Source organism: Paenibacillus algorifonticola (assembly GCF_000971975.1).
GTDB lineage: Bacteria > Bacillota > Bacilli > Paenibacillales > Paenibacillaceae > Pristimantibacillus > Pristimantibacillus algorifonticola.
Window position 1 is genome coordinate 1 of record NZ_KQ040785.1, and the last position, 57671, is coordinate 57671.

The window sequence follows — 57671 nt, forward strand, 5'->3', positions numbered from 1 at the left end:
GGAACGGCGGGCATACGTCATCTACACATCCGGGTCGACGGGACAGCCGAAAGGCGTAGCGGTGGCGCACCGTTCTCTGACCAACCTGGCATGCTGGCACAACCGGGCATTTGAGGTGGCGGAAGCGGATCGCAGCACCAAGTTTGCGGGGTTCGGCTTCGACGCATCGGTGTGGGAGGTATTCCCTTATTTGATCGCGGGCGCATCGCTCTATGTCATTCATGACGAGATCCGGCTGGACGTCCGGGAGCTGAATGCGTACTACGAGCGCAATGGCATTACGATCAGCTTCCTTCCGACGCAATTTTGCGAGCAGTTCATGGAACTGGATAATCGCTCGCTCCGGGTGCTGCTGACGGGCGGAGACAAGCTGAAGACGTACCGGAAGCGGAATTACCGGCTGGTGAACAACTATGGCCCGACGGAAAATACGGTAGTCGCGACCAGCAGTCCAGTGGAGAAGCTGGAGTGGAACTTGCCGATTGGCAGGCCGATCGACAATGTGAGGGCGTATATCGTCGGCCGTACAGGAGGGCTTCAACCGATCGGAGTACCCGGAGAGCTGTGCCTGGCGGGAGACGGGCTGGCGCAAGGCTATTTGAACCGTGAGGAGCTGACGGGCGAGAAGTTTATCGACAATCCGTTCGAGGCGGGGGGAAGGATGTATCGGACGGGCGATCTGGCCAAGTGGCTGGAGGACGGAAATATAGCGTATATGGGAAGGATCGACAGCCAGATCAAAATACGGGGTTACCGGATTGAACCAGGCGAGATTGCGCAGCGGCTGCTGGAGCATGATATGGTAGACGAGGCGGCGGTGGTAGCGAAGGAGCAGGCTGGAGGAGAAAAGCAGCTGGTAGCCTATATTGCAGCGCGGCAGGAATGGAGCGCTGCCGAGCTGCGCAACTGGCTGGCCCAGACGCTGCCGGACTATATGATTCCGCGGCATATGGTCGCTATCGAGAGAATGCCGGTTACCGCCAACGGCAAAATCAACGAGCTCGCTCTTCCTGAGCCGAATGACATGCCGGCTGCTTCGTATAAGGCCCCTGCCACGCTCACAGAATGCAAGCTTGCAGCTATATGGGAGGACGTATTGGGCGTTCAGAATGTCGGCATATTCGACAATTTTTTCGAACGTGGAGGCCATTCGCTGAAAGCAACACAAGCGGTGTCGAGGATTAATGAAGAGATGGGAATCAGCCTTTCGCTGCGGGAATTTTTTGAAGCACCTACCGTCTACGGACAGTCTCGTTTCTTGGATGCTGCTGCCGTCAATAAGTTCGAGCAGATTCAGCCCCTTGAGAAGAGGGAGCTATATCCTGCTACCTCATATCAAGCCTACACTTATAAGGTAGCTATGAATAATACGGCATATAACATCCCTCAAATGCTGTTAATAAAAGGGGAGCTTGATGTTGAGCGCTTGAGTAACTGCTTCCGACAGATGATTGCTCGTCACGAAGTGCTCCGCACATCATTCGAGAAAGTTAAAGGCGAGCTGATGATGCGTATTCATGACGGGGTTCCGTTTGCGCTTAACGTTGAGCCTGCCCGGGAAGAAGAGCTGCCTAGATTGGCTAATGCGCATATTCGACCGTTTGATCTCGGGCAGGCACCGCTCCTTCACGTGAAGCTTCTTCAAGTGGAGGAACAAAAGCACTTGTTGATGTTTGATATGCACCACATTTTGTCTGACGGCACTTCATTTACTGTATTCTTTAATGAGTTAATGACGCTGTATGCCGGCAAGGTGGAACTTCCTGAGATCCGTATTCACTACAAGGACTATGTTGCTTGGAAATTCGATCAAATCCGAGACGGTCATTTGAAACGCGAAGAGGACTACTGGATCAATAAGCTATCAGGAGAGCTTCCGATCTTGCAAGTGCCAACGGATTATCCTCGACCGGGAACCCATCAGATGGTAGGAACGCAATATAAATTCGAAATCGGGGAGCAGCTGACGCAGCGTCTCAGGCAATACAGCCTGCAGCAAAATACGACGCTGTATATGACGCTGTTAGCGGCGTATAACGCGTTCTTGATGAAGTATTCCGGAGGTCAGGAGGACATTATCGTTGGAACATGGGCCGCAGCGCGTACGTCGCAGGAGCTGGAGAGAATGATCGGCTTGTTTATCAACTCTATACCGTTACGAAATTATCCGAAGCCGGATAAAACCTACTCCCAGCTGCTGAAGGAAGTAAAAGTGACGTTATTGGAAGCGTATGATCATCAGAATTATCCGTTCGAGCTGCTGGTTGATAAGCTGAATGCTCCCCAGGATCCGAGTAGAAGCGCAATCTATGACACGGCTTTCTCCTTCCTCAATATTGAACTGCCTGATATCCAGGCGGAAGGTTTAAGCATAACGGGATATCCGTTCGATTGGAACGTGGCCGAATATGATTTTTATTTGGCAGCGGCTGAAGGAGAGCATACGCTCTCTATGGAACTCGCCTATAGCACGCTACTGTTTACAGAGGATACGATTGTAACGATGGCTGACGATTTTGTTACCGTGCTGCAGCAGGTGATGGACGATCCAGAGCTGAAGCTGGGGCAGCTTCAACTCCCTGGGCTCCAGTCTTGCGCAAGTACGTTGACGGGGCTACAAGCATAGCAGTACGAAGTTACTGTAAGGATTGGTGACGGTAAAATTATTGGATTTTGGGGTGATTAGTTGCGTTACTCAGACGATTTAGTCAAAAAGCACGAGCACAAGGGTGGAGTAAGAAATGGCGGAGCAATCCTTTTTATCGTAATGACCGTTTTGTTGGCTGGAGGCCTGTTTTTCTTTCTTCGGCAAATGGATGTGGGCGCGTATACCATTAACGCATCGATTGTGACCGTTATCGTGCTTATTCCGCTGCTTTTTTATTTTCTTTGCATGAAGTCGGGCTCCCGGCCAAAGGAATTTGTTTATGTCGTATTTGTAGTGTCGGTAGGACTCGTATATTGGTTAACTCCTGTAGAGCAAAGAGGTTTCCTGCAGTCGATCTTACGATGGATGGTTCCCGTTCTGGAGATCATTCTCGTACCATACCTCATCTATCGGATCTATACGATCGTCAAACGCTACAAAGCGGTAGATCGCAAAGAACAGCTGCAGCCGATTGATATTATGCGGGAAGCTTTGCTTCCCGTATTGGGCAATGGTGTTGTTCTGGAGATCGTATTGTCCGAGATGAGCGTCTTCTATTATTCGTTAGTCGTCTGGTTTAAGAAACCGAAAATGCCCGAATCGGGTTACTATACGTATCATAAAGAATCACAAGTGAAGATGACCGTAATCGTCTTTGTAATTCTCATCGCCTTAGAGGCGATAGGCTTGCATTTTCTCTTGAGCCGATGGAACGAAGTGCTGGCCTGGATTTTGCTTGTTCTTAATGTATACGGTATTTTGTACATGATCGCCCTGCATAATTCGGTACGTTATCTTCCGATTACATTGAACGAAGATCATCTTGCCATACGTTTAGGTTTTCAAAGCAGCATTGTCATACCAATCAGCAGCATTGAGTCCATTGGCAAGGCGAAGGGGCTTAATTTCGGAGACAAAGTATCGAAGGATACTTATCTTGCTTACATGCGAGTAGACGATCCCCAATTCGAAATTCGGTTAAAGCAGCAAATTCCGATGAGAGGCTCCTACGGAATAATGAAGAACATCATGGTAGTGGTAGTACGTGTCGATATTCCGCATGAATTCTCGGCCGAGTTAGAACGTTTGATCAATCGGGAGCAGGCCTAATCATGCAGGAAAAGGGGAAGTAAAATGTCAATATTTGAACAATTCGAATCGAATGTGCGATTCTACTGCCGTTCCTTTCCGCTCGTATTTGAACGGGCGAAGGGAGCAATGATGTACTCGGAATGCGGAAAAGCTTTTATCGATTTTTTTGCAGGAGCAGGCGCGTTAAATTACGGACACAACAATGACTATATCAAGAACCGGATTGTGGATTATATCAAGAACGACGGTCTGACGCATGGTTTGGATATGTACACGGTAGCCAAGAGAGAATTCATGGAAACGTTCGTCGAGAACGTGTTGAAGCCTCGCAAGCTTGACTACAAAATTCAGTTCTCTGGCCCGACAGGAACGAATGCGGTAGAAAGTGCATTAAAGCTGGCTCGAAAAATAAAAAAGCGTCCTGAGGTATTCTCCTTCATGGGGGGGTTCCACGGCATGTCGCTCGGAAGCCTGTCGGCTACAAGCAATCGGCAGAAACGCGAAGGAGCGGGGGTTCCGCTGCACAATGTTACGTTTATGCCCTTCCCATTTGGATTTTTCGAATCCTTCGACACGCTAGCTTATTTAGAGCATGTACTATCAGATAGCCATTCTGGCATTGATAAGCCTGCGGCGATCATTGTTGAAACGATCCAAGCTGAAGGAGGGGTCGTCGTGGCGTCTGCTTCTTGGCTGCAAGGGCTTCGTGAAATATGTGACAAACACGATATTTTGCTCATTTGTGATGAGATACAGGTAGGGTGTGGACGAACGGGTACTTTTTTTTCATTCGAGCAGGCAGGCATTGTACCAGATATCGTAGTGATGTCTAAATCGATAAGCGGATTTGGAATTCCGATGTCGCTCGTGTTGATGAAATCCGAGCTGGATATATGGGAGCCAGGTGAACATAACGGAACGTTCAGAGGACATCAATTAGCTTTCGTTGGGGCTGCGGCTGCACTGGAATATCGTGAGATGATAGATTTGGAGGGTGCTGTGGCAAGCAAGGAGCAATATGTCAGGAGCTATCTAGAGGAGCAGGTAAAGCCGCTGCACCCCGGTATTAAAATTCGTGGCGCAGGATTGATCTGGGGAATCGATCTGACAGAGGCGGTTGCTCCCAGTGCAGTCGAAGAAATCCAACAGCAGTGCTTCCGCCAAGGATTAATCGTAGAGACAGCAGGCCGTGCAGACAGCGTGTTGAAAATCATGCCTCCGTTGAACATTGAAATGGAGTTGTTAGAGAAGGGATGCTTGATTTTGCGTGATGCGATAAGCTCGCATATGTATGCCGAGACTGTCATTTAGAGACAGGGATTCATATCGAAAAAGAAGGAGTCCATAACAGACATGACCAATAAAGCTCCGAAATTTACGGATCAGCTAGATACTATTTTTTTGACTCCCGCTGCTTCCAGCCGAACGCAATATTTGTATTCGATGGAACAGGCGAATGAGCAGATCCTGTCTCGCTTTGCTTGTCAAGATAAGCCGTATAGCGGGCAATCACCACGAGTGTTGAAACAGCTTGTTCATGACCGATTGAAGTTATTTGCCGACGATGGCGAGGATATCGCGAGTATTTTGAATCAGGTGGGCGAACTCGTTATGCAGCATTCGGTCAATGTGTCCCATCCCGCCTGCTTGGCACATTTGCAATGCCCGCCATTTATCTCGTCCATGGCCGCCGAGGCGATTATTAACGCGATGAACCAGTCCATGGATTCGTGGGATCAAAGTCCGGCTGCAACTTTCGTAGAAGAGCAAATGATCGCATGGCTTTGTCGTGAGTTTGGGTATCGCAAAGAAGCGGACGGCGTGTTTACAGGTGGGGGGACCATGTCCAATTTTATGGGACTGCTGCTTGCCCGAGATCACTTTGCAGCCAAACGATGGGGGTGGAATGTACAGAAGAAGGGTCTCCCGCCAGAAGCGTCTAAGATGCGCATCTTTTGCTCCAAGGCAGCGCATTTTACGATTGTGAAATCTTGTGCCTTGCTAGGTCTGGGGGAACAAGCCGTTATTGCTCTGGATGTTGATGATAACGGAAATATTAGCGTTGATCGACTTGAGGAAGCTATCAAGCACACGACTTCAGAAGGTATGTTTCCTTTTGCCGTCGTGGCTACGGCAGGAACGACTGACTTTGGCTGTATCGACCCGCTGGAAGACATCGCGGCTCTTGCGGAGCAAAATCAATTATGGTTTCATGTGGATGCCGCTTATGGAGGGGCATTAGTGCTTAGTCGCAAGCACCGTGCACGTCTTCTAGGAATCGAGAAGGCTGACTCCATAACGGTAGATTTTCATAAAATGTTCTATCAATCGATTAGCTGTGGGGCATTTCTTCTAAATGAACGATCCCATTTTAATTTGTTGAAAATTCATGCTGATTACCTGAACCCGGAGGAGGACGAGGAGGCGGGGGTACCTAATCTCGTGCTGAAATCTGTACAAACCACACGTCGATTTGACGCAATGAAGCTGTACGTATCATTAAAGGCGACAGGTCTTCGTACGATGGGCGAGATTGTGGACTATACACTTGAGCTGGCTGAGCAGACGGCGTCCATTATTGCAAAGCATCCCTCGCTTCAACTGATCAACCAGCCGATTCTAAATACAATAGTTTTCCGTTACCAGACACAATTAGGTATAAGTGAAATGGAAGACTCGATTAATCTGAAAATTCGTGACATCCTTCTTCGTAAGGGGGATGTTGTGTTAGCTCGTACCCGTTTCAAGGGGAGAAATTGTTTAAAGTTTACCTTGTTAAACCCTAGAACGACCATTGAGGATATTAAGTCCATATTGAAGCAAGTCCAAAGCATTGGACAACATCTGGAACAGATGCTAGATGAAAGGTCTGAAAAGGTGAGACATGAATAGAATCAATCTATTTACTATACCGTATGCAGGAGGATCTGCTGCAATCTATAATAGATGGAAAAAAGAATTACAGCCCTACATTAATGTGATATCGATAGAACTTGCGGGCAAAGGGACAAGGTTCGGAGAGCCTCCTTATTTGGACATAGAGTCAGCCGTTGATGATATATATCAAATGATAGTTTCTAAGACAGGCAGTAGTCCATACGCAATATTCGGCCATAGTATGGGAGGATTGCTGGCATTTGAACTGGCTCATAAAATTCAGAGACGGGGCTTCTACAAGCCAGAGCATGTATTTCTGTCAGGAATGTCAATGCCAACATCAAAAAGGAAAAAGATATATAGCGCTCTGGATGATGACCATTTCATTCATGAGCTAGTCCTGTTAGGTGCGACTCCAAAAGAGTTCGCCGAAAACAAAGAATTAATCGAATTATTCTTACCGATTATTCGAGCGGATTTTTCTCTTATAGAGAACAGGTCTATTCCACACGAGTATCCTGCATTAACGATCAATGTGTCTATACTGTCGGGAACCGCAGATTTAACGACCGATCAAGCTGATTCTGTGGAATGGTCGAAGCTTTGTGGAAGGGAATGCTCTTTTTATCCTATTAATGGAGGACACTTCTTTATTCATTCTGAAGAAGATTCTTTATTGAATATTATTAGTCGTACATTTCAATTTCAATCGGAAAGCTAAAGTGAATCGTAACTATGGAGCATCCATCATGATTCAAAGACGGTATGAACTTAGCGATGAACAATGGGAACAAATTAAGGATATGTTACCGCCTTATAAAACAGGACGTCCGTCAAAATGAAGTAATCGCATCATGTTTAATGCTTTTCTTTGGATCGCTCGTAGTGGTGCCGCTTGGCGTGATTTACCAGAAGAACGTCACGGTTCCTGGAAAACAGCCTACAGTCGTTTCTGCAAATGGAGAGATACGGAATTACTTGTCGCCATTTTCCAAGCCCTTCAGATAGAACCTGATTTTGAAAACTTGAGCATTGATTCAACATCGGTTAAAGCCCATCAACATAGTGCCGGTGCAAAAAAACGCAGAAGGACACGAAGTAAATCAGCACATCGGCATTAGTCGTGGTGGAAAGACGACCAAACTGCATACGCTAGTCGATGGATTAGGAAATCCCCTCGCTTTTCTTCTGACGGGTGGTCAAGTCCATGATTCTGTTCCAGCGAACGATTTACTACAGGAATTTGATCTTACAGGAAGCCACATTCTTGGCGATAAAGCATATGGCTCAGAAGCTATTCGAAGATGGGTGACTGCCAAACAGGCCACCTATACGATTCCACCCAAAGAAAATAGTCGAAATCCATGGATAGTGGATTGGTATTTATACAAAGAAAGCCACTTAGTTGAGTGCTTCTTCAATAAAATCAAACATTTTCGCCGCGTGGCTACCCGTTACGACAATCTAGCAAAGTCATTCCTGTCGTTTGTATACGTGGCTGCCATTTTCAAACTGACTCATTGATGAGTTTTCAGACATGTCCTAGTAAATTCATAAAGGCTATGGGCCTCAGTTTATTTAATTGATACTTCAAAATGCTTAAAGATCTTTACAATAAAGTTTTAAAGATCAGTAACCTAATCAATAAATCAAGTTTCCTGTTGAATTGAATTTGCAAAATACAAAATTTGAGTATAAGTTAATAGAGGTGTAAGGAATTTTACGGAAAACGAAGTAGTAATAAACAAGGCTGTCCTGAGGGAGGGCAATCTCCTGTTCACTGTACTCACTCATTACCGTTTTGCGGCTCTTTCTGTTGCCACTGTTAGGGGTGAGTTTCGCCTTCACCTTATGCTTTCCATAGCCCAAATGGGTATCCATTTCAGCTTTCAGCATCTTCTGGATCGTCTCTGCAAATAGGCCTTTTAAGGCATTCTGTGCATCTTGCGCAGTGACTAAGTAGTTCTCCTTAATAAATTCCCGAAGTTGCTCTTTTCACCAAAGTTCCATGTGTTCTCCCCCAACCTTTCTCTTACTTCCATATTAATGGGTTTGAGAGTTTGCACAATATAGTTTACAGATTCGAGAAAATCGACCGAGTTATCCTTATAGGTGATCAGTATATCTTACATTGAATACCTCTATATATGTGACACGGTAAAGCTGAACTCGAATTGTCTCAGAAATTCATATAAACTAAAGTAGTTAATCTCAACGGACGATAAAAACTGTCTTAAGCATATCATATAAAAACAGCATTAAACGGGCTGTTTTTGTTTCAAACGACGTTATAACCCACATGCGCGTGGCGAGGGGCATATGAAGGTGCTTATGAACATGTGGCTTGAAAAACTGCGCGATACGCATGATATGGTCGTATTATATGGCCAGCGACACCGGAATATCCTTCTGCCCGTTATTCGAGGTTGAAGGAGCAGAAGCCTTTGCGCATAGCATCAACACCTCGCGGCTTGCTTATGTAGAACGCAGCACACAGCAATTGCCGCTTATTTTCAACACCCTCCATCAAAATGCGCTGGGCGTACTGGATAAAGGCAAGTTGATCGGGTATGTGATCGTAAACGAAGCAGGCGATGAAATGTCTGAATTGGAGATGGAAAATACGGACGATATTTCGCGGACCATCAAGGCTTATATGGGATATAGCAAAGCAGAGCGGATTTCTATTTATACGCCAGAATATGATATTTCTCTAAATACAATGCTTGGCAGCATGGCTGAAGACTATGTCATCGAGACATCTGATATGTATCATATTCTGGATTTTGCCAATGTGTTGAAGGCTTATCTGACGCTTAAGCATAAGACCACAGGGATTGTACAGGGGGAATTCTCCGCAGTCATGGACGGTCAACCGATTACTGCGCGAGTGGATGCGAGTGGCGTGACTGTTGAGCGTTCTGCTAAGCAAGATGCAGTTGTCCTTACTAAGCAGCAGGCTCAGGCGCTTCTTCTTACACAGCACAGTCGTTATATGGCAGTTCCTGCGCCCGCAGGGTGGTTTCCACTACCGATATTCTGGTACAAGATTGATAAATACTAAGCCAAGGGGGAATTAAATAACGTCATCCTTATTATCACTTGCTACGGATAGACATATCTTGAATGGAAATCTGTTTGCTTTTGGCGAGGAGAATGTAAAAGGGAAGGGGAGGATTAAAAGCGTGTTAAATTATCGAAAACCAAGATTCTGGATGCTTGGTGTCTCAATTGTTATTATGCTAGCAGTTGGAATTGGATTGATGGAAAATTCTGTAACAAAGGGTGGGAGAGATGCATTAGAACAAATGACTGACTCAGAGAATATATCATCAGGTGAAGAAGTTTCGTTGGAACGACCAGAGAAATCAGCAGCAGAAATATTAAAAGAACTAGCCAATCAACCATTTTCAATTAGTGGGAATCAAATTGGTGATGACGATCAAGAAACCGTAGTCACATTTGGAAAAGCTTTTGTGAATTTGTATACCGGTGCTGTTGCAGAACAAGAAACAGTAACCTTTAGAAATTACATATCTAATGAAAATCTTCTTAAATACACAAATAAAATGTTAGAGCTAGAACAAAGAAAAGAACTAAAGGGAGCAATCAGTGTCCATTTCGGTTTGGAAAATGAATTCAAGGAAGCAGAGCTCAAGAAACTGGACGTAAATCTCTACTACGTAAGTTTACCATTTTCGAACCAAGGGTCTGGAATGAACCTTCAGATGTTAGTTCAAGCTGAAAACAAGGCATTAAAAATCGTTGATTATTATTTTGGAAACAAAGATGGTGTAGATACGATTGCAACAGGACATCCCGCTGATAGAAAGCTTCATGATCCAAAACGATGGGATGACCAAGTGTGGGTTGATGGAGTTTTTGAAAAGCTTGATAAAATAGAAATTTGAACGGAATTTTAATCTAAACGTAATTTTACAAGGAATGAAGCGTTAGCAAATAGCCATACCAAAAGCGCCTTGCCTGCATAACGCAGGGCAAGGCGCTTTTCCCGCTGGTGTCTCCCATTCAGCCTAACGGTTTTGCCCTGATTCCCGCAATAACCTCTTTGTTACCCGATTGGATGCTTGCGAGAGCAAAGCAGCGGCATATGCACGCAATGGCTCCCGGATAAGCTCCATAAATGCACTCCCCCTTCTGCTTCGGATTATACATTCTATTAAAATGGCACAGAGATGTGCTAGTCTCTTAATCTATCAGGCGAAAGTTGATGAATATATCGGTTATGGTTAATCGTCTAGAGCAATCTAGCCTTTCAGTTGCCTGCGGTAATCTGTAGGCGACACGCCAATAATCTTCTTAAACAGCCGTGAAAAATAATACGGGTCCTTAAAGCCAAGCGACAGGCTGACCGCCTTCACGCTTTGGTCGGTAAGGTCAAAAAGCTGGCCGGCCCGCTGCATCTTCAGCCGCAAATAATAGTCGATTGGAGCATAGCCGGTAGATTGCTTAAATAGATGATTAAGATGCTGCTTGGAAATGCGCGTTCGCGCAACCAAATCCTCTAAGGTTAAATGGTTCTCCAGCTGTTCTTTCATATATTGTATAGCCTGTTCAATATAAGCGAGCATTTTCTCATCCTGCTTGCGCCTTGGAATAAGCGAAATGAAGCTCAGCAAATAACGAATCGTTTGCGAAATATGCAGCTGATGAATGACCGAATAGGATTTGGCCGAAAGCAGCTCGTAGCATTGGTTAAATAGCTCGACGATTTTCTCCGCTTCCGGCAGCGATACATGAAGCAGCTCTGCCTCAAGGCCAAGGCTTTCCAGCAGCTGCACCAGCTCCTCGCCCCGAAAGTGAAACCAGTAGATGCTCCATGGATTCGCCGTGTTGGCTCCATAGCTATGAGGGGTGAAGGCGGGAATGATGGAGACGGTTTTTTCCGTTACCTGAATCGTCTCTTCGCCTCCAAGCTTGATCCAGCCCTCACCGTTCGTGCAATAGATGAAAATATAAGAATCGCAGCCTTTGGGGCGCTCTCGGTAATGATGCTTGGCGCGGTGAAAGTAGCCGATATCCGTTACATAGGCTTGGCGAATAATCGGGTGGCTGGTCATCTCCTCGAGCTGGTAGGGGGGCAAAACAATCAGCTTCTCCGTCTCGAAGCCTTGTGTTTTTTTGTTGAGCATGGTGAAGCAAGCCTCCTCGTTCCTTATGGCTATATTGTAAGCGGAGGGAGCTTCCAGCCGCAAGCGCTGCATTAGCGCAAAATCAGAATATGCTCCATTAGGAACAGACAATTGTCAATGGAAAGGCGGGCGCAGGCGCGGTACATTGAAGGAAGATAAAGGAGGTAATAGCGTAATGAGTCAACACCATATAGCTGTAAAACTGAATGAGCGCAATAAGGAAATCACTACAGGCATATTGTCCAGCAATAAAGGAAGCAATCCGAAAGGGGAAAGCTTCGGTTTTACGAATTTTTACATGACGCGTAATGGTGAGCCGTTTATTCCTGTTGTTGGCGAGTTTCATTTTTCCAGGTTTTCTTATTTGTACTGGGAGGAAGAGCTGCTCAAGATGAAGGCAGGCGGTGTGCACGTAATCGCTACCTATATATTTTGGAATTACCATGAGGAGAAGGAAGGGCGCTTTAACTGGAATGGCGACCGCAATCTCCGCCATTTTATTGATCTATGCGCGAAGCTGGAGCTGCCTCTCGTGCTCAGAATAGGCCCTTTCTGCCACGGAGAGGTGCGTAATGGCGGCATTCCGGATTGGGTGTTCGACAAGCCGCTCGTCATTCGCTCGAATGATGAGCTGTATTTGAAATACGCAGCGCGCCTGTACCGCGAAATTGCAAGGCAGATGAAAGGCTCGCTGTTTCAAGATGGCGGTCCGGTCATTGCGATTCAGCTTGAAAATGAATTTATGCACTGCGGCGCTCCGCTTGACTCATGGGGCTACCAAAACGGAATATTCATGTCTTCGGGCACGGGCGGCAATGCGCATTTGGATAAGCTCAAAGTAATTGCGGCTGAAGTGGGCATTCGCCCGCTATTTTTTACGGCAACGGCATGGGGAGGAGCGGCAGTGCCGGAGACGGATACGCTCCCAATGCTTGCAGGTTATGCGTATACGCCATGGATTCCAAATCAGCCGCCAAGCGCGAATATATTTTCCGCGATCTTCATGTGACACCGATGGAGAAGGTCAATTATCCTTCAGCACACTATCCAGTTGCATATTGCGAGATGGCAGGAGGCATGCAGGTCAGCTATACGGCAAGGCCGCATGTGAGCCCGGATAGTGTGGAAGCGATGACGCTTGTGAAGCTGGCTAGCGGCAGCAACCTTCTTGGCTATTATATGTACCATGGCGGCTCAAATCCGCGCGGGGAAAATGGTTTTCTCAATGAATACGGTTTGCCGAAAATTACATACGATTACCAGTCTCCGCTAGGCGAGTTTGGCCGAATTGGCGAATCGTATGACCGTATCCGCACACTCAGCTTGTTCATGGAAGCTTACGGCGCAATTTTGGCACCGATGGGAACGGTACTGCCGGAAGGGCAGGCGGAGCTGCATCCTGAAAATACGGAGGCGCTGCGTTATTGCCTGCGGCAGAAGGATGGCTCGGGCTTTCTGTTCCTGAACAATTTCCAGGATCATGTGGACATGCCTGACCGGGAAGATGTAAGTGTGACGCTGGATGCGTCCAAAGGGCAAGCGAGATTTCCGCATACGGGCAGCTTGCGATTGAAGCAAGGAATTAGCGCGGTGCTGCCGTTCCACTTGGAAGCGGCAGGCATTCGCATCGTGTCCGCTACGGTTCAGCCATTGACAAAGCTTACGGATATAGAGGAGCCGCTGCTTGTCTTTTATGCGCATGAGGGCCTGAGCCCAGAGCTTGTTATATCCGAGGATATGGTCGCGAACGTAACTAGCGATGGTGGCGGTATAGTGGAGCAGCAGAACGGGGTTTATATTGTACGTCCGGCAGTCGGCAAGCAGCATGCTGCTGAAGTGAAGCGCAAAGATGGAAACGTCGTCCGTATACTCGTCCTATCTAGAGAAGAGGCGTTGGGCACGTATCGCCTCCGCTTGTGGGGAGAGGAACGTCTGTTAATCAGTGACAGCCACCTCTATGTGTCGGGCGAGCAGCTCATTTGCACCTCGCCAGGCAGGGCGGAATGGCAAGTTGCCGTGTATCCGGCAGCCGCAGCGGATATTAAAGCAAGCCAAGGCAGCCTTTCTCCAGCAACTGGGGGCTTGCTCCAGACCTATACGGTGAAGGTAGCGGCCTATGAACCGCAGCTTCTTGTCAGCACGACGTCAAATCGTCATGCAGCTGTGCAAATCGATGCTGCTTGGCCAGAGCAGGTAGCTGATTTATTTCTTCATATTAAATATGATGGCGATGTAGCCGCTGCTTATTTGAAAAATGAGCTGCTGACGGACCATATCCATTACGGCCAAGCGTGGCCGATCGGGCTGAAGGGCTTCCAAAATGAACTGCGGGATAATGAGCTTCAACTCGCCATTACTCCCATTCGAAAAGGTACGACGCATACGTTTGTGAATCAGGCGTTCGTGGAGCGTTTTGAAGGCGTGGAAATCGCAGCGTTTCATGAGATTAAGGCCGTGCCGCATTATGTGACGGCTTTGTCTCAAGTATTCGAATAAGCCCGAATAAGCCGCTAATAGAGATGACAAGCAGGCACGCCAGTGCCCGGCACGCAGCAAGCGCCGGGAAACAGGCGTGTTTGCTGTCGTTTTTGTGCGATTTTTGACGGGAAAGGTACTAATTTATATATGACTTTGTCTGCAATATTGAGGGTACAACAAAGGAAGAGGTCTGGCTTATGATGAATATATAAGATTGGTGACGGGTTTGAGCCACGGCGCTGCAAGAGCGACGCATCATAAAAACTAAAGGAGTGACCATCGCAGTGATAACACAGCAACAGCAGCATATTCAGCCATGGAAGCTATGGTACAAGCAGCCAGCGAGCCGTTGGGAAGAAGCGCTGCCGATCGGCAATGGCCGATTGGGCGGCATGGTATTTGGAGATGCACGCAAGGAGAGGGTGCAGCTTAACGAGGATACGTTATGGTCTGGATTTCCACGCGATACGAACAATTATGAAGCATTGCGGTATTTGAAAAAATCGCGCGAGCTTATTTTCGCTGGACAATACGGCGAGGCGGAGACGCTTGTACAGGATAAAATGCTAGGCATGAACACGGAGGCTTACCAGCCGCTGGGCGATCTTTATATCGAGCATCGCCAGCTAGGGAGCGAGAGTGAGGCGGCCGATTATCGCCGCGAGCTTGACCTCGATACCGGAATTGCTTCGTCTGCCTATATAGTGGATGGCCGAGAATATCGCCGTGAATTATTTATAAGCGCTGTTCATCAGGTTATGTGCATTCGCTATGAGGCGCTGGATGGCGGGGAGATTTCCCTTGCGGCTGAGCTGCAATCGCCGCATCCGGTGCAGCTGGAGGAGGGAAGCGGCGGCGAGCTCGTGCTGCGCGGAACGTGCCCGTCTCATATTGCAGACAACTATCGTCAGGATCATCCGAAGTCGGTGCTTTACGAGCAAGGCCGAGGTGTTTCCTTCGAGGCAAGGCTGCAAGTGCTCGGTGCAGGCTCGGCCCACATCGTCAATGGAGCAGATGGCACCAGCAGCTCGCTTGCTGTCAGCGGGCGCGGAGCGGTTACACTGCTGCTTGCGGCTGCGTCCAATTTTGCCGGCTATCAGGTAATGCCGGTTAATGATTCCGCAGCATTGGCCCTTAAAAACGAGCAGCCGCTTGCGATTGCGGCGGGACTCGGCTATGAGGAGCTGCGCAGCCAGCATATTGCCGAGCATCAGCGGCTTTTCCGCCGGGTAGCTATCGATCTCGGCACTAGCCCGAATGCGCTGCTTGCAACAGATGAGCGGCTTGCCGGTTATAAGCGGGGAGAGGCTGATCCGCAGCTGGAGGCTTTATATTTTCAATATGGCCGGTATTTACTTATGCAAAGCTCAAGGCCCGGCACGCAGCCAGCCAACTTGCAGGGCATATGGAATGATCGGGTACAGCCGCCATGGAACAGCAACTATACGACGAACATCAATACGCAAATGAATTATTGGCATGCAGAAATTTGCGGGCTGGGCGAATGCCATGAGCCGCTTATTGATATGATTGGCGAGCTTAGCGAGACAGGCAGCCGAACAGCATCTATTCATTATAATGCGCGCGGTTGGGTCGCCCACCATAATGTGGATTTATGGCGGGCTTCAACCCCTTCGGGCGGGCATCCGAGCTGGGCCTTTTGGCCGTTCGGCGGCATTTGGCTTTGCCTGCATCTATGGGAGCATTATGCGTTTAATCCGGATCTGGCCTATTTGCGTGAACGCGCATATCCAGTTATGAAGCAAGCTGCACTGTTCTGTCTGGACTGGCTGCAGGAGACAGAGGATGGCGTACTCGTTACGGTTCCAGCAACTTCACCGGAAAATATGTACAAGCTGCCTGATGGCAGCGGCGGCACAAGCAGCGTATCTCTGGCAACGACTATGGATATTTCGCTTATTAAAGAGCTATTCACGCTTTGCCTGCAAGCAGCCGATTTGCTAGGCGAGGATGAAGCGCTGCGCAGCGAGTGGCAGGACGCGCTTGCGAAGCTGCCGCCATTCCAAATTGGCTCGGATGGCAGGCTGATGGAATGGTATGAGGAGTTTGAGGATCATGAGCCGGGGCATCGCCATGTATCGCATTTAATTAGCTTGTACCCTGGTTTTCTGATTAATGCGAAGAAGGAGCCTGAGCTGCTGGAGGCTGGACGAGAATCGCTGAGGCAGCGGATTGCGAGCGGCGGCGGCCATACGGGCTGGAGCTGCGCATGGCTGATTAACTTGTATGCAAGGCTGGGCGAGCCGGAGCAGGCGCATCATTTTATCGAGACGCTGCTTTCGCGCTCGACGCATCCAAATTTGTTCGACGATCATCCACCGTTCCAAATTGATGGGAATTTCGGCGGGACAGCGGGCATCGCTGAACTGCTGCTCCAAAGCCATACGCAGGAGCTTGCGCTGCTTCCTGCACTGCCAAAAGCATGGCCGAACGGTTCTGTACAGGGGCTGCGGGCGCGCGGAGGCTTCATCATTGATATCGAATGGAAAGATGGACGTCTTGCATCTGCCCGCATCGAATCGTTGGCAGGCTCGCCATGCATTTTACGCAGCGGCGATCTGGAGCTGGCGGTGCAAACGGAAGGCGCGCTTATGGCGAAGCAGGGCGAGCTATTTGAAACATCGGCTGGCGCTGTGTATACGGTTGTGCCGAAGGAATCGCTGTAAACTGACAAGCTGAAATAAAACGCTAGATCGATTAAATCATACACCTATATATAGAAGATATAGCATAAGGGAGAAGTGGAAAAACCATGACAGAACAGCAGTATCCATTTTTAGACGGCGAGCATTGATCCGCGCAATATGAAGGAATATTACCAGCGTGCTTTTCAGCCCGCGTTCGTCAAGGGCGGCGCGCAATCGATGATGACGTCGTACAATTCGGTAAACGGCATCCCGACGATTTTGCACGAGGATGTGAACAAGGTTGTTAAGGGCGAATGGGGCATGGATGGGTTTATCGTCAGCGATGCTGGCGATTTGCTCGGCCTGGTCAAGGATCATCATTATTACGACACGTACAAGGAAGCGGTCGCCCATTCGATTAAAGCGGGAATCGACAGCATTACCGACGATAAGGAAATTAGCTGCGGAGCGATCCGTGAAGCATTGTCCGAAGGCTTGCTTGCGGAAGCGGATCTCGACAAGGCGCTGACCAATACGTTCCGCGTGCGTTTCCGTCTCGGCGAATTTGATGCGGATAATCCGTATGCGAATGTGCCGGAGTCCGTCTTATGTGCTCCTGCCCACGGCGACCTGTCGCTGCAGGCGGCCCGCGAGTCGATCGTTTTGCTCAAAAATGAAAAGGCTGCGCTTCCGCTCAGCAGCAGCAAGGTGGGAAGTGTAGCGGTCATTGGGCCGCTTGGCGACGTCGTGTATCGCGATTGGTACTCCGGTACATTCCCTTATACCGTTACTCCGTTCGCTGCAATCCAGCAGAAGATGGCTGGCAAAAAGGTTACGTTTACGAGCGGCAGCAATCAGGTTGTGTTGAGATCTGCCGCAGATGGAGCGCCGATATCGCTTGGTGACAACGATGTACTGCAAGTTGCCGCTGGCAGCGCTGCGGAGACGTTTGAGGTGTGCGATTGGGGCTGGAATAGTTTGACGCTGCAAAGTAAATCGACAGGCAAATTCGCGACGAGCGCGGATGATGTCCACATTGCGGCAGCAGCGGACGAGGCATATGGCTGGCATGTGAAGGAAGTGCTGCGCCTCGATGAGAAGGCGGATGGAACGACGGGCATCCGTACATGGGATGGCAAGCCGGTCGTGCTGAAAGAGCAGGATGGCAAGCAGCTGCTGACTGTAGCTGAGGAAGAGGATACGCCAGGAACAGCTGGAAATAATGCGGTCAGCGCAGCTAACAGCGGAAGCGGGGACAAAGGTGCCTTTAAGCTGGACGTTGCCGTTGACGGAATTGCCGCAGCAGTAGCGGCAGCCCGCGAAGCAGAAACGGCGATTGTATTCGTCGGCAACAATCCGCTTATTAACGGCAAGGAAGAAACCGACCGTCCGGGCTATACGCTTGCCGCAGCGCAAGAGCAGCTGCTCAAGGAAGTATACGCGGTTAATCCGAACGTAATCGCCGTCGTTATCGGCAGCTATCCGTTTGAGCTTAATTGGGCGCAGGAGCATCTTCCAGCGGTTGTGTATTTGGCGCATGCTGGCCAGGAGCTTGGCAATGCGGTCGCTGATGTGCTGTTCGGCGATTTCGCGCCGGCAGGCAAGCTGAATATGACCTGGTACAGCCAAATTGAGCAGCAGCTTACCGATATTTTGGATTATGATATTATCAAAGGAAAACGGACCTATTTGTATTTTGAGGATACGCCGTTATATCCATTCGGCCACGGGCTTACGTATGCCCCATTCTCCTTCGACAGCCTGCAAATTGCCCCGGCTGAAGCGGGCGAGGGCTGGATCGCAAGCGTTCGAGTGACGAATGCGGGCATTGTGGAGGCAGGAGAAGTCGTGCAGCTGTATGCCCACGCGATTACCTCGCGTGTTAAACGTCCGGTGAAGCAGCTGGTTGGCTTCGAGCGTGTATACTTGCAGCCGCAGGAAAGCGTTACGGTTCAGATCGCCATTAGCGCGGCTGAGCTTTCCATGTGGGATGTTACCCGTGACCGCTTCTGTCTGGAGACAGGCGTTTACAGCCTGATGGCAGGCAGCTCGTCAAGCGACATCCGCTTGACGGCTGAGCTTACCATAGAAGGCGAGAGCATTCCGCCAAGAACGCTGACGCATCTGACACGCGCGGAAAACTATGATGATTATTCCGGTGTGCTGCTTGATGAGAGCAAAGAAAGCGGCACTTGCGTGCGGCTGGCTGATGCATCGCTTGCTGGCTGGTTGCGCCTTGCTGATGTGCAATGGAGCGATGCTCCAGCAGCATTCGAGGCGCGGGTTAGCGGCGGCGCAGCGGGCGGCACGCTGACAGTGCGCTTTGGTGCGGCTGATGCCGAGCAAGCAGCCGTCTTGACGGTGCCGGCTGGCGGCGAGCAGCAGTGGCAGACCGTTTCGGCATCGCTTGCAGCGGGCATTTCCCCGCAAGCGGATGTTTATATTTCGCTGAGCGGCAGCGTGCGGGTGAGCAGCTTTATTTTTTCCTAAAAGCATATCAAGGATCGTTAGGCCGCAGGCTCTTTATGAACTTGCGGTCTTTTTTCCAGTAGCGGCAAGCAGGGTGTACATCTGGGTTGCTGCATTTTATAATAGAAGCGGGGATTCCGAGAACGCTTTCTTACATTTTCATCGCGAATTTACGCTAGAAATATAAGGTTTAACAGATAGATGCTGGTTACCCGCTTATATTTCATCGCGAAACGAGCCTTTGCCATCAAAGCTGGCAAAGCCGTTTACGCTTGAAATATAAGGTATATCAGATAGATGCTGGTTACCCGCTTATATTTCATCGCGAAACGAGTTTTTGCCATCAAAGCTGGCAAAGCCGTTTACGCTTGACAAGAAGGGGCATTTGCCGAGTGAAGAAACAACCCTTAATCGTCAGAAAAATGAACGATGTTCGCATTAAGCATAAGCTGATGATTTCATTTTTGCTCGTCGTCTGCATTCCGGTGCTGCTTGTCGGCATTATTTTAACAGCGGCCTTTCGCCAAAATGTGCTGAATCAGGCGACGCAGCAGACGCTGAACAATGTAGAGAAGATCAAGAAGCAAACGGATGACATCATTCGCATGCCTATTACGATTTCGGATAAAATGCTGTTTGACAACGCGCTGCGAAGCACGGTGAACACCAATTATGAATCTACGTATGAGGCTGTAAGCGCATTGTGGGAATTTCGGGCGTTTAAAGACTATATGCAGCTGTATTCGGAAATCAATAATATCCGCTTTTATACGACAAACCAAACGATTCTCGATAACTGGGAATTCATCAAAACAAGCAAAGCCACTGAAGAGGCGTCATGGTACCAAAGTGCGATGGGGGAGGACGGCATCCACTGGATGTACATGAAGGATGAGACGAAGAAAAATAACAATTATCTCAGCCTCGTGCGAAAAATACCGTTTCCTACCTATCGCACAAGCGGCGTGCTGGTCATTGGCATTAATCAAGGGAAGCTAAATGCGCTGCTTAGCCAAGAGCCTTTCGATACGATGATATTTGATGATTCCGGCTATATTGTGGCGGCCAGCAACCCGAAGCAGGTGGGGCTGAATTTAACCAATCTCGATTTTTCCAGCCAATTGTCTGGGAAAGGGCCGGGCACATTTGAAATTTTGTATGAAGGCAAGCGCTCGCGGCTTGTCATGGAGGAGCTCACTCCACAATCGAGCCGCAATGGTCTGCGCATCGTATCGGTCTTTTCGATCGACAGTATCGTCAGCGAAGCGAATCGCATTAGTATTTTGGGGCTGACGATTATGGGCATTAGTTTGGCAATTGCCTTTTTGCTCATTTATTTTTTCTCGGGACTGCTCGCGACGCGCATGCTGCTGCTGAATAAAAACCTCAACAAGGTAGCAATGGGTGACTTGACGACGGTGGCTACAGTGGACGGCAATGATGAGATTGGGCTGCTCTCGCGGCAGTTCAACAATATGGTGGTCAGCATTCGCGGGCTGATGGACGAGGTTTCCGAGTCGCAGCGACAGCAGGATCAGCTGGAGCTGCGGCAGAAGGATATTAAGCTTAAAATGATGGCGAGCCAAATTAATCCGCATTTTTTGTTTAATGCGCTGGAATCCATTCGCATGAAAGCTCATGTTAATGGCGAGACGGAAATTTCATCGATTGTCCATATGCTGGGCAAGCTGATTCGCCGCAATTTGGAAATTGGCGCTGGTAAAATAAGGCTCAAGGATGAGTTGGAAATTGTTCGCTGCTATTTGGAAATTCAGAAGTTCCGCTACGGCAATGACCGCCTTACCTTTAATTTGGAGTTGGACCCGAATGCACAGTCATTGGAAATCCCGCCACTGATTATTCAGCCGTTGATCGAAAATGCGGTCATTCATGGTCTGGAAAACATCGATGAAGGCGGCTGCGTGACCGTGACGACGCTGCTTCAGGATCGGGTGCTGCATGTGCAAGTATCGGATAATGGCATTGGCATTGGCGAAGCTAGAATGGATGAAATTATGCTGGCACTGGGGGATATGGACGATGAGCAGGAATATCGCATTGGACTGCGCAATGTTCATCAGCGACTGGTGCTGCTCTATGGACAAGCTTCCGGATTAGAGATTAAGAGCGGCGGGGAAGACGGCGGAACGACCATTACGTTTCAAATTCCGCAAGCGCAAGGAGGGCAAGAAGATGCATAAGCTGCTTATCGTTGATGATGAGCCGATGATTCGCGCAGGGCTGCGCTCGATTATTGATTGGGAAAGCCTTGGATTTGTTTGGGTAGGGGAAGCAGCTAGCGGCCCAGAGGCACTTATTAAGCACGGCCAGCTATCGCCCGATTTAATTTTAATGGATATACGCATGCCGAGGATGGATGGTTTGCAGGTGATTGAGGAAATTCGCAAAATCGACAGCTCCTGCCATTTTCTTGTTTTGAGCGGGCATGCTGATTTCAGCTATGCTCAGCGGGCGATTCAGTTCGGCATTGATGCATATATTTTAAAGCCGGTTGATGACGACGAGCTGTATGAAAACGTTGTGCGTATCGCGGGAATTCTGGACAAGCGTTCCGAGCAGGCGGCAAGTCTTGGCCACCGGGAGACGCTGCGCCGGGAGGAACTGCTGCAGCTCGCTGTATCGGGAGATGCGGCCAGCTATCCGGAAATATGGAAGGAGCTGGAGCAGCTTACTGGCGATTCGGCCAAGAGCTTCCAGCTGCTGCTCATCGAGTGGTCAAGAACAGAGGAGCATACGTCGGCTGCAAGCATTGCGGCGAGGCGCAGATTGACAAGTGTGGTACAGAGCAACCGGGCGGGCTGGACGTTTAGCTCAGGCGCATATACCGCTGTGCTGCTGAAAGATTACGTCGTGCAGGAAGGCACGGGCGAGCTGCTGCGGCAATGGGTTCAGCAGGCGGCGCAGGAGCAGCGTTATATCGCTGTCGTTGGCGATGCGGTGCCTGCGCTTGTACAGCTGCCGAGCAGCTATGAAGCCGTGCTTGCGGCGATTAAGCACAGCTTCCGGCTGTCAAGCGGCGAGCTTCATCTCGTTAGTGGAGAAGAGCAGGCCGTGCACGCAGAGGCGGATGAGGAGCAGCTCCAATTACGGCTTCAGGAGCTGGCCCAGAAGCTGTATTATATGCTTGACATCGGCAGCCAGGATGGCGTACGGCTGATGCTGCAGGAAGCAGGGGAGCTGGCGAGTACGAGCCGGCTTTCCGAGCAGCGCATTAAAACCAGCTTTGCGCAAATGCTGACGATTGTGCTCAACAAGCTGACGGCGGTTCATGTACAACTGGCGATTCAGGACGAGCTGCGAATTGTAACGGATTTATACAAGCAGACGAACTATGACGAGATGATGGCTCTGCTGGAGGACCGCCTGTCGCAGCTCGCGTTCCGTCTCGGAAATTCCAGCAATGTGTCGGTCATTAAGCAAATTACCGGTTTTATTGAGCGCCATTATGCGGAAAATTTAAAGCTGGAAACACTGGCAGAGCTGTTTAATTACAATAGCGGCTATTTGGGCAAAATGTTCAAAAATTTCACCGGCGAGCATTTCAACACCTATCTCGATCAGGTGCGGCTGCGCCATGCGGTGGAGCTGCTTCAGCAAGGGCTCAAGGTGCATCAAGTATCCGAGCTGGTCGGCTATGCGAACGTCGATTATTTTCACGCTAAATTTAAAAAATATAAAGGGCTGTCGCCTTCCTCGTTCAAAGGCATGGTAAAATCAGATGCCGAGCGGCAGGAGTCCTAGGCGTAAAGCGAAAGGGGAACACGGATTGAAAGTCATCGATTTGACGCATACCATTTTTGAACATACGCCCGTTTATCCCGGCACGCCGCAGCCAACGCTTGAAACGCTGAGCACGTATGAGAAGGACGGCTTTAGAGAAACGCTGCTAACGCTTGCGTCTCATACCGGCACCCATATGGATGCACCTGCCCATATATTTGCGAGTGGATCGACGCTGGAGCATATTCCTGCACAGCAGTTTGTCGGGACGGCGCTTGTCATTTCATGCGACGATTTACAGGCTGGCGAGCAGATTGCGATGCGTTATATTGAAAGGGCTCGTCCGCTGGCCGATTCGGTTGATTTTCTGCTTTTTTATACAGGCTGGTCGAAGCATTGGGGAACGGATGCGTATTTTGGCGAATATCCCTATATGACGGAGGAAGTAGCCGACTATTTAATAAACAGCGGTAAAAAAGGGGTAGGCCTCGACGTTATTGGCGTTGACCCGATCTCGGATGCGGATTTGACTATCCATAAAAAAATCTTGTCACAGTCACAAATGGTTATCGTCGAAAATTTAATTCAATTGGATCAAATAGGCGGCGGCGTATTTACCTTTTGCGCTTTACCAATCAAGTTTCGGAATGCCGATGGAGCGCCGGTACGTGCGATTGCCATCGTGGAGTCATAACGAAGCGGGTATATAAACTTCCAATTACATGATTTGTTTTCCAAAAATGCCCTCGGCTTGTTTTCAAGCCGAGGGCGTTTTTTTACGAAATCCGTCATTTTTAGCTAACGATCCAGCGGAAATACCTTATTTTTTGCATAAAAATCATATCAAAATCACATAAAAAGCAGCCTGTACGTATTTTTATATGATTTTAGGTGGAATTTGTCGGGTGCCGAGCCGAAAACGCTATCGGTTATGATGAGAACATAATAAAGAGAGAAATTCACGGATATGTTGTGCGAAAGTGAAGTTTTTAGGAGGAGCAGAGATGAAATCGTTACCAACCGTAGAACGTCCGCTTAATGTGAACAAAAGCAAAGCCAATCGTTTCTGGGACCGGATGAAGCAGCAGAAATACTTGTATTTTATGTCCATCCCGTTCGTCATCTGGGTTTTCGTATTCAGCTATGTACCGCTTTGGGGCTGGCTGATGGCGTTCCAGAACTATAAACCGGCCAAAGGGTTTTTTGAGCAAAAATGGGTCGGCTTCGACAACTTCATTCAGTTGTTTGGAGATGAACGCTTTTATCTCGTCCTGCGCAATACGCTGGGCATGAGTATTATGGGACTGATCGTCTCCTTTACCGTTCCCGTTATTTTTGCCCTATTGCTCAATGAAATTAGGGGCCAATTTTTCAAACGCTCCATTCAGACGATTTCCTATTTGCCACACTTTGTTTCATGGGTTGTTGTCGCAGGCCTTGTAAGCAAAATGCTTTCTACAGACGGCGGCGGCATCAACGATTTGCTGATGTGGCTGAATATCACCGACGAGCCGATTCAATTTATGGCGAAAGGCAGCTGGTTCTGGGGCATTGTAACGATGTCCGATATGTGGAAAGAAACGGGCTGGAACTCGATTATATTCCTAGCGGCTATGGCGGGCATTGATCCCGAGCAATACGAAGCGGCGACCGTGGACGGAGCAGGAAGATTCCGCAAAATGTGGAATATTACGTTACCCGGCATTCGCACCACTTTTATGGTATTGTTTATTTTGTCCATCGGTCATTTGATAAGCATAGGCTTTGAAAAGCAATTCCTCCTCGGCAACCCGCTCGTTGTCGATTATTCCGAGGTACTCGATTTATATGCGCTGAAGTATGGTATCCAAATGAGCCGCTTCTCTTACGGTACGGCGATCGGCATATTCAACTCCGTCGTCAGCATTATACTCGTGTTTAGCGCCAACGCCATCTACAAACGCATTACGAAAGAATCGGTTATTTAGGAGGAAGCAATCATGCAGGGAACGATTAGAGCCAAGTCAGAAATCATTACAGACGTCATCATTTACATTGTGATGGGGCTTGCTGGATTAATAACGATTTATCCATTTTTGAACGTACTCGCGATTTCATTCAATGAATCGATGGATACGGTGAAAGGCGGCATTACGGTGCTGCCTAGAGAATTTACTTTGCAAAACTATATTACGATTTTTCAGTATAAAACATTGCTGACCGGTTTCCAAAACTCGGTGCTGCGTACTATTATCGGTACAGTCGTCGGGGTGCTGTCGGCTTCGATGATGGCGTTTGTGCTTAGCCGCCGCGAATTTCAGGCGCGCAAGCTGTTTTCGCCGCTTTTCGCCATGACGATGTATTTCTCCGGCGGTATGATTCCGATCTACATGCTGATTAAAAATCTTGGTTTGATGAGCAGCTTCTGGGTATACATTATTCCGCTTATTCTGAGCGTTTGGAACATCTTCGTCGTCCGCTCCTACATTGACGGGTTGCCTTACGCCCTTCAAGAGTCAGCGAAAATCGATGGCGCAAATGACTTTACAATTTTCTGGCGGGTTATTCTGCCGCTTTGCCAGCCTGTTCTGGCAACAATCGCGCTGTTCATCGCGGTACAGCACTGGAATTCATGGTTTGATACGTATTTGTACAACCAGCAGGCTGCCCAGTTTACAACGCTGCAATATGAGCTGATGAAGGTGCTGCAATCGACGCAATCCGGGTCGAATTACCGGGACGCGAGCGTACAGCAAAACTTGGCTGCGGTATCGCCAGAATCCATTCGGATGGCCATTACAATGGTCGTTACACTGCCTATTCTAGTCGTCTATCCTTTCCTGCAAAAATATTTTGTCAAAGGGATGACGCTTGGCTCCGTCAAGAGCTAGTGGACGAGCCTCAAGCTTCCATATGGTAATAGCAGGTTTCCTGTTATATACAAGTTTATCGCTTCATAATTTAATACCGATTAAAAGGGAGGCAACACCAAGATGAAGAAAAAGAAAACCGCTCTAATGGGCTTGCTGCTTGCAACAGCTTTGACTTTCACAGCATGCGGCTCAGGCAACAATAGCGAAGCAGGTACAGGCAATACGGGCAATGCAGAGGAAGGGAATTCCACAGAGCCTATTACGGTAAGGCTGGTATCAGGCGACCTTAACCCGGATTGGGATAACATGCAAAGCGACATCGGTAAATTCCTGCAAGAAAAAACAGGCATTACGATGCAGCAGGAGTTCCCGGTTGGCGGATCAGATACTGACATGTTCGCTCTGATGGCAGCAAGCGGAGAGTATCCGGATATGGTTATGGCGAAGGGCAGTGTAAAAAGCCTGGTTGACGCTGGCGCGCTTCTCGACCTGACGGATCTGATTGAACAACACGCCCCTAATATTAAAAAAGTATACGGCGAATATTTGAACCGTCTTCGTTACAGCAAAGATGATCCAGCTATTTATGAGCTTCCGTCTTCCGGTGTAGGCCAAACTTATTTTGATGCCGAAGGCGGCTTCGAAATTCAGCATCAGGCGCTTGAGGCGCTGGGCTACCCTGAAATCAAAACCGTTAAAGATTACGAAAATGCAATTAAATCGTATATTGAGCAAAATCCAACGACTGAAGATGGACAAAAAAGAATCGGCTTGTCGCTTAACGGCGGCGAATGGCAAATTCTGATTTCCGTAACAAACCCTGCATTCTATGCAACAGGCTTGCCGGATAATGGCGAGTTCGCTATCGACGAGAAAACATTCGAAACGAAGCTCCACTACCAACGTGAGGAAGAAAGAGAATATTTCCGCTGGTTGAACCATATGAACGATATCGGCCTTCTGGACAAAGAAAGCTTCGTTCAAAAATATGACCAATACAAAGCTAAAATCGCAACAGGCCGCGTAGTCGGCATTATCGACCAGAAGTGGGACTACGTTCAAGCGGAAAACTCGCTGAAAGCAGAAGGCAAATTTGGTGCAACGTATGCTCGCTTCCCTATAACGCTGGATGAAAGCTACCAAGACCATTCGTACCAAGGTACAGGCTATATGGCAGGCCACGGTATTGCGATTACGAAATCGGCCAAAGATCCTGTCCGTCTGATCAAGTTCCTGGATTACCTGGCTTCTGAAGAAGGTCAAATTCTCGTAAACTGGGGAATTGAAGGCAAGCATTACGATGTTGTGGACGGCAAACGCGTATTCAAACAAGAAATTCAAGATCTCAAAACAAACGATGGCAACAAATTCAAGAAAACGACAGGTATTGAAAATTACATGATATCGGCTCGTTACGGCGATGGCGTTAAAGATTCCACAGGCAACTACTTTACGACGAAATTCCCTGAGCAGTTCAAAGCAGAATATTCGGAAGCGGACAAAAAGACGCTTGCCGCATACAAAGTGGAAATGTATAAAGAATTCTGGCCCGCAGACGATGCTTTCCCTGAGCGTCCTTACGGCGCAGCATGGAACTTGAATTTTGAAACAGGCTCGGAAGCGGATGTCATTTTCCAAAAAACACAAGATATTATGAAGAAACGTGTTCCAGAAGCGATTTTGGCGAAGCCAGAAAACTTCGACAAAGTATGGGATGACTTCATGGCGGATCTGGACAAAGCGGGCGCTGCCAAGCTGAATGAACAGTTCACGCAAATGGTTAAAGACCGCGTTGAGTTCTGGTCGCAAAAGTAAGGGGATGCTATGGAGGGGAGGACTCTTAAATGAGTTCTCTCCTTCATTTCTGTCAATAGGCATGCTATGGTAATAAAAGACTGGTCAAAATGGAGAGGAGCTGTTTTACATTGATTAATGAAAAATTGCCGAAAATTTGGTACGGTGGCGACTATAATCCGGAGCAGTGGGATGAGTCTGTTATGGAAGAGGATATTCGGATGTTTAAGCTGGCGGGCATTGATGTAGCAACCGTCAACGTATTTTCGTGGGCGCGCATTCAGCCAGATGAGAATACCTATGATCTCGAATGGCTGGACCGCATCATTGATCGTCTGTACAAGGACGGTATTTACGTCTGTCTCGCGACGAGCACAGGTGCACATCCGGCATGGCTGGCGAAAAAGCACCCCGATGTGCTGCGTGTCGATTACGACGGACGCAAGCGCAAATTCGGCGGACGCCATAATTCCTGTCCGAACAGCCCGGCTTACCGCAAGCTGTCCGAGCGTCTGGCTGGCACGATTGCTGAGCGCTACAAGGATCACCTGGCGGTACTCGTATGGCATGTATCGAATGAGTACGGCGGCTATTGCTACTGTGACAACTGCGAGGCGGCATTCCGCGTTTGGCTGGAGCAGCGTTATGGAACGCTTGAGAAGCTGAACAAGGCGTGGAATACTGCGTTTTGGGGCCATACTTTTTACGATTGGGATGAGATCGTTGCTCCTAACGCCCTCAGTGAAGAGTGGGGACATAACCGCACGAACTTCCAGGGCATTTCCATCGATTACCGCCGCTTCCAGTCGTCAAGCCTGCTGGACTGCTACAAGCTGGAATATGAAGCGATTAAGCAGCATTCGCCTAACCTGCAAGTGACAACGAATTTAATGGGTACGTATTCCGAGCTGGACTATTTCGAATGGGCAAAATATATGGATGTCGTCTCATGGGACAACTATCCTTCGATGGATACGCCGTTCAGCCTGACGGCGATGACGCATGATCTGATGCGCGGCCTCAAAAGCGGCCAGCCGTTCATGCTGATGGAGCAAACGCCAAGCCAGCAAAACTGGCAGCCGTACAACTCGCTTAAGCGTCCAGGGGTTATGAAGCTGTGGAGCTATCAGGCGGTGGCGCGCGGCGCGGATACGGTGCTGTTCTTCCAGCTGCGCCGCTCAGTCGGTGCTTGTGAAAAATACCATGGCGCTGTCATTGAGCATGTCGGCCATGAGAATACACGCGTATTCCGCGAAAGCGCCGAGCTGGGCGCTGAGCTGCAGCAGCTGTCTGGGCGCATCCTCGATTCGCGCGTTGATTCCAAGGTAGCGATCGTCTACGATTGGGAAAATCGCTGGGCGGTTGAGCTGTCGAGCGGTCCGACCGTTGCGCTTAAATACCTCGATGAGGTTCATAAGTATTATGACGCCTTATTCCAAATGAACGTTCAGACGGATATGATCAGCGTGGAGGAGCAGCTCGATCGTTACGATCTCGTCATCGCTCCTGTGCTGTATATGGTGAAGCCTGGCTTTGCGGAGAAGGTTGAAGCTTTCGTTGCGCGCGGCGGCACTTTCGTCACAACGTTCTTCAGCGGAATCGTCAATGAAAATGACATCGTGACGCTTGGCGGATATCCGGGCAAGCTGCGCAAGGTGCTGGGCATTTGGGCGGAGGAAATCGATGCCCTGCTGCCGGGCCAGCAAAATGACATTGTACTCAATAAACCGCTTGGCGCGCTTGATAGCGGGACATACTCCGGCAGTATTTTGTGCGATCTGATTCATACGGAAGGCGCTGAAGTGGTTGCCGAATATGGCTCTGACTTCTATAAAGGCATGCCTGCTGTAACGGTTAATTCGTTCGGCGAAGGCAAAGCCTGGTACGTGGCGACCAGCCCGGACAAAACCTTCCTGCAAGGCCTCATGGCCCATTTATGTGAGGCTGCAGGCATTCAACCGCTGCTTGCGACTCCAGACGGCGTTGAAGTATCGCAGCGAGCCATTAACGGCAGCACCTTTACGTTCATTTTGAATCACAATGCGGAAGCGGTACAGCTTTCGGAGCTGCCTAACACCTTCACGAAAGAGCTGCTGAGCGGGGAAGCTGTAAACGGATCGCTGGCGATCGCAGCGAAAGGCGTAGCGATTTTGGAAAGCTAGGCTATATAAGTGGAACGAAAGAAAGCAATGGGGCGGGGGAGAAATGGAGAGAAAGGTTGGAACTGGAGAGAGCGATAGCGTCCGCCTTTGTTTTCGGATTTCACCCTCAACGAGGAATAGAATCAAGAAATCAGAAAACAACAGCGGCCGGAAGTCCAACCTTTCTCGTAGTGACGACCATCGCCCTCATGCGAATCAATCGTTCAACTTATATAGAAAGCCAATGAAGCTAGCATAGCTAAGAAAGCATGATTTTACTGGCGGAGCTGCAAAGCTGATTTGAAGGCAGCAAACAGAACAGCCGCGGACAAGCTCCGCATTTGCCCCTGCCCGCATATGCTGAACGTATAGAAGCATAGTTAAAGGGAGGGCCCCCTATGAGGAAAGCAAATGCATTAAGCAGCCGCAAGCAGTTGGAGCTGATTTTGCTCGTGCTGGCGCTGTATTTGCTGCTCGTTCTGCTGTTAATTTCGCTATTATTTTAAGCCAGACGTCCTGGCTACCTGACGGGCTAGTTATGAAAGAGCATTCGACTGTTTTGGCTGCGGCTAAAGCGGGCGGATGCTCTTTTTTAAAAAAGGAAGGCAGATTTGAAATCTGTGCTTGTAATATGCGCATACATAATAGCCCCTCTGATGGCAAATAATGAACAAGAATGGATGCGCCCGCGCATCACCTGTTTAGCATTTTGCAGCAGCGTATAACTGAAAGGAGGGGCAATAGATGACAGAAAGCAGTGCAGACAAGGAAAAATACAAAAAGATGGCGATGTCTTCCAAGGAGTATCAGAATTTTGCGAAAACGCGGGAGCCTTCCCGCTCCATAGGTGCGAACTGTCTGAGAGCCTTCATTATTGGAGGTGCAATTTGTGTGCTTGGACAAGTGATTCAGGAGCTGTTCATGCATCTGCTTCATATGAAAGCGGAGGATGCAAGCAATCCAACAGTTGCCGTGCTGATTATTATTTCCGTCATTTTGACGAGCATCGGCGTGTATGACAAAATCGCTCAGTGGGCGGGAGCTGGAACGGCTGTTCCCGTCACGGGCTTTGCCAATTCGATGTGTTCGGCGGCGCTGGAGCATCGTGCGGAAGGGCTTGTCCTAGGCGTAGGCGCCAATATGTTCAAGCTGGCGGGCTCGGTTGTCGTTTTCGGCGTCGTAGCCGCCTTCTTTGTCGGTATCGTCCATCTCATTCTCGGCACAGGAGGGCAATAATATGCTGCGCGGCAAACAGACCTGGTGGTTTGAGAAGCGCCCCGTCATTATTGGCGCGGCAACGGTAGTAGGGCCGGACGAAGGTGACGGCCCGCTGGCCGAGGATTTTGACCTTGTGCATCCCGAGCTGGATATGCAGCAGAAAAGCTGGGAGAAGGCCGAGCGGCTGCTGCTGGAGCAGGCTGCGGACTTTGCGCTCCAGAATGCCCGAATTGACAAGGAAATGGTGCAGTTTTTTGTCGGCGGCGATTTAATGAACCAAATTATAAGCAGCAGCTTTGCAGCGCGGTCGCTGGGCTTGCCGTATCTTGGCGTCTTCGGCGCCTGCTCGACCTCAATGGAGTCGCTGTCGATTGCCGCTATGCTCGTAAACTCCGGCTCTGCCGATTACGTGCTGGCGGGCACGTGCAGCCATAACTGCACGGCGGAGAAGCAGTTCAGATACCCGACAGAATACGGCTCGCAGAAGCCGCCGACGGCGCAGTATACCGTTACTGGCGCTGGAGCTGGTCTCGTTGCAGCTTCGGGAGACGGACCGACTATCGAGTGTGCCACGATCGGCAAAATCGTCGATCTCGGCATCACTGATCCATTTAATATGGGCGCTGCGATGGCACCTGCGGCCGTCGATACGATTCAAGCGCATTTTAACGATACAGGCCGCTCCCCAAGCGATTATGACTTAATCGTAACAGGTGACCTTGCTGGTGTTGGGCATCCGCTCGCCAATGAGCTGCTGCTGCAAAATGGCGTGCCGATGAATGACACGGTATTTGGCGATTGCGGCTTAATGGTATACGATGTGAACCGCCAGAAGGTGCAGGCGGGCGGCAGCGGGTGCGGGTGCTCGGCAGTTGTCACCTACGGCCATTTGCTTAAACGGCTCGCAAGGGGCGAACTGAAACGGATATTGGTCGTTGCGACGGGAGCGCTGCTGTCGCCGCTGTCATTCCAGCAAGGCGAGAGCATTCCCGGCATTGCGCATGCTGTCGCTATTTGCGGAAAGGAAGGGTAAGGCGATGATTTTTTTATGGGCATTTCTAGTTGGCGGCGCTATTTGCGTCGTGGGGCAAGTTATGTTTGATGTGTTCAAGCTGACCCCTGCACATACGATGGCGACGCTGGTCGTCATTGGGGCGGTGGTGGATGGAATCGGCTTATACGAGCCGTTGGTTGCCTTTGCTGGAGCAGGAGCGACAGTCCCGATTACGAGCTTCGGCAATGCGCTGGTGCACGGGGCTTTGACCGAGCTGCATGACCAAGGCTGGATTGGCGTTATTTCCGGCATATTTAAAGTGACGAGCTCGGGCATCTCTGCTGCGATCATCTTCTCGTTCCTGGCGGCATTGGTTATTCGGCCAAAGGGGTAATAGACTGGAAAACTGGAGGGTCCTGTGGGATCCTCCAGTTTTTTTTGGAAATTGATGCATTTGTACTTACTTGCTGGACTACTGTAAAATGGAACTATATGCCTTTATCCATCTTGATACGCTGCGGGAGGTTATTCATATGGAAACGCAACAGGTTGACATGCAATTATGCGCATCTATTCTTACTAATCTAAATCATAGTATTTTGGGAAAACAGGAGCAAATCGAAAGGCTGATGATTGCAGTGATTGGCGGCGGGCATGTGCTGCTGGAGGACGTTCCCGGCACGGGGAAGACGCAGCTCGTAAAGGCGCTGGCCCGTTCAATCGGCGGCCAGTTCAGGCGTATTCAGTGCAATCCGGATTTGCTGCCTACTGATATAACAGGCGTATCCATTTATCATCCGAAGCAGGAGGAGTTTTTGTTCAGGCCAGGTCCGGTCATGACTAATTTGCTGCTGGCTGACGAGATCAACCGGGCAACGACCAAAACCCAATCCGCGCTGCTGGAGGCGATGGAGGAGGGCCATGTGACAGTAGATGGCGACACCTACGCGCTGCCTCATCCGTTTATGCTGCTTGCAACGCAAAATCCGATCGAATTTGAAGGTACTTATTTGCTGCCTGAAGCGCAGCTTGACCGCTTTATGATGAAGCTGTCGCTCGGCTATCCAAGCGAGGAGGATGAGCAGAAGATGATTATGGGCAGCGAGGTGCGGCTGCAGCCGGAGAGCCAAATTGCCCAAATCGCCGATGTGGACGATATTATCCGCATTCAGCAGCAGGTGCAGGCGGTCCATATGGATGAGGCCGTGGCAAAATATTTGGTCAGCATAGTCAGAGCTACGCGCGAGCATCCCGGCATTCAGCTTGGCGCCAGCCCGCGTGCTGCGCTTTCGTTTGCCCGGGCGGCCAAAGCAGCTGCCTATTTGGACCAGCGCAGCTTCGTCACTCCTGATGATGTGAAGAAGCTTGCTTCGCATGTATTGTCTCACCGGCTGTCCTTGCATACGGAAGCCAGAATGAACGGCCTCAAAGCGAGCGAGCTGGTAGAGCAAATCATGGAACAGGTAAGAGTGCCGGTGAGATTGGAGCGCTGATGTGGAAATGTTGACGCTCAGCTTGCAACGCAGACGACTGCTCATTAGCGCGTTTCTGTATGGAGGAGCGCTGCTTTACTTATTATTTCAAGGCGGCAAAACGGCCGTGATGCTGTTCGTCATTATGAATGCGCTGCTGCTTTATTTGATGCTAGGGCGCTTTAGCGGCATTAGCAAAGTAAGCGGCAGCCGGACATTGCGTAAATCCGATGGCGGGCATGGCGATTATGCGCTGGCGGCCGGAAGTTCGCTTACAGTCAAGCTTTCGGTGAAGGTGCCCGGCTATTATCCGATACCGTTTGTGCTTGTCCGCGATCAATTGCTGCGCAACAATGGACAACCACTGCAATTCGAATCGTCCTTTGTGCCGAATTTGAAGCGTTCCGGCGAAGTGCTGTATACGACACCTCCGCTGCAGCGTGGTGAATATCGCTTCGGAGCTACCGCATGCTCCTCCCATGATGTATTCGGACTGTTCGAGCATTCGGGCAGCTTTACGGAGGAGTCGGTGTTCAGCGTCATGCCTCAAATCGTCCCCCTGCGCCAGCAGCGGGGTTTGCAGCTTGGCGCACGCGGGCCGTACTCCCACGCCATCGCTTCACGCTCAGCGAAGGAGACGACGCAAATCAATGGCGTGCGGGAATATGTGCCTGGCGACCGCTTGTCGCGGATTCACTGGCATGCGACGGCGCGCACTGGACACTGGAAGTCCAAGGAGTTTGAACGGGAGTCGCTTCCCCGAACGCTTATTATTCTCGACCGCGATGCGAAGGCTTACAGCGGCGCGCGGGCAGACCGCTTTGAACTCGCGGTATCAGCGGCCGCTTCGCTCATTGAGAGCGGCGGGCGAGGCGAGACGGCTATGGGGCTGCTGTCTGCCGGATCGCAGCGGGCCATTTTCCCGCCTAAGGCGGGTGCTGAACAACGGGGCGCGATTATGCAGCATTTAACAGCGGTGAACGCAGATGCGGAGCAGCCTTTATTTCAAACACTGGCTGCTTCGGAGTCGCTGCTAGATTCGGGCTCCATCGCGCTTGTTATTTCTACAGCATCGGGCAAGGAGGCGAGCGCAAGCTTGGAATGGCTCGCACGCAAAGGGCTTAAGCCTTGCCTGCTCCATATTGCGGACGTGGGCGGGCTGGCTGCAGCGATGAATCAGGACTGGCAGAAGCTGCTGCGCGCCCGAGGCTGGCCGGTTTTTACACTTACGCAGCTGCCGGAGCTGCCGGCTGTGCTTGAGGGAGGCGGCGGAGCATGAAGAACGGAATGGACAGATTGAACAGCTTGAAAGCATATGCCGCGTTTGAGTGGTACGGCCGAATATCGCGTATCATTATTATTTTTTCGATGATCAATTCGATTGCGGTTTTTGAAAACTACTGGTGGGAATCTACGTTTATTTCCATTTATATGGCGCTGCTGCTTGCAGGCGCAGTTGACGTCTTGCTTCCTGCGATGAGGCGCAGGCTGCGGGTGCCGCTCCAGCTGCTATTGGTTGTGGTTTCAACATGGATAGTGGTAGGCGCATCTCCCAGCTTTTCCGGCTCAGAGGAAGGCTGGCGGAAAATCGCCGCTATTCTATGGAGCTTGCTGATCCAGTTCCACCCGTATATTTGGTTTAGCTTGGCTATGCTTGCCATGTATTGGCTGTTCAGTCTCTGGACGACGTCACGCGTTCGCCTATTCGGATTTGTTGGGGCGAATTTGCTCGTTTTGACGATTGCCGATTCGTTTACGCCTATTTGGCTGTGGGACAATGTTGCATGGGTCGTATTGCTAGGGCTCATATGGCTGGCAGCGGGGCATTTGCACCATTTTCAAAGCCACCATCCAGGGAGCTGGAAGGAGCTGCTGCATTATCCCTTGCAATTATTTATGCCTATTGCGGGGGTGCTTGCGCTGCTGATGGCGGCAGGCCTGTTTATGCCATCGATTTCGCCTGTACTGCGGGACCCGTATACGATTTGGAAAGAATCGAAGGGCGAGAAGGTCAATGTTTTTTTAGGTGAAAAAGGCTCGGACCCCGGAGGTGTAACGCTGGACACAAGCTCCGGCTACGGGCGCGATGATGACCAGCTTGGCGGCGGCTTTAACTTCGATTATTCGCCAGTCATGACGGTTGCAAGCTCTCATCGGAGCTATTGGAGAGGCGAGACGAAATCGTTTTATACCGGCAGCGGCTGGCTGGAGCTGGATGAAGGAGCTGAGCCGAATAACGTCAATCAACTGAAAAAGGAGCAGGAGCTTTCCCTGCCTTATGATCGCAAGCTGGCAGACACGATTGAAGTGGAGCAGACGGTTACGATGATTCGTAAAGACCATTATCCGGTTTTATTCGCTGCCGCTCCGATTAACCGAATCCACTGGATCAATGATCCGGAAGCGAATTTATCCTACCGGCTCACCTGGGCGCCTGACGACCAGGAGCTGCGTTTTCCTTTACAAGGAAGGGGAAGGCAGCCATATCCAGAATCATACTCTGTCGTGTCCACCGTTCCAGTGCTGGATGAAGCGAAGCTTCGCAGTACGAATGCGCGCTTAGACAGCTCTAATGAACAGGATCATTATACACAGCTGCCCGATGATTTGCCTGACGAGATCATGCTGCTTGCCGAGGATTTGACCAAAAATGCAACGAATGATTATGATCGGGCGAAAATGCTGGAATCCTACTTACGTTTGAATTTTGTATATACGAATGAGCCTGATCTTGGCAAGCTGACGGGTGAATCCGACGATTTCGTCGCCCAGTTTTTGTTTGAAATCCAGGAAGGCTATTGCGATTATTTTTCCACGGCTATGGCGGTGCTGGCCCGTTCCATCGACCTGCCTACCCGCTGGGTTAAGGGGTTTGCGCCAGGCGCATTGCCTGCCCTCGGTGCTGAAGCAGCCGATCGCTTCGATATCGATACCTTCCTCCAGGGGGAAGGTACGTATACCGTTCGCAATTCCGATGCCCACTCTTGGGTGGAAATTTATTTTGAAGGTTATGGCTGGGTTTCCTTTGAGCCGACAGCAGGATTTTCATTTCCTTATACGATTGCCGGAGAAGATGCGGCGGCGCCTACACCGGAGGTTGAAGAGGACACGGATGAGGCGGTTAAGGCTGCAGCTGCTGAAAAAACCGACGTTTCGTACAAAGGCTTTTACATGGCAGGTATTTCCTTGCTTGTATTATCGCTCGCAGCTGGCTTGATTATGCGCCGTCAAGCGCTGAAAGCGGCATGGCTGCGATTCCGGTTCCGCTCGTATACGGCGAATGACCGCATCGTATGGGAAACGGAGCGGCTGCTCCGGGTTTGCCGGAGGAAGGGGCTAAAGCGTTCGGAGCATGAGACGCTGCGGGAAGCGGTGCAGCGCTTTGCCCAGCATCGTACAGGTATTCGCAGCGAGCTGACTGAGGTATTGAATGAATTTGAACGAGCCAAATACAGTGGCGCCGAGGCAACGCCAGAAGAGGCTGAGCAGTTCGTGCACAAAGTGAAGCAATTCATTTCGCTATTATAATGGATAGCATTTATACGACTATATATAGAAGGAAAAATTCAGCTTGCCGCTGTCTGCACAATGGACGGCGGTATTTTTTTGCAACAAAATCGTTTTTTATGTTATAGTTTCGTAAGATAGCAGGAGAAAAGCAAAGGGGTTTAACGCTTATGTTCAAGAGACTGTTGCCACATATGCGTGTGGATACGGTTTATGATATTCAATTAGATGAGCTGCATAAGAAGGGAATTCGCGGCATTATTACGGATCTGGATAATACGCTTGTAGGAGCGCGGGTGCCGCTTGCAACGCCCGAACTGGTCAAATGGCTGGACGATGTCCGTGAGCGCGGCTTTAAAGTCGTTATCGTATCGAATAATAATGTAACCAGAGTGTCCAAATTTGCAATGCCTTTGAACATTCCGTTTATTCATGCTGCGCGCAAGCCGGCTAACACGTCGTTTCGCAAAGGGCTTAAGGTATTAGAGCTGAAAGCGGAAGAGACGGTAGTCATCGGCGATCAGATGCTGACGGATGTGCTTGGCGGCAATCGAATGGGATTATATACGATTCTTGTAGCGCCAATTGCTCCTGCTGATGAAGGAATCATGACCCGGGTCAACCGCCGAATTGAGCGTATCGCCATATCGAGCCTTGGCAAAAACGGGTTATGGAATGAGGGGGAGAAGAAGTGAAGGAAGAGCAGCTTAGTCTGGCAGCACAGTCCTGTGCGGGCTGTGGCGTAAAACTGCAAACGGAAAATGCAGAGCTTCCTGGCTTTGTGCCAGAGCAGGCAGTAGTAAGGGAGCCGGCCATATGCCAGCGTTGTTTCCGTATTCGCAATTATAATGAAGCATCGTCCGTGACGGTGGACCAAAATGAGTTTCTGAAGCTGCTGAGCAGCGTGGCAACAACCGACAGCCTCGTTGTGCATATTGTCGATTTGTATGATTTTGAGGGCAGCCTGATTTCGGGCTTGCAGCGCTTTGTTGGCAACAATCCCGTGCTGCTGGTCGTCAACAAAGTCGATTTGCTGCCAAAATCAATGAACCTGAACCGCCTCCGCAACTGGGTGCAGCAGCAGGCGAAGAGCGAAGGGCTGCGTACGCTGGATATCGTGCTGTGCAGCGCGAAGCGCAACATTGGTTTCGAGCATGTCATTGAGGCGCTTGATCGTCACCGTAAAGGGCGCGATGTGTATGTGGTCGGCGCAACAAACGTTGGCAAATCTACGCTGATTAATCGCCTGATTAAAGATTACAGCGATTTGGAGCGCGAGCTGACAACGTCCCGCTATCCGGGGACGACGCTTGATGCTGTACACATTCCGCTTGATGATGACAAGTTCATCATCGATACGCCAGGCATCGTCTATCCGACGCGGATGACGGAAATTGTGCCGCGCGGATTTCTGCAGTCGCTGCTGCCGGACAAGCCGATTAAGCCGCTTGTTTATCAGCTCAATGACCAGCAGACGCTGTTTATCGGCAGTCTGGTCCGTTTTGATTTTGTAGAGGGTGAACGCCAATCGTTTACGCTATACATTTCTAATGCGCTGAATGTGCACCGGACGAAGATGGAGCGCGCGGATGCGCTTTATGAGGACCACCAGGGCGAGCTGCTCGGTGGACCGTCTCGCGAAGAGCTAGCGGAAATGCCGGCGTGGACGCGTCACTCGCTGCGCGTGCCGCGGGGAGCGAAGAAGGATGTATTCATCTCTGGCCTAGGCTGGATTCAGGTGAACGGCGAGGCAGGCGCCTTGCTCGATCTGTATGCTCCGAAAGGCATTAAGGTGCTGCTAAGGGATTCATTGATTTAACGTCTATGAGGAGAAAAGCTCGTCATTACGCTTTACACTTCATAGGCAGCTGAGAGGGGCATTGGCGGAAATGAGTGCGGGAGAAATCCATACAGCTATGCAGCGCATAGACAGCCATACGGTGCTTTACGGTGTAATTGGTGACCCCATTCATCATTCCAAGTCGCCTATTATGCTGAATCGCGCTTTTCAAGAAACGGGTATTAACGGCGTATATCTGGCTTTCCATATTACGGCGGACAAGCTGTCCTCTTTCGTTAGCGGCGTTCGGGCGATGGGTATTCGGGGAGTGAATGTGACGATTCCTCATAAATTGGATATGATGAAGGAAATGGATGAAATCGACGAAAGCGCGCGAGCGGTAGGGGCGATGAACACCATTGTCAATGATAACGGACACCTGATTGGTTACAATACAGATGGCATCGGCTATGTACGTTCCCTCAAGGAAGAGGCGGAGCCGGAGCTTGCCGGGAAAAAGATTGTCGTTATCGGCGCAGGCGGAGCTGCGCGCGGCATTGTTTATGCGCTGACAGGCGAGCAGCCGGAGCGCATTACAATCGCGAACCGCTCGCTCGGCAAGGCCGAGGAACTGGCTGCAGCGCTGCGCCACCGCGCAGATATCGCAGCGGTTACGAATGACGAGCTGCAAAGCGTATGCGCGGACGCTGATGTCGTGATAAATACAACATCTTTGGGCATGTATCCGAATGTGGGCGAAAGTCCGCTTGATGCTTCGTGGCTGAAAGCGGGCGCCGTTGCCAGTGATTTAATATACAATCCGCTGCAAACGAAGTTTTTGCAGGAAGCTGCGCTTCATGGCTGCCGGACGCATGGCGGTCTGGGTATGTTTATTTATCAAGGGGCATATGCATTCGAATATTGGACAGGGCAGCCCGCGCCTGTTCAAGCGATGCGCGAAACGGTACTGGCTGCCCTTCAGGATTAGCAACATTTTTCTTATCACTATTTGAAAGAAGGAACATAGAGCGATGCTTACAGGGAAACAAAAACGTTATTTGCGCGCGATGGCGCATCATTTACAGCCGATTTTTCAAGTCGGCAAAGGTGGAACGAATGACCATCTTATTCGTCATATTAATGAGTCGATTGAGCTTCGCGAGCTGATCAAGCTGTCCGTGCTGAACAACTGCATGGACGATCCGAAGGAAATCGGAGTCGAGGTAGCGGCAGCGGCTAAAGCCGAGCTGGTACAGGTTATCGGCAAAACGATTGTGCTTTACAAACGCGCATCGGAAGAGAAAAACCGCAAAATCGAATTGCCAGCTGTCAAAGCGGGACGCTAAGGGCTTGCGATGAAATGAGTTCTTGCTGGCAAAGTATTTAGCGGAAGTTATTTCGTTGTAATGACTAAGCGGGAAATCTACGGACAAGGAGGACTGCGGCTATGCGTAAAATCGGCATTATGGGCGGAACGTTTGACCCCATCCATCTCGGACATCTCATTGCCGCAGAAACAGCGCGCACAAGCTGCGGGCTGGATGAGGTGTGGTTTATTCCCTCGTTTTTGCCTCCGCTAAAAAGCCATGAGCCTGGCGAGCACAGCGAGCTGCGGCTGCAGATGGTGCAGGAAGCTATAGAAGGCAATCCGCATTTCCGTGCACTGGATATTGAGCTTGCAAGAGGCGGGCTCAGTTATTCAATTGATACGGTTCTGGAGCTGAGGCATTTGCATCCGCATGATTCCTTCTCCTATATTATTGGAGCTGACCGGGTCAATGATTTGCCTGGCTGGCACCGAATCGAGGAGCTGGCGGAGCGGGTTGCTTTTATCGGGCTCAATCGGGAAGGCACGGAGATGGCAGGCGGCGAGCTGCCGGACGATCTGCGTCAGCGGCTGACGTTTGTGAGCATGCCGCCAATCGGCATTTCATCTACGGCGATTCGCGAAGCGATTCAAGCTGGCGGCAGCTTCCGCTATCTCGTACCGGAAGCTGTGTTTCATTTTATTACGAGGAGGGGCCTTTATGGAGCGCGATCAAATGATTGAGTCGGTGAAAGCGCAAATGCCCGAGAAACGCTGGAAGCATACCGAAGGCGTGATGGCAACGGCGGTTCAGCTGGCGGTAAGGTTCGGGGAAAACCCGGAGCAGGCTGAGCTGGCGGCGATTTTGCATGATGTGGCGAAATATTGGCCAGTCGACCGCATGGAGAAGGTGCTGCGCGATCAGAAGCTGGCGCCCGAATTGCTTGCTCAGGATAAAAATTTATGGCATGCCGAAGTGGGTGCCTGGGTGGCGGAGCATGAATATGGCGTGACAGATGCGCTAGTGCTGGATGCCATTCGCTTCCATACTTCGGGTCGCCTTGCGATGACGCGGCTGGACAAGGTTGTTTGTCTGGCGGATTATATGGAGCCTGGGCGCGATTTTCCGGGTGTCGACGACATTCGCAGGCTGAGCAAGGATAGCTTGGAGCAGGCGCTGCTTGCGGGCTTTGATTCGACGATCCTGCTGCTGCTCAAAAAAGGCAAGGCCATTTTTCCACTGACAATAGAAGCACGTAATGGTTTAATAGAAGAGTTAAAAACAGGAGGCTGAGTTATGACGGTACATTCGGAGGAGCTTCTGCAAGCAACGGTTGCTGCAGCGGAAGATAAGAAGGCTATGCGTATTGTAGCTTTGAATTTGCAGGAAATTTCCCTGGTAGCAGATTATTTCGTAATCTGCTCGGGTAATTCGGATACACAGGTACAGGCGATTGTGACGGAAATCCGTAAATCGGCGGAGCTGCGCGGCGTTCGCGTACGCGGCATTGAAGGAATGGATTCCGCACGCTGGGTGCTGATTGACCTTGGCGACGTAGTCGTTCACGTATTCCACCGCGACGAGCGTGACTATTATAACATTGAAAAGCTGTGGTCTGACGCTAAAGTTGTGGAGTTCGCATGAGCTTGATTGCCGGTACGACAATAAAGTTAAGGGTGGCACGCGAAGTGTCGCCCTACGGCTATTTTTTGACCGATGGCGAATCCGAGGTGCTGATGCATTATACGGAGCTGGTCGGCAGCAAGCCCAAAGTTAATAATGAGGTTGAAGTATTTATTTTCTTCGATACCGAGGATCGGCTGGCCGCGACGATGAAGCGTCCACTGGTGAAGCTCGGCGAGATGGCGCGCCTTAAGGTGGCGGATGTGCATCCGCGGCTGGGCTGCTTCCTCGAAATTGGTCTTGGCCGTCAACTGCTGCTTCCGCTTTCGGAGCTGCCGGAAAATATCGATTATCGTCCGCTGCCAGGCGATGAGGTTCACATTGTGCTGGGCCATGACAAAAGCGGCAGGCTTATCGCCCGGCTGGCAGGCGAGGATGAGCTTGGGCCGCTCGTATTTGCGGCACCAGATTCTTGGCGCAACCAGTGGATCGAAGGCTGGGTAACGAAGTCGCTGCAAATGGGCTCGTTCGTCCTGATTGACGGCGGAGTTGTCGGCTTTGGCGCATACGGACTTATTCCGGCACCGGATCGCCTGCGTCCGCTTCGTCTTGGCGAGCGGGTATCGGCGCGTATTACCTTTATCCGCGAGGATGGACGGGTGAACCTGTCGATGGGGCAGCAGAAGGAAGTGGGGCGTCTGGAGGATGCCGACCGTCTGCTAGCATTTTTGAAGGAGCGCCCGGGCGGTGGCATGCCTTATTCCGATGAGACGGAAGCGGGCATCATTAAGCAAAAATTTGGCATTAGCAAATCGGCATTTAAACGTGCGATCGGCAAGCTGATGCGCGAGCGTCTTATTACCCAGAAGGGCAGCTGGACCTATCTAGTGGAAGCGACTGGAGACAGCGAAGCAACAGGCAATGCTGCTAAGTCGAACAATGGCGAAGCTTCTGCTTCCGAAGGCTCATCTGAGGATTAAGGAGGACTTTCTAGGTGGAGTCATATGGCGAGTTCGCTGCAGTATACGATGAGCTAATGAGCGACATGCCTTACGAGGATTGGCTCTGGTTCACAGAGCAATGCTGGGAGCGTTATGGCAAGCCTGGTGTTATTGCCGATCTTGGCTGTGGGACAGGCTCCATCGCGATACCGCTTGCGTTGACCGGTATGCAAGTTTATGGCATCGATTTGTCTGAGGATATGCTGACTGTGGCACGCAGCAAATGGGACGAGGCGCTTTCTGCCGCCCATGGCGTACGTACAGGCTCAGCAATCTGGCTGCAGCAGGATATGAGGGAATTAGAACTGGGCGCGCCTGTGGACGCGGTTATTTCCTTCTGCGACTGCGTCAATTACTTGACGGAGGAAGCGGATGTGATCGCCGCTTTCGAAGCGGTCTATGCGGCGCTTCGTCCTGGCGGCGTATTTTTGTTTGATGTGCATCCGAAGGCGCAGCTCATTCGTTATGCGGAGGAGCAGCCGTTCGTGCTGGACGAGGACAAGGCGGCCTACATTTGGACGTGCGAGCTGGACGAGGAGCGCTGTGAAATTGAGCATCATTTGACGATTTTTGCGCATGAGAGCGGAGAGCGGTTTCACCGCTTTGAAGAAATGCATGTGCAGCGGGCTTATGAGGCGGACTGGATGGCGGAGCAATTGCAAGCTGCCGGATTCAGCAAGGTCGAGCGTTTTGCCGATTTCAAGCTGGAGCCCCAGAACGAGAGCTCAGAGCGGCTGTTTTTTGCAGCGGTAAAATCATGAACCGGCGTTTCGCCTGAACGCCAAAAGGCTTGTGCAGCCGTTATGCTCAACAGGAGCAGAGCGGCCGTGCAAGCCTTTTTTAAATATAAGCATTTATGAGTTTTTCATAATAAATAGGGCTTCTATTTCACCGCGAAACGAGCGCTGCCTTCAAAGAAGGACGGGCAACGCTCGTTTACGCTTGTGCCCAAATGGAACTTGCTGGAACAGGAACTGTCGCAATTTCGCTACAGTATGTTTCTCTGCAATCAGAGCTGCGCAGCAGCGTCTGTATGCTCTTCACTTGCTTCCTCCACCGCTTTATGCGGAGGGACGAAATGGCGGCGGCAGCGGGGCTCGTAGCTCTCCGTATCGCCGATTAAAATGACTGGCCCCAGCGTCGCTGGCTGGCCGTTAATGACGCGCTGCGTGAACGCCGCGTTCGCGTCGCCGCATACGGCGCAGAAGGAGGTCAGCTTCACAATTTCGTCTGCAATGGCAAGCAGCCCGCCGATATAGCCGAATGCTTTGCCCCGGTAGTCCATGTTAAGGCCGTCTACAATGACCTGTTTGCCGTTATAGGCAAGCTCCTCTACAAGAGGGATGATGGTTTTGGAGAAAAACTGAACCTCGTCGAATGCGACGACGTCGGCATGCTTCGTATCCTGCAAAATGCGCTCCGCCATCTCAGGCGTAAGCTCCTTCGGAATGTTGAAGGCCGGCAAGCGGTAGCCGATGCGGCTTACAATTTCCTCGCTGCCGAACCGATTATCCTCCGCAGGCTTATACGCTCTGACTTTTTTGCGGCCATATTGCAGCAATTTATGACAGCGCCGTATGAGCTCGCCGGATTTTTCCGAGAACATCGGGCCGATAATGACCGTAATCCAACCTCTATCCATATGGCCTAATTCTCCCTTACACTTGAGTCCATGTGTGCCTGTATCATTTTAGCAGGATTACCCTGCGATGCAATGTGAAGAATGTATGCTTTTTGAATTATTTTTTTAAAATTATTCTCGAAGCGCGTCCTTCAAACGGCTGTTCATGGAAGTGCCTGCGGCTGCCCCACGTGCAGCAGCGAGCCGCCATTTTTTAACTTCCTGCTTCAAGCGATCGTTCTCTGCCGCTAATAATTCGATGCTTTCAAGCAGCTCGGAATTCGTATATCCGGCATCCTTAAATAGCTTATGCACCGCCTCGCGGAGCTGTTCAGGCGTTAAAATTTCGTTCATATTAACCTCCGTATCAATTAAAAATGACTCTACCACATCATATCCGTATCTGTTAAAATAGTCGAGTGGCCTAAAACCGGGTCTCATAGATAGGCGTATTTTTTCATTTGACTCCACCTATATATTGATGTAGAATCAAATTCAGCAACTACATCTTGTTGTGAAGCACGGAAATCAACACTTTAAGTCTACTAGCGCATTTGACGCTTTTTCAGGGTCAGAAGCGCTTTTCTATTGCTGATATCCGGTAGGGGAGAGAGAAATATATGCTGGTTGTCTATGATTCCAAGACGGGCAATGTCAAAAGATTTATTAACAAATTGAATATGCGCGTTATGCCGATTGAAGAGCAGGAAGCGATCCAGGAGCCATTCGTTCTCATTACGTATACGACAGGTTTCGGACAGGTGCCGGAACGGGTCATGTCGTTCCTGAAGCGCAACAGCAAACATCTTCGCGGCGTATCCGCCAGCGGCAACCGCAATTGGGGAACGGGCTTTGCCAAAAGCGCAGATACGATTGCCGAGCTATACAATGTCCCTGTTATTTCTAAATTTGAGTTGTCCGGAACGAAATACGATACGGAAAACTTTGTTGAAAGGGTGCGAACCATTGAAGCATATTGAGTTGAATAATGAGCTGATGCAGCGCGGAGCTGACGGCTTTTACCAGTTGGACAAGGATAAAGAGGCAGTAGAAGCATTTATGGAGGAAGTTGAGCAGAAGAGCGTGAAGTTCGCCTCGCTCCAGGAGAAGCTTGACTACTTGATCGGCAATGACTACTACGATAACGTTTTTGACCATTATACATATGAGCAAGTTGAGGCTGTATTTGATTTAACGGCAAACAGCAGCTTCCAGTTTCAGTCGTATATGGCGATTTCCAAGTTTTACAAAGACTATGCCATGAAAACGAATGACAAGCTGCAATATCTGGAGCAATATCCGGACCGCGTTGCGATTGTTGCGCTGCATTTGGGCGAAGGCGACGCAGCGAGAGCGCTGCGCATTGCAGAAGCGATGATTGAGCAGCGGCTGCAGCCGGCAACTCCAACCTTCCTTAATGCGGGCAAAAGCCGCCGCGGCGAGATGGTATCCTGCTTCCTGCTGGAAATGGACGATTCGCTCAATTCCATCAACTATGTCATTGGCACGTGCATGCAGCTGTCGAAAATCGGCGGCGGCGTAGCGGTCAACCTCTCGAAGCTGCGCGGACGCGGCGAGCCGATCAAAGGTGTCGAGGGTGCGGCGAAAGGCATTATGCCAGTGCTTAAGCTAATGGAGGATGCGTTCTCCTATGCCGATCAAATGGGACAGCGCAAAGGCTCTGGCGCAGGTTATTATAATATTTTTGGCTGGGACGTTATTGAGTTCCTCGATTGCAAAAAAATTAACGCCGATGAGAAGACACGGATCAAAACGCTGTCGATCGGCCTTATTATACCGAACAAATTTTATGAGCTGGCTGCGCAAAACAAGCCGTTGTACGTCTTCGGACCACATTCCGTCCATAAAGCTTACGGCAAATATTTGGACGATATGGACATGGATGAAATGTACGAGGAGCTGCTTGCGAACGATTTGGTGAAAAAGAAAGTGGTCATGAACGCACGCGACATGATGACGAAAATCGCTTCGATCCAGCTGGAATCCGGCTATCCTTACATTATGAACAAATCGAATGCGAACCGCGTTCATGCGCTTAAAGATGTAGGCGGGGTTAAGATGTCGAACCTTTGCACAGAGATTTTCCAACTGCAAGAGACGTCGGTTATTAACGACTATGGCACGGATGACCTGATTCAGCGCGATATTAGCTGCAACTTGGCATCGCTGAACATCGTAAACGTCATGGAGCTTAAGAAAATCAAGGAATCGGTTCATGTCGGCATCGAGGCGCTTACGACAGTCAGCGACCTTTCGAAAATCGACAATGCTCCAGGCGTACGCAAAGCGAATGAAGAGCTGCATTCCGTCGGCCTAGGCGCGATGAACCTGAACGGCTATCTGGCGAAAAACCACATTGCTTACGAAAGCGACGAGGCGAAGGAGTTCGCTAGCACGTTCTTCATGATGATGAACTATTATTCGCTGGAGCAAAGTATGGAAATTGCCAAAGAGCGCGGCGAAACGTTCAAGGATTTTGACCGTTCCGAATATGCGAAGGGCACTTACTTCTCGCGTTATGAAGAGACGGATTTCCGTCCGGTCAGCGCTGCGGTAAAAGCGTTGTTCGAAGGCATGGAGATTCCTTCTCCTGAGGACTGGACTGCGCTTAAGGCGAAGGTGCAGCAGCATGGCCTGTACCACGCTTACCGTTTGGCTATCGCGCCAACGCAAAGCATCTCGTACATTCAAAATGCGACATCGAGCGTTATGCCGATCGTTGAGCATATCGAGACGCGGACGTATGCGAACTCGACAACCTATTATCCAATGCCGTTTTTGTCGCAGGACAACTTCTTCTATTACAAATCGGCTTACAATATCGATCAGTTCAAGCTTATTGATCTGATTGCAGAAATTCAGCAGCATGTGGATCAAGGCATTTCCACTGTTCTGCACGTAAACAGCAACGTGACGACTCGCGAGCTGGCCCGCTTCTACATTTATGCAGCGCATAAAGGACTGAAGTCGCTCTATTACACAAGAACGAAACGTCTATCCGTAGAAGAGTGCACAAGCTGCGCGGTTTAAAAAAAGAAAATAGATTTGCGCAAAAAGATAAGGTTGCGGGGCGGCCGCTCTAGGTGCCGTCACGCAGCCTTTTACAAAGGAGCCTAATATATAATGAAGGCAGTTAACTGGAACCGCCCGGATGATGATTTTACGCTGACGTTCTGGCAGCAGAACGTAATGCAATTCTGGACGGACGAAGAGATCCCTCTATCCGACGATAAAATGGACTGGATGGAAATGAGCGATGCTGAGCGCAGCTTATACAAAAACGTGCTTGGCGGATTGACGCTGCTGGATACGATTCAGGGTGGTATTGGCATGCCGAAGATTTTGGAGCATGTGGATGGCTTGCAGCGCAAAGCGGTGCTTTCTTTTATGTCGATGATGGAGCAAATTCATGCCAAATCGTACAGCAGCATTTTCACGACGCTCGCGTCTACAGAGGAGATCGACGAGATTTTCCAATGGGTAGAGAAAAACGAGCAGCTGCAACGAAAAGCGGAGCTTATTTCCTCATGGTATGAAGGCATTAGCACGAAGCAGGATCTGTATAAAGCAATGGCAGCTTCCGTATTTTTGGAAAGCTACTTGTTCTACAGCGGCTTCTTCTATCCGCTTTATTTGGCAGGTCAAGGTAAAATGACGAGCAGCGGCGAAATTATCGACCTTATTTTGCGTGACGAGAGCATCCACGGCTTGTACGTTGGTGTGCTGGCACAGGAGCTGTTTAACACCTTCACGCCAGAGGAGCAGACTTCGCTTAAGGCTGAGCTGGATCAACTGCTTAACGACCTGTACGAAAACGAGGTTATTTATACCGACTCGCTGTATTCGCCGCTTGGCCTAGAGGAAGAAGTAAAAACTTATGTGCGTTATAATGCGAATAAAGCGCTGATGAATCTTGGCTTTGACGGTGTGTTCCCAGATGAGCCGGTCAATCCAATCGTATTCAATGGCATCAGCACACACACAAAGCAGCATGATTTCTTCTCCAAAAAAGGCAATGGCTACGTACGGACGATTCACGTCGAGCAATTGAATGACGATGATTTTGTATTTAATTTCTAATCATATTTCTAACATTTATTAAGCATTCGGTTATTGCGACCGAATGCTTTTTTTCATTGACTTAGCGATTCTTGAAGTAATGAGAAGCCTGAAATATGCAGAAGGCAAATCATTCCATGCTTAATTAACTAAATAGCATAGCCAGAACAATGACGTCGAGAAAATTTTTGGTAGCCTCATGCATTAAATACTGCCGCAGCACGCCCTCCTGCTGAAAACCAAGCTTTTTCAACACGTTCAGCGAAGCGGCATTTTCAGGATGGACCTCGGCTTGAATGCGGCGTGCGTGAATATGCTTGTTATTGAAATGCATAACAGCCTGAAGCGCTTCGGACATAATGCCCTGATTCCAATAAGCGGGATTCAGGTCATAACCTAGTGTGAGCGGATAACGGGGCGCTTCCTCAAACGTCCCTCTTGTCGGCATCAGCATCACCGTTCCCAAAATAGGGGAGCTGTCTTGCAGCGTAATGCCCCATGGAATGAGCTTGCGCTCTGCATAAGCTTCGTTCCAGGAGTCTATTAGCATTTTGGAAGCTTCAATGGAGTCTGGGCCAAGCCAGTCCAAATGCCGAGTCACCTTCATATCCGAATAAAAAGCATGCAAGTCTGCGGCGTCCTGTGTAACCATTTGGCGCAGTGTTAATCTTTTCGTATGTAGAAAAGGGAATGAGGAAAACAAATCGTCGAAGCCCATGCGGTTCACTCGCCTTTTATAGAAGATGGGATGCGAGCCTATCATATCCTAGCTTGCTTAAACGAAAATGAAAAAGCAGCTGCAACCAGCTTGCTTTTATGCTATATTAGGCATTGCCTAATAAAATAAGCTATTGCCTACATTTATGTACATATAAAAGGAGGAGAATCATTTGCTAGAGTGGATGCTTCGGCAGGTTATGGCGGAGCGAGGCATTTGGTCGGGTGCGGCATTGGCGCGACTGCTTCAGGAGAAAGCGGACTATCGTCTGTCTGCACCTTCGATTAGTGCGCTGCTTACCGGGCAGCCGAAACAAATGAAGGCGGATACGCTTGATGCGCTTTGCACGGCGCTGGATTGCTCGCCGAGTGTGCTATGGGTGCATACGCCTCCTGCCAAAACGAAAGGAGCTTGACCAAGTGACTATTAAAGCTATTTTGCCGTTCGGCGACCCGATATTGCGTAAAAAAGCGCGTCCTGTTGAAACGGTAGATGCGAGAATACTAAAGCTGCTCAGTGACATGGCCGATACGTTATATGAAAGTGAAGGACGGGCGGGATTAGCCGCTCCCCAGATCGGTATTTTAAGAAGGGTCATTGTAATGGATTGCGGGGACGGGCTGATCGAGCTCGTCAATCCGGAAATTTTATCGATGGAGGGCGAGCAGACGGGAGCGGAGAGCTGCTTGTCTTTTCCAGGCTATTACGGGCGGGTGAAGCGGGCGGAGAAGGTTACGGTGCGCAGCTTAAACCGAGCGGGCGAAAGCGTTATTTTTCACGGTGAAGGTTTTCTCGCCCGCTGCATGCAGCATGAAATCGACCATTTGGACGGCGTGCTGTTCATTGACCATATGAAGGAGCGATGGCTGGTTCACGAGCATACCCAGGAACGGATAGAGCTGCTGCCTGTGCTGCGGCTGAGCCATGTTGCCCATTCGGGATAAAGGACTACCGCTCTCTAGGGCAATCATGTTACACTATTGTCGGGTGAAAGCTCATCCTAACGCAACTGTTCTGACCGATGAAAAGGGGGAATTCGCGTGGACAACTGCTCAATTATTACGAAGCCAACGCTTCATTTAGTAGGGATTAGTTATTGCGGTCCGTATTCTACTTTTCCAGATGAGGCGATTCGCCTGCAAAGCGAGTTTCTTGCCCGCAAGCATGAGCTGAATACCACGTCGAAGGCGCCGCTGCTGTACAGCCCGTATTTTGGAAACGAAGTATTTGCAACTTATTGGGCCTGCTACGAAATGCCGCCGTCAGAGGACGTGCCGGGTGGCATGGTGCAGTTCACCATCCCAACCCATCGATATGCGATGGTTGCATCGACGAACAAACGAATTGGAGAAGCCTACGAGCAGCTATTCGCCTGGATGAACGAGCAGGAGCTTGAGAAGCATCAGAGCGCTGTCGCGCTTGAAGTCTTTTATATTCAGGAGCAGCATTTGGAGGAGGAAGCGGTTGAGCTTCTTATTCCGCTTGCCGATTAGAACAAGCTGTGCCATACAAATTTGGTGGCGTTATAATAGGAGAGGAGTCCTGAGCGGGACGCCTCCTTTTTATTTGTTGATAAACACGAGCAGAAAGGGGACTGAGGCCAGCATGGTGCCTATTTACATAGTAGATGCATTTACGAGTGAAGCGTTTGGCGGCAATCCGGCAGCGGTATGTATGCTGGAAGCACTGAGTGATGAAGGGTGGATGCAAAAAGTAGCGGCGGAGATGAATTTGTCCGAGACCGCTTTTGTGGCACCGCGCGAGGACGGTTATGAGCTGCGATGGTTTACGCCTGCGCGCGAGGTCGATTTATGCGGACATGCTACGCTCGCTGCTGCTTTCGTATTGTGGAAGACGGAGCGCTTGAGGCTGAGTCAGGCGGCAGCCTTTTGGACGAAAAGCGGCGTGCTGACTGTAGAGCTAGGGGAAGATGAGGCGGAAATGACGATGGACTTCCCTTCAGAGCCGCCGGCTCCGGCCAAAGCGCCCGAGGCGCTCATTGAGGGACTGGGGCTCATTCCGCGTTATACGGGACGCAACCGTATGGATTATGTCGTTGAAGTGGACAGTGAGCAGACCGTGCGCGGGCTTAAGCCGGATTTCTCGCAGCTATGCTTGCTGGATGGGCGGGGTGTCATTGTGACGGCTCGTGCTGAAGGGCAGGCAGCCTATGACTTTGTATCGCGGGCTTTTTATCCGAATGCGGGCGTGCTGGAGGACCCAGTGACAGGATCGGCGCATTGCGCGCTGGCGCCTTACTGGGCGAAGCGACTGCACAGAGACGAGCTGGTAGGTTATCAAGCGTCGGCTCGCGGCGGTTTTGTAAAGGTGAAAAATACAATGGATCGCGTTCAATTGATCGGACAAGCCGTTCTATTGATGCGCGGAGAGCTGGAGGAGATTTAAGCGATGATGAAGCTAAAATGGCCAAGAGAGCAGAAGCAGCAGCTGATTGAGCAGGTACAGCACTACTTTGAGCTGGAGCGTTCGGAGGAGATTGGTTCGATTGCAGCGGAGCAGCTGCTTGACCATATGGTTGCGCTGCTCGGTCCGCATGTCTATAATCAGGCGATTCAGGATGCGAGAAAGACAGTGGTCGAACGAATGCAAGCGATGGAAGACGAGCTGTATGCGCTGGAGAAAAATGTTTCCGCACCGCGCGGGGGCTCTCGCTAAAAGGCTGAAGGAGTGTTTATGCAAGTGGAAATAAGCAAAGCGAATATGAAATACGACATTATTTTGTTTGATATCGACGATACGCTGCTCGATTATGGGCAGGCGGAGTCTCATGCCTTCACAAGCTCCTGCCGGGATTTTGCCATAACGCTTGCAGGCAGCGACTACGTGGCACGCTATCGCATCATTAACCAGCAGCTGTGGCAGGATTATGAGCAGGGCAAGGTGACGCTGGCGGAGCTGAGAGAGGAGCGGTTTAGACAGCTTTTTGCTGAAAATAATCCTCACATCGCGGCTGATGAATTTAGTACACGCTATTTGGGCTATTTAGGCGAGGGCAGCTTTCTGATCGAAGGCGCTGTAGAGCTGTGCAGCAGTCTGCATGGGCATTGCCGAATGGCAGTTATTACGAACGGCATTCGCGAGGTACAGCTGTCGCGTATTGGCAAAGCGGGGCTGAATGATTTTTTTGAGCATATTATTGTGTCGGAGGAGACGGGATATCAGAAGCCGCATAAGGGCATTTTTGACTATGCGTTCGCGAAGCTGGGAGCAACTGACCCGTCCAAAATCATCATCATCGGTGATTCCTTGACCTCCGATATGCAGGGCGGCATGAACAGCGGCATTGCTACGTGCTGGTTTAATCCGCATCGGAAGAGCAATACGACGGCAGTCAAGCCTACTTTTGAAATTCAGCAGTTGTCTGAGCTGCTTTCCATTTTAAATGGATAAATCAAACGACAGATTTTTAAAGGACTGAGGTTCCGCTATTCTGGTTTTTGAGACGGTTTGAGGCCGTAAGCGGACAGGAAAGCCGTTATGGCCCTCATTATCCCGTCAAAATAACGTTTGGCAGCGCATTAGCGTCTCCTGAGTCCGCAGCCTCTGCCATAACGCGTGATTCGGTTGAAATAGCGGCCGCTGTGTCCGTCAAGTCTATGCACGAAGCTGCCTTTGCTATATCTGAAATAGGGACGGACGGAGAGTTAACAGAGCGGATTGTAAATGTATATGGTTGGCTATCGTATTTGAATCCTGAAAATGATGATGAAGAGCTCTAAGGTCAGGCTTAGATACTAGGATACATTGAAACATATTTGCAGCAGCAGGTTAGGACATAAGTTTCTGTCCTACTCCGCCGCTGTTTTTTGTGTAATTACACTAATTTTTTGAAGTTTTAACAGAAATAACTTGATTTTATTAAAAACGAACGACTCTGTACTCATATCGTCCAACCGTAAGCGGGCCAGCCGGAACGGCAGCTCCAGACAGGGCGTCAATGCCTTCTTGCGGCAGCGTCACATGGCCGCCAGCTCCGTCCATATTAATAATGACCCAGATGACATAACCATCTCCCTGTCTAGGAGCGACAATGGTGCCTTCAGTTGCTTCAAACCGCAGCGTGACACCCGCTTCATCAGCATAGTGCAGCAGCATGCGCCGCAGCAGCGTATCCCCATCATCGCCTTGCGGCATGGAGCCGAGCATCACAAGCTTGCCTTGACCGATGCGGCGCTCGGTAATAAAAGCGGCGCCTGGCGTTAGTCCGCTATGAACGCAGCCGATTGCGGTTGCTCGGTGATCGCTGTCAGAAGCGGATGCGCCAGCTATGTCGTTGCCGCCTAGCGGCTCAAACACCGAGCTCCACATGCCAAGCGGGGCATGCAGGCCAAACGCCTGTCCGATGGCATCCGTTCCATCTATCGGATAAACGAACGTCGTTTCTACGCCAGCCAGTTTCTCGAGCTTTCCTAAAGCGGCATCGGTATGCCAGGTATGATGCTCCGTCCGTCCGCCCGTAAGCGGGCCGACGATCCAGATGCCGCCTTCCCGAACGAAGGCGATGGCACGGTCGAGGTAGTCCGGCGACAAGAAGGGCACGAATGGCGTCAGCAGCAGCTTGTAGCCGCCGAGTTCGCTGCCTTCTGTAATTAAATCGCGGTGAATGCCGAGTGCGACCAGCCGGGCATAAAAATCGGTGACGAGCCCGCGATGGTTCAGCTTGCGCAGCGGCTCGGTGCGCAAATAGGCTTTGGCGCGATCCGAATAGGTCATGGCCAGCTGTGCCTGCATGGGCGAGGTTGCTAGCAGGATCTCCTCCAGCTCGCGCCGCGCCTGCTCCACCTGGACGACATTGGCGTAGCCAATCGTCTTTTTGCCCCAAGCGCTTACCACCGAGCCATGCGGCTGCTCGCTGCCGGCGCGCTGCTGCCGCCACGGCCAATAGCAGAAGCCTCCCGCACCCAGTGCATAAGCGGCAACAGCCTCAACCCGCACATAACCAGCCGGGTGAGGTGTCGCATAGCTTTCCAGCGAGCCGCTGTAGCTGGCGCTCGTCTCCATGACCCAGAACGGCTTGCCGCGCTTGACGTTGCGCCATAGGTCGCAGTTGATCAAGTAGGCGGGCCAATTGGCGCTGGACGCATACGTATCATAGGCGCCGAAATCAAGCTGCCGGAACAGCCGTTCAATGTCCACATGGAAGGCGATGCTGTTGTTGTGAGTAATCGGCAGCGCCGAGTGGCGCCGGATGACGGCAATTTGCTCCTCGGCAAATTCTGCAAGCTTCTCCATCGAGAACAGCCGATACATCGTTTGCAGCGAGGCATGATGCAGAAACGGCGTTGCGCCCGGCTGTGGAATTTGATCAAAGCGATTATAATATTCGCTCCATATATGAGTGCCCCACGCTTCATTTAACTGCTCGATCGTGCCATACCGCTGCTCCAGCCAACTATGCCACAGCTGCAAGCATGCTGCGCACATGCATTCCGCTACATGCGCCTTGAACTCATTATCGAGCTGCCAGCCAATCAAACCCGGCAGTCCGCCAAGCTCTTGAGCGAGCCGCTCTATAATGATCGCCGAGCGCCCTCTAAAATAGGCATTGTTCGTACACGCATGCTGCCTCGACCCATGTCCCAGCGTCTCGCCTTTCTCATTGACGAACAGCCGCTCAGGATGTCCATGCGACAGCCAAATCGGTGGTGTCGCCGTCGGTGTACACATTATCGTATCGATTCCATTTTCGTGCAGCGTCTGGATGATATCAGCTAAAAATCGAACATCGATCCGATTTTCCTCAGGCTCCAGCCTCGACCAAATAAATTCGCCCATTCGCACGACATTAATGCCTGCTTGCTTCATTAAAGCAATATCCTCCGCAAGTACGTCAGCATCCCAAAGCTCAGGATACAGTGCCGCCCCATGATACAGCTTCCCTTCCAGCGGTCCCTTCATCTAAACTCACGCCTTTCCGTTCATCTTTACTTTGTACTCTAATAGGCGCTGCGCTGGGCTGGCAATCGGACTTTTTAACCGAACCATTTTTCGGGCTTGCAACCTTTTGCACAGGTTTGCACTTTCTTGGCGGAACGGCCAAAAAGCCCGCAGCAGCGCGGTTCAAGAATGTCTAATTGCGGGAAAATGCGAGCTGCCCGCATACTAAGGCTACACCGCAAGCGAGACAAGTGGGGCGAACGCGGTAGTTCAAAAGTAAACGAACGAAAGCTGGAGGTGAGCGAGGATGAAACAAATGGCGGTTATGCCGGAAGCTAGCAAGCAGCCGTCCCGGGACTATCGTCCAAGCGTGCTGGGGCGGCTTAAGAAAGACAAATGGCTGTACATATTGCTGCTGCCAGGCTTGCTTTATTTTATCGTATTTAAATATGTGCCCATGTGGGGCGTACTGCTGGCGTTCAAAAATTTTCAACCGTTTACCGGATTTTTGAAAAGCGAGTGGGTGGGACTGGAGCATTTTCAGCTGTTTTTTGCCAATCCCGAGTTTTTCATGCTGCTGCGCAATACGCTGCTGCTTTCCTTATACAATTTAGTGTTTTTCTTCCCGGCACCGATCGTGCTGGCGATATTGATGAATGAAATTCGCTTCGCACTCTTCAAACGCACGGTGCAGACGATGATTTATGTACCGCATTTCATCTCCATGGTTATTGTGGCGAGTATGACGTATGTGTTCCTGACGACGGCCGGAGGCCCGGTCAATGAAGTGCTGGAGCAATATACGGGACGAAAATTCGAATTTCTCGCCAGTCCCGAATGGTTCAAGCCGCTGATCATTATGCAAACCATTTGGAAGGAATGCGGCTGGGGGACAATTATTTTTCTCGCTGCGCTTGCAGGTGTAGATATGGAGCAATATGAGGCCGCGACTATGGATGGCGCGAATCGCTGGCGTCAAATTTGGCATATTACGCTGCCGGCAGTGCGCAGCACGATTGTAATTTTACTTATTTTACGAATGGGCAACATTCTCGAAAATGGCTTTGAACAAATTTATCTCATGCTGAACCCGCTCAACAGGCAGTCGGCAGAAGTATTCGATACGTATGTGTACATGATGGGAATCACCCAAGGCGCATTCAGCTACAGTACCGCAGTGGGGCTGTTCAAATCGCTTATCGGCGTCGTGCTTGTCGTCGGGGCGAACTATTTGGCGAAGCGCTTCGGGCAGTCGGGGCTGTACTAGCTATGAAGAAGGGGGCTTGGAAAAATGGCTAAGCATTACAATACGGTATCCAGCAGAGTGTTTGATACCGCTAATTATATCGTGCTCAGCGTCTGTGCGCTGGCGGCGGTGCTGCCTTTTATTTTCGTCATATCGGGCTCGTTCGCAACCGATGCGGAGCTGACTCAGCGTACGGTGTTTCTCATACCGAAGACGTTTTCGCTGGCGGCGTATGAATTTATTTTTTCTACGAATACGATTATGAAAAGCATTGGCGTTTCCTTATTTATCGCTACATTCGGTACGCTGGTAAACCTGTTCTTCACGGTTACGATGGCTTATCCGCTGGCACGCCGCAATTTGATGGGCCGCAATGTCGTACTGAATCTCGTTATTTTCTCGATGCTGTTCAGCGGCGGCATGATTCCGACGTATTTGGTCATTCGCGAGATGGGGATGATCGATTCCTATTGGGCGCTCATTATACCGGGGGCGATTAGCGCCTTCAACCTGATCATTATTAAAAACTTCTTCCAGGAGCTGCCGCCAGGGCTGGAGGAAGCGGCGCGCATTGACGGCTGTACGGAGCTTGGACTGCTGTGGCGCATCGTTTTGCCGCTGTCGAAGCCAGTGCTTGCGACCTTCACGCTGTTTTATGCGGTAGGCCATTGGAATGATTTTTTCGCGGCGCTGCTGTATATTAATGATCCGCAAAAATGGCCGCTTCAAGTGCTGCTGCGCCAAATTGTACTGCTGTCTCAGGCAGCGGCAGGCGACGTCAATGCGATGGATCCGTCCTTCGTCAAGCCGCCCGACCAATCGATCAAGATGGCGGTAATCGTCGTAGGCACTGTGCCGATTTTGCTCGTCTATCCGTTTTTGCAAAAGCATTTTGCCAAGGGTGTGCTTATTGGCTCAATCAAGGGCTAATGGCGAATGCACGTCAGGGCCGTTTCCGTGAGGCAACACAAACAAGCCGATTTAGCGCGCAAGAAGCTGGCGGTTTGGGATTTTACCATATATGATAATTGATTAAGGGAGGCGTCAGCGATGAGAAAGAAAGAAGGAAAGAGAAAGCGTTTGCTGCCTATGCTGCTCGTTGGGACAATGGCGGGAGCGGTAATTGCAGGCTGCTCGCAGCAGGGAGGAAATGCGGAAGGTAGCGCAGGAGGTGCGTCTGCTGCACCATCCGGTACAGCAGGGGAAAGCCCCGCCGCAGAGAAAGCGTTGCAGCTCAATATTATGCTGCCGATTTTTAAGACGAATTTTCCGAAGGATGATAGTCCGGTAGCAGCAGAGATTGAGAAGCGGACG

General features: G+C 50.3%; 51 protein-coding genes and 2 pseudogenes (1 of these 53 running past the window's edge). 47 read left to right on the forward strand and 6 right to left on the reverse strand.

Going from position 1 to position 57671, the window contains the following annotated elements; all coding sequences use genetic code 11:
• The 6 genes and pseudogenes from WH37_RS05790 to WH37_RS34445 form a co-directional block, all read left to right on the forward strand.
• On the forward strand, positions 1–2626 hold a 2626-nt coding region (locus tag WH37_RS05790; protein ID WP_156182233.1), incomplete at its 5' end, for a condensation domain-containing protein.
• Positions 2627–2686: 60 nt separating this feature from the next.
• Entirely contained in the window at positions 2687–3757 is a 1071-nt protein-coding gene (locus WH37_RS05795) for a hypothetical protein (protein WP_052736835.1), read from the forward strand.
• 24 nt (positions 3758–3781) lie between these two features.
• Positions 3782–5050: a diaminobutyrate--2-oxoglutarate transaminase gene (gene ectB / locus WH37_RS05800; RefSeq protein WP_046229637.1), complete on the forward strand. Its 1269-nt coding sequence runs from the start codon at positions 3782–3784 to the stop codon at positions 5048–5050.
• A gap of 42 nt (positions 5051–5092) precedes the next feature.
• The gene (locus WH37_RS05805) at positions 5093–6631 is read left to right on the forward strand and encodes a pyridoxal phosphate-dependent decarboxylase family protein (protein ID WP_046229638.1); all 1539 of its coding nucleotides are present in this window, start codon (positions 5093–5095) and stop codon (positions 6629–6631) included.
• Positions 6624–7337 carry a thioesterase II family protein gene (locus WH37_RS05810; RefSeq protein WP_046229639.1) on the forward strand — a complete coding sequence of 238 codons (714 nt, stop codon included), beginning with the start codon at positions 6624–6626 and terminating at the stop codon, positions 7335–7337. The genes WH37_RS05805 and WH37_RS05810 overlap by 8 nt, the downstream gene beginning before the upstream one ends.
• Positions 7338–7365: 28 nt before the next feature.
• A pseudogene (locus WH37_RS34445) lies at positions 7366–8140 on the forward strand (IS5 family transposase).
• 228 nt (positions 8141–8368) lie between these two features.
• Here the strand turns inward: WH37_RS34445 and WH37_RS37345 are convergent.
• Positions 8369–8590: pseudogene (locus WH37_RS37345) on the reverse strand (transposase); the annotation flags it as partial.
• A 409-nt stretch (positions 8591–8999) separates the two neighbouring features.
• Between WH37_RS37345 and WH37_RS05825 the strand changes: the two are divergent.
• Entirely contained in the window at positions 9000–9680 is a 681-nt protein-coding gene (locus WH37_RS05825) for a hypothetical protein (RefSeq protein ID WP_231594136.1), read from the forward strand.
• A 121-nt stretch (positions 9681–9801) separates the two neighbouring features.
• Positions 9802–10527, forward strand: coding sequence for a hypothetical protein (locus WH37_RS05830; RefSeq protein WP_046229641.1), 726 nt, complete (start codon positions 9802–9804; stop codon positions 10525–10527).
• 357 nt (positions 10528–10884) lie between these two features.
• Here the strand turns inward: WH37_RS05830 and WH37_RS05835 are convergent, their stop codons facing one another.
• Positions 10885–11769: an AraC family transcriptional regulator gene (locus WH37_RS05835; RefSeq protein ID WP_046229642.1), complete on the reverse strand. Its 885-nt coding sequence runs from the start codon at positions 11767–11769 to the stop codon at positions 10885–10887.
• Positions 11770–11944: 175 nt separating this feature from the next.
• On the opposite strand from WH37_RS05835, the gene WH37_RS37225 reads away from it, so the two are divergent.
• From WH37_RS37225 to WH37_RS05960, 26 genes are all read left to right on the forward strand, one after another.
• Positions 11945–12778 (forward strand): beta-galactosidase, encoded by an 834-nt coding sequence (locus WH37_RS37225; protein ID WP_331458021.1) that lies wholly within the window; start codon positions 11945–11947, stop codon positions 12776–12778.
• Positions 12724–14265, forward strand: a complete 1542-nt coding sequence (locus WH37_RS05840; RefSeq protein WP_331458022.1) for a beta-galactosidase — start codon at positions 12724–12726, stop codon at positions 14263–14265. Before WH37_RS37225 ends, WH37_RS05840 begins: the two co-directional genes overlap by 55 nt.
• Before the next feature lie 266 nt (positions 14266–14531).
• A complete protein-coding gene (locus WH37_RS05845) occupies positions 14532–16934 on the forward strand; it encodes a glycoside hydrolase family 95 protein (protein WP_231594137.1) in 2403 nt (800 codons plus the stop codon).
• Between the two features lie 123 nt (positions 16935–17057).
• A complete protein-coding gene (locus WH37_RS05850; RefSeq protein WP_331458023.1) occupies positions 17058–19385 on the forward strand; it encodes a glycoside hydrolase family 3 C-terminal domain-containing protein in 2328 nt (775 codons plus the stop codon).
• 371 nt (positions 19386–19756) lie between these two features.
• Positions 19757–21565 carry a sensor histidine kinase gene (locus WH37_RS05855; protein WP_231594138.1) on the forward strand — a complete coding sequence of 603 codons (1809 nt, stop codon included), beginning with the start codon at positions 19757–19759 and terminating at the stop codon, positions 21563–21565.
• Positions 21558–23126, forward strand: coding sequence for a response regulator transcription factor (locus tag WH37_RS05860; protein ID WP_046229643.1), 1569 nt, complete (start codon positions 21558–21560; stop codon positions 23124–23126). The genes WH37_RS05855 and WH37_RS05860 overlap by 8 nt, the downstream gene beginning before the upstream one ends.
• A 25-nt stretch (positions 23127–23151) precedes the next feature.
• The gene (locus WH37_RS05865) at positions 23152–23799 is read left to right on the forward strand and encodes a cyclase family protein (protein WP_046229644.1); all 648 of its coding nucleotides are present in this window, start codon (positions 23152–23154) and stop codon (positions 23797–23799) included.
• Positions 23800–24109: 310 nt separating this feature from the next.
• On the forward strand, positions 24110–25072 hold the full coding sequence (locus tag WH37_RS05870; protein WP_046229645.1) for an ABC transporter permease: 963 nt from the start codon (positions 24110–24112) through the stop codon (positions 25070–25072).
• Between the two features lie 12 nt (positions 25073–25084).
• Positions 25085–25975 (forward strand): carbohydrate ABC transporter permease, encoded by an 891-nt coding sequence (locus tag WH37_RS05875; RefSeq protein WP_046229646.1) that lies wholly within the window; start codon positions 25085–25087, stop codon positions 25973–25975.
• Between the two features lie 102 nt (positions 25976–26077).
• Positions 26078–27772 carry an ABC transporter substrate-binding protein gene (locus WH37_RS05880; protein WP_046229647.1) on the forward strand — a complete coding sequence of 565 codons (1695 nt, stop codon included), beginning with the start codon at positions 26078–26080 and terminating at the stop codon, positions 27770–27772.
• Between the two features lie 110 nt (positions 27773–27882).
• Positions 27883–29913 (forward strand): beta-galactosidase, encoded by a 2031-nt coding sequence (locus WH37_RS05885; protein WP_046229648.1) that lies wholly within the window; start codon positions 27883–27885, stop codon positions 29911–29913.
• 723 nt (positions 29914–30636) lie between these two features.
• On the forward strand, positions 30637–31128 hold the full coding sequence (spoVAC, locus tag WH37_RS05890) for a stage V sporulation protein AC (RefSeq protein WP_046229649.1): 492 nt from the start codon (positions 30637–30639) through the stop codon (positions 31126–31128).
• Position 31129: 1 nt separating this feature from the next.
• A complete protein-coding gene (gene spoVAD, locus WH37_RS05895) occupies positions 31130–32143 on the forward strand; it encodes a stage V sporulation protein AD (RefSeq protein WP_046229650.1) in 1014 nt (337 codons plus the stop codon).
• A 4-nt stretch (positions 32144–32147) separates the two neighbouring features.
• On the forward strand, positions 32148–32498 hold the full coding sequence (spoVAE, locus tag WH37_RS05900; RefSeq protein WP_046229651.1) for a stage V sporulation protein AE: 351 nt from the start codon (positions 32148–32150) through the stop codon (positions 32496–32498).
• Between the two features lie 139 nt (positions 32499–32637).
• Positions 32638–33597, forward strand: coding sequence for an AAA family ATPase (locus WH37_RS05905; protein WP_046229652.1), 960 nt, complete (start codon positions 32638–32640; stop codon positions 33595–33597).
• A 7-nt stretch (positions 33598–33604) separates the two neighbouring features.
• Entirely contained in the window at positions 33605–34855 is a 1251-nt protein-coding gene (locus tag WH37_RS05910; RefSeq protein WP_046229694.1) for a DUF58 domain-containing protein, read from the forward strand.
• Positions 34852–37104, forward strand: a complete 2253-nt coding sequence (locus WH37_RS05915) for a DUF4129 domain-containing transglutaminase family protein (protein ID WP_052736837.1) — start codon at positions 34852–34854, stop codon at positions 37102–37104. Before WH37_RS05910 ends, WH37_RS05915 begins: the two co-directional genes overlap by 4 nt.
• Positions 37105–37253: 149 nt before the next feature.
• On the forward strand, positions 37254–37778 hold the full coding sequence (locus WH37_RS05920; protein WP_046229653.1) for a YqeG family HAD IIIA-type phosphatase: 525 nt from the start codon (positions 37254–37256) through the stop codon (positions 37776–37778).
• Positions 37775–38902, forward strand: a complete 1128-nt coding sequence (gene yqeH, locus WH37_RS05925) for a ribosome biogenesis GTPase YqeH (RefSeq protein WP_046229654.1) — start codon at positions 37775–37777, stop codon at positions 38900–38902. Before WH37_RS05920 ends, yqeH begins: the two co-directional genes overlap by 4 nt.
• 70 nt (positions 38903–38972) lie before the next feature.
• Positions 38973–39851, forward strand: a complete 879-nt coding sequence (gene aroE / locus WH37_RS05930; RefSeq protein ID WP_231594139.1) for a shikimate dehydrogenase — start codon at positions 38973–38975, stop codon at positions 39849–39851.
• A 43-nt stretch (positions 39852–39894) separates the two neighbouring features.
• Complete coding sequence (gene yhbY / locus WH37_RS05935; protein ID WP_046229655.1) at positions 39895–40209, forward strand: ribosome assembly RNA-binding protein YhbY; 315 nt, start codon at positions 39895–39897, stop codon at positions 40207–40209.
• A 101-nt stretch (positions 40210–40310) separates the two neighbouring features.
• A complete protein-coding gene (gene nadD, locus WH37_RS05940) occupies positions 40311–40913 on the forward strand; it encodes a nicotinate-nucleotide adenylyltransferase (RefSeq protein WP_046229656.1) in 603 nt (200 codons plus the stop codon).
• Positions 40891–41463 (forward strand): bis(5'-nucleosyl)-tetraphosphatase (symmetrical) YqeK, encoded by a 573-nt coding sequence (yqeK, locus tag WH37_RS05945; protein WP_046229657.1) that lies wholly within the window; start codon positions 40891–40893, stop codon positions 41461–41463. The genes nadD and yqeK overlap by 23 nt, the downstream gene beginning before the upstream one ends.
• Before the next feature lie 3 nt (positions 41464–41466).
• Positions 41467–41814 (forward strand): ribosome silencing factor, encoded by a 348-nt coding sequence (gene rsfS, locus WH37_RS05950; RefSeq protein ID WP_046229658.1) that lies wholly within the window; start codon positions 41467–41469, stop codon positions 41812–41814.
• Complete coding sequence (locus WH37_RS05955) at positions 41811–42773, forward strand: CvfB family protein (RefSeq protein ID WP_046229659.1); 963 nt, start codon at positions 41811–41813, stop codon at positions 42771–42773. The genes rsfS and WH37_RS05955 overlap by 4 nt, the downstream gene beginning before the upstream one ends.
• Positions 42774–42787: 14 nt before the next feature.
• Complete coding sequence (locus WH37_RS05960) at positions 42788–43555, forward strand: class I SAM-dependent DNA methyltransferase (RefSeq protein WP_046229660.1); 768 nt, start codon at positions 42788–42790, stop codon at positions 43553–43555.
• 248 nt (positions 43556–43803) lie between these two features.
• On the opposite strand, the gene WH37_RS05965 is transcribed toward WH37_RS05960, so the two are convergent.
• Together WH37_RS05965 and WH37_RS05970 are read right to left on the reverse strand one after the other, a co-directional pair.
• Positions 43804–44436, reverse strand: coding sequence for a thymidine kinase (locus WH37_RS05965; protein WP_046229661.1), 633 nt, complete (start codon positions 44434–44436; stop codon positions 43804–43806).
• A 111-nt stretch (positions 44437–44547) separates the two neighbouring features.
• Positions 44548–44769, reverse strand: a complete 222-nt coding sequence (locus WH37_RS05970) for a hypothetical protein (RefSeq protein ID WP_046229662.1) — start codon at positions 44767–44769, stop codon at positions 44548–44550.
• A gap of 266 nt (positions 44770–45035) precedes the next feature.
• Between WH37_RS05970 and nrdI the strand changes: the two genes are divergently transcribed.
• The 3 genes from nrdI (at position 45036) to nrdF (ending at position 48516) form a co-directional block, all read left to right on the forward strand.
• A complete protein-coding gene (gene nrdI / locus WH37_RS05975) occupies positions 45036–45395 on the forward strand; it encodes a class Ib ribonucleoside-diphosphate reductase assembly flavoprotein NrdI (RefSeq protein WP_046229663.1) in 360 nt (119 codons plus the stop codon).
• Positions 45382–47466 carry a class 1b ribonucleoside-diphosphate reductase subunit alpha gene (nrdE, locus tag WH37_RS05980; RefSeq protein ID WP_046229664.1) on the forward strand — a complete coding sequence of 695 codons (2085 nt, stop codon included), beginning with the start codon at positions 45382–45384 and terminating at the stop codon, positions 47464–47466. The genes nrdI and nrdE overlap by 14 nt, the downstream gene beginning before the upstream one ends.
• 93 nt (positions 47467–47559) lie before the next feature.
• Positions 47560–48516, forward strand: coding sequence for a class 1b ribonucleoside-diphosphate reductase subunit beta (nrdF, locus tag WH37_RS05985; RefSeq protein WP_046229665.1), 957 nt, complete (start codon positions 47560–47562; stop codon positions 48514–48516).
• 124 nt (positions 48517–48640) lie between these two features.
• Here nrdF and WH37_RS05990 read toward each other — a convergent pair whose 3' ends face one another.
• The gene (locus WH37_RS05990) at positions 48641–49213 is read right to left on the reverse strand and encodes a GNAT family N-acetyltransferase (protein ID WP_046229666.1); all 573 of its coding nucleotides are present in this window, start codon (positions 49211–49213) and stop codon (positions 48641–48643) included.
• A gap of 172 nt (positions 49214–49385) precedes the next feature.
• On the opposite strand from WH37_RS05990, the gene WH37_RS05995 reads away from it, so the two are divergent.
• From WH37_RS05995 to WH37_RS06025, 7 genes are all read left to right on the forward strand, one after another.
• Entirely contained in the window at positions 49386–49628 is a 243-nt protein-coding gene (locus WH37_RS05995) for a helix-turn-helix domain-containing protein (protein ID WP_046229667.1), read from the forward strand.
• A 4-nt stretch (positions 49629–49632) separates the two neighbouring features.
• Complete coding sequence (def, locus tag WH37_RS06000) at positions 49633–50157, forward strand: peptide deformylase (protein WP_046229668.1); 525 nt, start codon at positions 49633–49635, stop codon at positions 50155–50157.
• A gap of 96 nt (positions 50158–50253) precedes the next feature.
• Entirely contained in the window at positions 50254–50706 is a 453-nt protein-coding gene (locus WH37_RS06005) for a GyrI-like domain-containing protein (protein ID WP_046229669.1), read from the forward strand.
• Positions 50707–50818: 112 nt separating this feature from the next.
• Complete coding sequence (locus WH37_RS06010) at positions 50819–51619, forward strand: PhzF family phenazine biosynthesis protein (protein ID WP_046229670.1); 801 nt, start codon at positions 50819–50821, stop codon at positions 51617–51619.
• Positions 51620–51622: 3 nt separating this feature from the next.
• Positions 51623–51889, forward strand: coding sequence for a DUF2164 domain-containing protein (locus WH37_RS06015; RefSeq protein ID WP_046229671.1), 267 nt, complete (start codon positions 51623–51625; stop codon positions 51887–51889).
• Between the two features lie 45 nt (positions 51890–51934).
• The gene (locus WH37_RS06020) at positions 51935–52624 is read left to right on the forward strand and encodes a YjjG family noncanonical pyrimidine nucleotidase (RefSeq protein ID WP_046229697.1); all 690 of its coding nucleotides are present in this window, start codon (positions 51935–51937) and stop codon (positions 52622–52624) included.
• Between the two features lie 47 nt (positions 52625–52671).
• Positions 52672–52953: a hypothetical protein gene (locus WH37_RS06025; RefSeq protein WP_046229672.1), complete on the forward strand. Its 282-nt coding sequence runs from the start codon at positions 52672–52674 to the stop codon at positions 52951–52953.
• Between the two features lie 139 nt (positions 52954–53092).
• Here WH37_RS06025 and WH37_RS06030 read toward each other — a convergent pair whose 3' ends face one another.
• The gene (locus WH37_RS06030; RefSeq protein ID WP_046229673.1) at positions 53093–55132 is read right to left on the reverse strand and encodes a beta-galactosidase; all 2040 of its coding nucleotides are present in this window, start codon (positions 55130–55132) and stop codon (positions 53093–53095) included.
• Positions 55133–55418: 286 nt separating this feature from the next.
• On the opposite strand from WH37_RS06030, the gene WH37_RS06035 reads away from it, so the two are divergent.
• The 3 genes from WH37_RS06035 to WH37_RS06045 form a co-directional block, all read left to right on the forward strand.
• Positions 55419–56378: an ABC transporter permease gene (locus WH37_RS06035; RefSeq protein ID WP_046229674.1), complete on the forward strand. Its 960-nt coding sequence runs from the start codon at positions 55419–55421 to the stop codon at positions 56376–56378.
• Between the two features lie 24 nt (positions 56379–56402).
• Positions 56403–57287, forward strand: a complete 885-nt coding sequence (locus WH37_RS06040) for a carbohydrate ABC transporter permease (protein ID WP_046229675.1) — start codon at positions 56403–56405, stop codon at positions 57285–57287.
• Positions 57288–57407: 120 nt separating this feature from the next.
• Positions 57408–57671 carry the start of an extracellular solute-binding protein gene (locus WH37_RS06045; protein ID WP_046229676.1) on the forward strand. The gene runs 1338 nt beyond the window's last position, so 264 of the gene's 1602 nt are visible here — the first part of the coding sequence; the start codon lies at positions 57408–57410; its stop codon lies beyond the right edge, outside the window.

Excerpts from the sequence above, each read along its gene's own strand:
- ectB (WP_046229637.1), top strand. The coding sequence starts at position 3,782 with ATGTCAATATTTGAACAATTCGAATCGAATGTGCGATTCTACTGCCGT.
- WH37_RS05805 (WP_046229638.1), top strand. The coding sequence starts at position 5,093 with ATGACCAATAAAGCTCCGAAATTTACGGATCAGCTAGATACTATTTTT.
- WH37_RS05810 (WP_046229639.1), top strand. The coding sequence starts at position 6,624 with ATGAATAGAATCAATCTATTTACTATACCGTATGCAGGAGGATCTGCT.
- WH37_RS05825 (WP_231594136.1), top strand. The coding sequence starts at position 9,000 with ATGGCCAGCGACACCGGAATATCCTTCTGCCCGTTATTCGAGGTTGAA.
- WH37_RS05835 (WP_046229642.1), bottom strand. The coding sequence starts at position 11,769 with ATGCTCAACAAAAAAACACAAGGCTTCGAGACGGAGAAGCTGATTGTT.
- WH37_RS37225 (WP_331458021.1), top strand. The coding sequence starts at position 11,945 with ATGAGTCAACACCATATAGCTGTAAAACTGAATGAGCGCAATAAGGAA.
- WH37_RS05840 (WP_331458022.1), top strand. The coding sequence starts at position 12,724 with ATGGATTCCAAATCAGCCGCCAAGCGCGAATATATTTTCCGCGATCTT.
- WH37_RS05860 (WP_046229643.1), top strand. The coding sequence starts at position 21,558 with ATGCATAAGCTGCTTATCGTTGATGATGAGCCGATGATTCGCGCAGGG.
- WH37_RS05870 (WP_046229645.1), top strand. The coding sequence starts at position 24,110 with ATGAAATCGTTACCAACCGTAGAACGTCCGCTTAATGTGAACAAAAGC.
- WH37_RS05875 (WP_046229646.1), top strand. The coding sequence starts at position 25,085 with ATGCAGGGAACGATTAGAGCCAAGTCAGAAATCATTACAGACGTCATC.
- WH37_RS05880 (WP_046229647.1), top strand. The coding sequence starts at position 26,078 with ATGAAGAAAAAGAAAACCGCTCTAATGGGCTTGCTGCTTGCAACAGCT.
- spoVAC (WP_046229649.1), top strand. The coding sequence starts at position 30,637 with ATGACAGAAAGCAGTGCAGACAAGGAAAAATACAAAAAGATGGCGATG.
- spoVAD (WP_046229650.1), top strand. The coding sequence starts at position 31,130 with ATGCTGCGCGGCAAACAGACCTGGTGGTTTGAGAAGCGCCCCGTCATT.
- spoVAE (WP_046229651.1), top strand. The coding sequence starts at position 32,148 with ATGATTTTTTTATGGGCATTTCTAGTTGGCGGCGCTATTTGCGTCGTG.
- WH37_RS05905 (WP_046229652.1), top strand. The coding sequence starts at position 32,638 with ATGGAAACGCAACAGGTTGACATGCAATTATGCGCATCTATTCTTACT.
- WH37_RS05910 (WP_046229694.1), top strand. The coding sequence starts at position 33,605 with ATGTTGACGCTCAGCTTGCAACGCAGACGACTGCTCATTAGCGCGTTT.
- WH37_RS05915 (WP_052736837.1), top strand. The coding sequence starts at position 34,852 with ATGAAGAACGGAATGGACAGATTGAACAGCTTGAAAGCATATGCCGCG.
- WH37_RS05920 (WP_046229653.1), top strand. The coding sequence starts at position 37,254 with ATGTTCAAGAGACTGTTGCCACATATGCGTGTGGATACGGTTTATGAT.
- aroE (WP_231594139.1), top strand. The coding sequence starts at position 38,973 with ATGAGTGCGGGAGAAATCCATACAGCTATGCAGCGCATAGACAGCCAT.
- yhbY (WP_046229655.1), top strand. The coding sequence starts at position 39,895 with ATGCTTACAGGGAAACAAAAACGTTATTTGCGCGCGATGGCGCATCAT.
- nadD (WP_046229656.1), top strand. The coding sequence starts at position 40,311 with ATGCGTAAAATCGGCATTATGGGCGGAACGTTTGACCCCATCCATCTC.
- yqeK (WP_046229657.1), top strand. The coding sequence starts at position 40,891 with ATGGAGCGCGATCAAATGATTGAGTCGGTGAAAGCGCAAATGCCCGAG.
- rsfS (WP_046229658.1), top strand. The coding sequence starts at position 41,467 with ATGACGGTACATTCGGAGGAGCTTCTGCAAGCAACGGTTGCTGCAGCG.
- WH37_RS05955 (WP_046229659.1), top strand. The coding sequence starts at position 41,811 with ATGAGCTTGATTGCCGGTACGACAATAAAGTTAAGGGTGGCACGCGAA.
- WH37_RS05965 (WP_046229661.1), bottom strand. The coding sequence starts at position 44,436 with ATGGATAGAGGTTGGATTACGGTCATTATCGGCCCGATGTTCTCGGAA.
- WH37_RS05970 (WP_046229662.1), bottom strand. The coding sequence starts at position 44,769 with ATGAACGAAATTTTAACGCCTGAACAGCTCCGCGAGGCGGTGCATAAG.
- nrdI (WP_046229663.1), top strand. The coding sequence starts at position 45,036 with ATGCTGGTTGTCTATGATTCCAAGACGGGCAATGTCAAAAGATTTATT.
- nrdF (WP_046229665.1), top strand. The coding sequence starts at position 47,560 with ATGAAGGCAGTTAACTGGAACCGCCCGGATGATGATTTTACGCTGACG.
- WH37_RS05990 (WP_046229666.1), bottom strand. The coding sequence starts at position 49,213 with ATGGGCTTCGACGATTTGTTTTCCTCATTCCCTTTTCTACATACGAAA.
- WH37_RS06010 (WP_046229670.1), top strand. The coding sequence starts at position 50,819 with ATGGTGCCTATTTACATAGTAGATGCATTTACGAGTGAAGCGTTTGGC.
- WH37_RS06015 (WP_046229671.1), top strand. The coding sequence starts at position 51,623 with ATGATGAAGCTAAAATGGCCAAGAGAGCAGAAGCAGCAGCTGATTGAG.
- WH37_RS06020 (WP_046229697.1), top strand. The coding sequence starts at position 51,935 with ATGAAATACGACATTATTTTGTTTGATATCGACGATACGCTGCTCGAT.
- WH37_RS06030 (WP_046229673.1), bottom strand. The coding sequence starts at position 55,132 with ATGAAGGGACCGCTGGAAGGGAAGCTGTATCATGGGGCGGCACTGTAT.
- WH37_RS06035 (WP_046229674.1), top strand. The coding sequence starts at position 55,419 with ATGAAACAAATGGCGGTTATGCCGGAAGCTAGCAAGCAGCCGTCCCGG.
- WH37_RS06040 (WP_046229675.1), top strand. The coding sequence starts at position 56,403 with ATGGCTAAGCATTACAATACGGTATCCAGCAGAGTGTTTGATACCGCT.